This window comes from Methanoplanus endosymbiosus (assembly GCF_024662215.1).
In the GTDB taxonomy this organism is placed as follows: Archaea; Halobacteriota; Methanomicrobia; order Methanomicrobiales; family Methanomicrobiaceae; genus Methanoplanus; species Methanoplanus endosymbiosus.
Map to the genome: position 1 here is coordinate 2017785 of NZ_CP096115.1, position 57671 is coordinate 2075455.

51 protein-coding genes and 1 pseudogene (2 of these 52 cut by a window edge) are annotated in these 57671 nt (G+C 44.1%); 26 read left to right on the forward strand and 26 right to left on the reverse strand.

Translation table 11 applies throughout. The features are described 5' to 3' along the window. Positions 1–96 carry the end of a COG1361 S-layer family protein gene (locus tag L6E24_RS08925; RefSeq protein ID WP_257741638.1) on the forward strand. Its footprint begins 1188 nt before the window's first position, so only the last 96 of its 1284 coding nucleotides appear in the window; its start codon lies off the left edge, out of view; it ends in the stop codon at positions 94–96. A 2-nt stretch (positions 97–98) separates the two neighbouring features. Next, positions 99–797: a glucose-6-phosphate isomerase family protein gene (locus L6E24_RS08930; protein ID WP_257741639.1), complete on the forward strand. Its 699-nt coding sequence runs from the start codon at positions 99–101 to the stop codon at positions 795–797. Positions 798–871: 74 nt separating this feature from the next. Here L6E24_RS08930 and L6E24_RS08935 read toward each other — a convergent pair whose 3' ends face one another. The 3 genes from L6E24_RS08935 to L6E24_RS08945 are packed head-to-tail and all read right to left on the reverse strand — an operon-like array spanning position 872 to position 4257. Next, positions 872–1648, reverse strand: a complete 777-nt coding sequence (locus L6E24_RS08935) for an NAD+ synthase (RefSeq protein WP_257741640.1) — start codon at positions 1646–1648, stop codon at positions 872–874. 1 nt (position 1649) lies between these two features. Then, positions 1650–3365, reverse strand: a complete 1716-nt coding sequence (locus L6E24_RS08940; RefSeq protein WP_257741641.1) for a potassium channel family protein — start codon at positions 3363–3365, stop codon at positions 1650–1652. 1 nt (position 3366) lies between these two features. Further along, the gene (locus tag L6E24_RS08945) at positions 3367–4257 is read right to left on the reverse strand and encodes a TIGR00269 family protein (protein ID WP_257741642.1); all 891 of its coding nucleotides are present in this window, start codon (positions 4255–4257) and stop codon (positions 3367–3369) included. A 52-nt stretch (positions 4258–4309) separates the two neighbouring features. Here L6E24_RS08945 and L6E24_RS08950 point away from each other — a divergent pair, with 52 nt between their 5' ends. The 11 genes from L6E24_RS08950 to L6E24_RS09000 all read left to right on the forward strand — a co-directional run bounded on the left by L6E24_RS08950 (position 4310) and on the right by L6E24_RS09000 (position 17930). After that, positions 4310–5179 carry an RIO1 family regulatory kinase/ATPase domain-containing protein gene (locus tag L6E24_RS08950; RefSeq protein WP_257741643.1) on the forward strand — a complete coding sequence of 290 codons (870 nt, stop codon included), beginning with the start codon at positions 4310–4312 and terminating at the stop codon, positions 5177–5179. After that, positions 5176–7119 carry a DUF460 domain-containing protein gene (locus L6E24_RS08955; protein WP_257741644.1) on the forward strand — a complete coding sequence of 648 codons (1944 nt, stop codon included), beginning with the start codon at positions 5176–5178 and terminating at the stop codon, positions 7117–7119. Before L6E24_RS08950 ends, L6E24_RS08955 begins: the two co-directional genes overlap by 4 nt. Then, a complete protein-coding gene (gene thiL / locus L6E24_RS08960) occupies positions 7112–7972 on the forward strand; it encodes a thiamine-phosphate kinase (protein WP_257744008.1) in 861 nt (286 codons plus the stop codon). Before L6E24_RS08955 ends, thiL begins: the two co-directional genes overlap by 8 nt. A 113-nt stretch (positions 7973–8085) precedes the next feature. Beyond that, entirely contained in the window at positions 8086–11229 is a 3144-nt protein-coding gene (locus L6E24_RS08965) for a PD-(D/E)XK nuclease family protein (protein WP_257741645.1), read from the forward strand. Continuing rightward, on the forward strand, positions 11223–14684 hold the full coding sequence (locus L6E24_RS08970) for a UvrD-helicase domain-containing protein (RefSeq protein ID WP_257741646.1): 3462 nt from the start codon (positions 11223–11225) through the stop codon (positions 14682–14684). The genes L6E24_RS08965 and L6E24_RS08970 overlap by 7 nt, the downstream gene beginning before the upstream one ends. Before the next feature lie 254 nt (positions 14685–14938). Continuing rightward, positions 14939–15943, forward strand: coding sequence for a DNA-3-methyladenine glycosylase family protein (locus L6E24_RS08975; RefSeq protein ID WP_257744009.1), 1005 nt, complete (start codon positions 14939–14941; stop codon positions 15941–15943). A 115-nt stretch (positions 15944–16058) separates the two neighbouring features. Next, entirely contained in the window at positions 16059–16271 is a 213-nt protein-coding gene (locus L6E24_RS08980; RefSeq protein ID WP_257741647.1) for a type II toxin-antitoxin system HicB family antitoxin, read from the forward strand. Between the two features lie 20 nt (positions 16272–16291). Next, positions 16292–16495 (forward strand): type II toxin-antitoxin system HicA family toxin, encoded by a 204-nt coding sequence (locus tag L6E24_RS08985; protein ID WP_257744010.1) that lies wholly within the window; start codon positions 16292–16294, stop codon positions 16493–16495. 182 nt (positions 16496–16677) lie between these two features. Further along, entirely contained in the window at positions 16678–16986 is a 309-nt protein-coding gene (locus L6E24_RS08990) for an N-glycosylase/DNA lyase (RefSeq protein ID WP_257741648.1), read from the forward strand. Positions 16987–17032: 46 nt separating this feature from the next. Continuing rightward, positions 17033–17314, forward strand: coding sequence for a helix-hairpin-helix domain-containing protein (locus tag L6E24_RS08995; RefSeq protein WP_257741649.1), 282 nt, complete (start codon positions 17033–17035; stop codon positions 17312–17314). Between the two features lie 160 nt (positions 17315–17474). Continuing rightward, positions 17475–17930, forward strand: coding sequence for a nucleoside deaminase (locus L6E24_RS09000; protein ID WP_257741650.1), 456 nt, complete (start codon positions 17475–17477; stop codon positions 17928–17930). A gap of 480 nt (positions 17931–18410) precedes the next feature. On the opposite strand, the gene L6E24_RS09005 is transcribed toward L6E24_RS09000, so the two are convergent. From L6E24_RS09005 to L6E24_RS09020, 4 genes are all read right to left on the reverse strand, one after another. Then, positions 18411–20081 (reverse strand): RNA-binding domain-containing protein, encoded by a 1671-nt coding sequence (locus L6E24_RS09005; protein WP_257741651.1) that lies wholly within the window; start codon positions 20079–20081, stop codon positions 18411–18413. 427 nt (positions 20082–20508) lie between these two features. Beyond that, the gene (locus tag L6E24_RS09010) at positions 20509–20706 is read right to left on the reverse strand and encodes a type II toxin-antitoxin system HicB family antitoxin (protein WP_257741652.1); all 198 of its coding nucleotides are present in this window, start codon (positions 20704–20706) and stop codon (positions 20509–20511) included. A 208-nt stretch (positions 20707–20914) separates the two neighbouring features. Continuing rightward, a complete protein-coding gene (locus tag L6E24_RS09015) occupies positions 20915–21340 on the reverse strand; it encodes a DUF86 domain-containing protein (RefSeq protein ID WP_257741653.1) in 426 nt (141 codons plus the stop codon). A 173-nt stretch (positions 21341–21513) separates the two neighbouring features. Next, positions 21514–21942, reverse strand: coding sequence for a nucleotidyltransferase domain-containing protein (locus tag L6E24_RS09020; protein WP_257741654.1), 429 nt, complete (start codon positions 21940–21942; stop codon positions 21514–21516). Between the two features lie 151 nt (positions 21943–22093). Here L6E24_RS09020 and L6E24_RS09025 point away from each other — a divergent pair, with 151 nt between their 5' ends. The 5 genes from L6E24_RS09025 (at position 22094) to nadC (ending at position 26356) form a co-directional block, all read left to right on the forward strand. Continuing rightward, on the forward strand, positions 22094–23257 hold the full coding sequence (locus L6E24_RS09025) for an aminotransferase class V-fold PLP-dependent enzyme (RefSeq protein WP_257741655.1): 1164 nt from the start codon (positions 22094–22096) through the stop codon (positions 23255–23257). Beyond that, on the forward strand, positions 23229–23582 hold the full coding sequence (locus tag L6E24_RS09030; RefSeq protein WP_257741656.1) for a hypothetical protein: 354 nt from the start codon (positions 23229–23231) through the stop codon (positions 23580–23582). The genes L6E24_RS09025 and L6E24_RS09030 overlap by 29 nt, the downstream gene beginning before the upstream one ends. 125 nt (positions 23583–23707) lie before the next feature. Beyond that, entirely contained in the window at positions 23708–24466 is a 759-nt protein-coding gene (gene nadX / locus L6E24_RS09035) for an aspartate dehydrogenase (protein WP_257741657.1), read from the forward strand. Between the two features lie 134 nt (positions 24467–24600). After that, entirely contained in the window at positions 24601–25527 is a 927-nt protein-coding gene (nadA, locus tag L6E24_RS09040; RefSeq protein ID WP_257741658.1) for a quinolinate synthase NadA, read from the forward strand. Continuing rightward, complete coding sequence (gene nadC, locus L6E24_RS09045; RefSeq protein WP_257741659.1) at positions 25502–26356, forward strand: carboxylating nicotinate-nucleotide diphosphorylase; 855 nt, start codon at positions 25502–25504, stop codon at positions 26354–26356. The genes nadA and nadC overlap by 26 nt, the downstream gene beginning before the upstream one ends. 320 nt (positions 26357–26676) lie before the next feature. Here the strand turns inward: nadC and L6E24_RS09050 are convergent, their stop codons facing one another. From L6E24_RS09050 to L6E24_RS09075, 6 genes are all read right to left on the reverse strand, one after another. Beyond that, a complete protein-coding gene (locus L6E24_RS09050) occupies positions 26677–27153 on the reverse strand; it encodes a chemotaxis protein CheW (protein WP_257741660.1) in 477 nt (158 codons plus the stop codon). A 21-nt stretch (positions 27154–27174) separates the two neighbouring features. Next, positions 27175–29604: a methyl-accepting chemotaxis protein gene (locus L6E24_RS09055; RefSeq protein ID WP_257741661.1), complete on the reverse strand. Its 2430-nt coding sequence runs from the start codon at positions 29602–29604 to the stop codon at positions 27175–27177. 337 nt (positions 29605–29941) lie between these two features. Further along, positions 29942–31795 (reverse strand): ferrous iron transport protein B, encoded by a 1854-nt coding sequence (gene feoB / locus L6E24_RS09060; protein WP_257741662.1) that lies wholly within the window; start codon positions 31793–31795, stop codon positions 29942–29944. Then, positions 31796–32449, reverse strand: coding sequence for a metal-dependent transcriptional regulator (locus L6E24_RS09065; RefSeq protein ID WP_257741663.1), 654 nt, complete (start codon positions 32447–32449; stop codon positions 31796–31798). A 203-nt stretch (positions 32450–32652) separates the two neighbouring features. After that, on the reverse strand, positions 32653–33096 hold the full coding sequence (locus tag L6E24_RS09070) for a methionine-R-sulfoxide reductase (protein WP_257741664.1): 444 nt from the start codon (positions 33094–33096) through the stop codon (positions 32653–32655). Positions 33097–33195: 99 nt separating this feature from the next. After that, positions 33196–34539, reverse strand: a complete 1344-nt coding sequence (locus tag L6E24_RS09075; protein WP_257741665.1) for a PEGA domain-containing protein — start codon at positions 34537–34539, stop codon at positions 33196–33198. 163 nt (positions 34540–34702) lie between these two features. On the opposite strand from L6E24_RS09075, the gene L6E24_RS09080 reads away from it, so the two are divergent. Together L6E24_RS09080 and L6E24_RS09085 are read left to right on the forward strand one after the other, a co-directional pair. Further along, complete coding sequence (locus L6E24_RS09080) at positions 34703–36541, forward strand: YIP1 family protein (RefSeq protein WP_257741666.1); 1839 nt, start codon at positions 34703–34705, stop codon at positions 36539–36541. Positions 36542–36544: 3 nt separating this feature from the next. Then, positions 36545–37633 (forward strand): PKD domain-containing protein, encoded by a 1089-nt coding sequence (locus tag L6E24_RS09085; RefSeq protein ID WP_257741667.1) that lies wholly within the window; start codon positions 36545–36547, stop codon positions 37631–37633. Between the two features lie 76 nt (positions 37634–37709). Here the strand turns inward: L6E24_RS09085 and gpmA are convergent, their stop codons facing one another. The 6 genes from gpmA to L6E24_RS09115 all read right to left on the reverse strand — a co-directional run bounded on the left by gpmA (position 37710) and on the right by L6E24_RS09115 (position 44899). After that, positions 37710–38456, reverse strand: coding sequence for a 2,3-diphosphoglycerate-dependent phosphoglycerate mutase (gene gpmA, locus L6E24_RS09090; protein WP_257741668.1), 747 nt, complete (start codon positions 38454–38456; stop codon positions 37710–37712). A 50-nt stretch (positions 38457–38506) separates the two neighbouring features. Next, entirely contained in the window at positions 38507–40021 is a 1515-nt protein-coding gene (locus L6E24_RS09095) for a hypothetical protein (RefSeq protein ID WP_257741669.1), read from the reverse strand. A gap of 266 nt (positions 40022–40287) precedes the next feature. Then, positions 40288–40875 (reverse strand): DUF2115 domain-containing protein, encoded by a 588-nt coding sequence (locus tag L6E24_RS09100; RefSeq protein WP_257741670.1) that lies wholly within the window; start codon positions 40873–40875, stop codon positions 40288–40290. A gap of 236 nt (positions 40876–41111) precedes the next feature. Continuing rightward, entirely contained in the window at positions 41112–41999 is an 888-nt protein-coding gene (locus L6E24_RS09105) for a hypothetical protein (RefSeq protein ID WP_257741671.1), read from the reverse strand. 96 nt (positions 42000–42095) lie between these two features. Then, positions 42096–42554 carry a hypothetical protein gene (locus L6E24_RS09110; RefSeq protein ID WP_257741672.1) on the reverse strand — a complete coding sequence of 153 codons (459 nt, stop codon included), beginning with the start codon at positions 42552–42554 and terminating at the stop codon, positions 42096–42098. Between the two features lie 311 nt (positions 42555–42865). Further along, on the reverse strand, positions 42866–44899 hold the full coding sequence (locus L6E24_RS09115; RefSeq protein ID WP_257741673.1) for a sodium-translocating pyrophosphatase: 2034 nt from the start codon (positions 44897–44899) through the stop codon (positions 42866–42868). Positions 44900–45458: 559 nt separating this feature from the next. Here L6E24_RS09115 and L6E24_RS09120 point away from each other — a divergent pair. Next, complete coding sequence (locus tag L6E24_RS09120; protein ID WP_257741674.1) at positions 45459–46100, forward strand: hypothetical protein; 642 nt, start codon at positions 45459–45461, stop codon at positions 46098–46100. Positions 46101–46218: 118 nt separating this feature from the next. Here the strand turns inward: L6E24_RS09120 and L6E24_RS09125 are convergent, their stop codons facing one another. Then, positions 46219–46845, reverse strand: a complete 627-nt coding sequence (locus tag L6E24_RS09125; RefSeq protein ID WP_257741675.1) for a TMEM175 family protein — start codon at positions 46843–46845, stop codon at positions 46219–46221. Positions 46846–46927: 82 nt separating this feature from the next. Between L6E24_RS09125 and L6E24_RS09130 the strand changes: the two genes are divergently transcribed. Further along, positions 46928–48829: an MASE3 domain-containing protein gene (locus L6E24_RS09130; RefSeq protein WP_257741676.1), complete on the forward strand. Its 1902-nt coding sequence runs from the start codon at positions 46928–46930 to the stop codon at positions 48827–48829. 82 nt (positions 48830–48911) lie between these two features. On the opposite strand, the gene L6E24_RS09135 is transcribed toward L6E24_RS09130, so the two are convergent. Then, a complete protein-coding gene (locus tag L6E24_RS09135; protein ID WP_257741677.1) occupies positions 48912–50138 on the reverse strand; it encodes an adenosylhomocysteinase in 1227 nt (408 codons plus the stop codon). 101 nt (positions 50139–50239) lie between these two features. Between L6E24_RS09135 and L6E24_RS09140 the strand changes: the two genes are divergently transcribed. Both L6E24_RS09140 and hisF read left to right on the forward strand, forming a co-directional pair. Beyond that, complete coding sequence (locus tag L6E24_RS09140; RefSeq protein WP_257741678.1) at positions 50240–50494, forward strand: hypothetical protein; 255 nt, start codon at positions 50240–50242, stop codon at positions 50492–50494. 150 nt (positions 50495–50644) lie between these two features. Beyond that, the gene (gene hisF / locus L6E24_RS09145) at positions 50645–51457 is read left to right on the forward strand and encodes an imidazole glycerol phosphate synthase subunit HisF (protein WP_257741679.1); all 813 of its coding nucleotides are present in this window, start codon (positions 50645–50647) and stop codon (positions 51455–51457) included. A gap of 77 nt (positions 51458–51534) precedes the next feature. Here the strand turns inward: hisF and L6E24_RS09150 are convergent. After that, positions 51535–51885: pseudogene (locus tag L6E24_RS09150) on the reverse strand (ornithine cyclodeaminase family protein); the annotation flags it as partial. Between the two features lie 155 nt (positions 51886–52040). Here L6E24_RS09150 and L6E24_RS09155 point away from each other — a divergent pair. Continuing rightward, positions 52041–53822 carry an IS66 family transposase gene (locus tag L6E24_RS09155; protein ID WP_257741680.1) on the forward strand — a complete coding sequence of 594 codons (1782 nt, stop codon included), beginning with the start codon at positions 52041–52043 and terminating at the stop codon, positions 53820–53822. Here the strand turns inward: L6E24_RS09155 and L6E24_RS09160 are convergent. Together L6E24_RS09160 and L6E24_RS09165 are read right to left on the reverse strand one after the other, a co-directional pair. Further along, entirely contained in the window at positions 53792–54382 is a 591-nt protein-coding gene (locus L6E24_RS09160) for a Rossmann-fold NAD(P)-binding domain-containing protein (RefSeq protein ID WP_308219116.1), read from the reverse strand. The genes L6E24_RS09155 and L6E24_RS09160 overlap by 31 nt on opposite strands. A gap of 105 nt (positions 54383–54487) precedes the next feature. Next, the gene (locus tag L6E24_RS09165) at positions 54488–54727 is read right to left on the reverse strand and encodes an AbrB/MazE/SpoVT family DNA-binding domain-containing protein (protein ID WP_257741681.1); all 240 of its coding nucleotides are present in this window, start codon (positions 54725–54727) and stop codon (positions 54488–54490) included. Positions 54728–55504: 777 nt separating this feature from the next. Between L6E24_RS09165 and L6E24_RS09170 the strand changes: the two genes are divergently transcribed. Beyond that, positions 55505–56008, forward strand: a complete 504-nt coding sequence (locus tag L6E24_RS09170) for a hypothetical protein (protein WP_257741682.1) — start codon at positions 55505–55507, stop codon at positions 56006–56008. A gap of 83 nt (positions 56009–56091) precedes the next feature. Here the strand turns inward: L6E24_RS09170 and L6E24_RS09175 are convergent, their stop codons facing one another. Next, positions 56092–56955, reverse strand: a complete 864-nt coding sequence (locus L6E24_RS09175; RefSeq protein ID WP_257741683.1) for a mechanosensitive ion channel family protein — start codon at positions 56953–56955, stop codon at positions 56092–56094. Then, positions 56956–57671, reverse strand: partial view of a hypothetical protein gene (locus L6E24_RS09180; protein WP_257741684.1) — the 3' portion only. It continues 301 nt past the right edge of the window; the window shows 716 of its 1017 coding nt (coding positions 302–1017); the start codon falls outside the window, past its right edge — the gene reads right to left on this strand; it ends in the stop codon at positions 56956–56958.

Consider the following 57671-nt stretch of genomic DNA (forward strand, 5'->3'; position numbering starts at 1 on the left):
GGTATGTCGGTTCTTACAAGCCCTATAGTCATTACACTTATTCTTTTCGTCTTAATCGGGGCAGGGTATTTTGTATTGAAACGTAGAAAGAATTAGTAATGGATATGATCAGGGATATTCCTCTCCCGAAACCTAATGTCAGGTCAGCAGAGGATATGAGGTCTGTTCTGTATAATGCAGTATCCGCAGAGAAGGACAGACCCCTCTATTTTATGTACCGCTCACTCTCCAAGAATGAAGAGGACGCTAAGTGGCTCATTTCACATAAGATCAGGTATGATATTACAGAAATTCCTCCGGGGGAGATCGGCGGGGAATATGTAAAGACAAAAGGTCATTATCATCCTGATGCACCTGACGGACTTGGCTATCCTGAACTGTATCAGGTGCTATCCGGAAATGCGCACTATCTTCTGCAGAATAAGGATTTATCCGAGGCTGTTCTGGTCTGTGCATCGGAGGGCGATTTTGTCCTTATTCCGCCCGGTTATGGTCATGTGACAATAAATCCTTATGATGAGGTCCTTATTATGGCAAACCTTGTATCTGATAAATTTTCAAGTGAATATCTCTTTTATGAAGAGATGCACGGTGCGGCATGGTATGAGACAGAAGACGGATGGATTAAAAATCCTGCCTATGATAATGTTCCTGAACTTAAAGTTCTGGAGAGGCCAAATGAATATCCTGAGTACGGCATTGTCCGCGGCAGGAATATCTATGGCCTGATAGGAACGGATTATCTGGGATTTTTAAATAATCCCTCCCTCTTAAACGGAAACAGAAAATTCTTCTGAATTCCTCTTTATTATTTTACGGCAGAAAATAAGTTTATCTCCGGAATTTCTTATGTGAAATAATGGTTTGTTGGTTATTGTGACTGCCGGGCCGGGTGAATCTTTCCGATATTCAGAAGGTTTGGAGCACCTGTGCGCTTATGGGCGGAATTTACAATCATTTTCAGTATTGCTTCCTCCTCATCGTTTCCGGCTTTCCATCCGTTCTCTTCAAGATTTTCTATTGCTTTGTCAATCGTATCATATGAAAATCCCAGTTCCTCTTCATCAGACTGCCCTTTGTATAACCCTGCTGAGGGTTTTTTCTCAATTATCTCCTCTGTCACACCGATCTCATGGGCTACTGCTCTCACATTCTTCTTTAAGAGATGGAGCAGCGGCTGAATGTCTGCCGAGTCATCGCCGTGCTTTGTCGAGTATCCGAGGAGGTATTCGCTTCTGTTCGAGGTCCCGCATACGAGGGCATTATCCCGGTTCGCAAAATAGTACAGTGTTGTCATCCGGATTCTTGCCATTAGATTGCCACGTAGGTAGTCTGTATCCTCATAGCCGGGAAGTCTCTCAAAAGCCTTCTGTATATCTGTTATCGGTACCACTGAGAAGTTTATACCAAATTTTTCACAAAGGGCCTTTCCGTCCTCAATATCCTCTTTTGGAGTTACATCTGACGGTAGCATATACCCATAGACATTCTCCCCGCCGATTGCCTTTGCAGACAGACCTGCTGCCACTGCCGAGTCGATTCCCCCCGATATTCCTATAACTATCCTGCTTTTGCCTGCCGACCAGATCGTATGTCTGATCATATTCTCAATCTTCTGGCATTCACAGGATATGCATTCCTCATTCATGTTAATCACTCTCAAGAATATTCATAAGTTTTTTCAGTGAAGCAGAGTTGCCATAGGCAAGAACTGAATCTCCGGTGTATATCTCTTCGTTCTCATCCGGCCGTACAACCGAATGGTTTTCTCCCTCTATACCGATAATTTTTGCCCCTGTGAGTTTTTTAACTCTTCCCACCGTGTACCTTCTTTTGCCTTCTCTCTTCTTCATGACAACCCTGTTTCCCCCCGGAAGATCGATTAAGACAGATACACGGTTTTTAATCACAATGTCTGCGGCAAACTGCCCACCCATTGCGGGCAGCAGTGCTACATAGTCAGCACCGGCCCTGTACAGTTTATCAACAGATTCCGGATGGTTTGCCCTTGCAAGTATGTGGATTTTGGGATTTAGGTTTCTGGCAAGAAGGGTTGTGAATATATTTGCCTCGTCATCGTTCACTGCTGCCACAATTACATCTGCTTTTTCAATATTTGCAGTTATAAGGGCTGATTCGTCCTCGGCATTGCCCTGTATTCCGAAATCCTCGTCAATTTTTTTGTCTATTACAACCGCATTTACACCTGAGGAGTTGAGGTTTTTATAGATTATTTTGCCGACATCTCCGTAACCTGCAATGACTGCATATTTTTCCGGGTGAAAAGAGCATGCAAATTCTTCATTTAACAGCCTCTGTATGGACTCCTCCCTTCCGGCGACAACAATGGCATCTGATCTCTCAAGTGAAACATCCTCTCCTGAGAATGCGTAAAATTTACCTTTTTTCCATACAAATACAGGATCTACCCCATATCTGCTGAAGAGATTTAATTCGCGTATTGTGCGTCCGAATGCAAAGCAGCTCTCAATAATCGGGATATACACCAGTTTTAGGGGGTTCTCCTCCCTGATGGATACTGAGCTGCCTTCTCGTTTTGATGTCTCATATATGATGTCAATGACCGGGGTATTTGAGGCATGCCTCCCGAATATATTGCCCAGATAGTTTTTGGGAGAGATGACATAATCCGCACCGGCATAGACGAGGTACCTCTTGTACTCCAGAAAGTCAATTATAGCCGTGATCTTTGCCTCTGTCATATCCCTCATGCCAAGTATGGTGGTTGCTGCTGTCTTTTCATCCGTACTGATGATTATGTGCAATGCCTCTGCGGCATGAACTGCTTTCCAGGTATTATGCCGGTTATACTCACCGCATACGACTTTTACTGATTTTCTGTACCGGGCAATGGCATCCAGTGCCCTGTCCCTGTCACACTCAAGAAGGACTATCTGAAGTCCTGCCATCATAATGCCGTCCACTACTGACTTTGTGATCTCATTATGTCCGACAATGATGACATGGCCGGAGATTTTTCCGGAGATGACTGCCGGCGGTACCGGCTGAAGAATATCCTGGAGATAGGGTGCGATGGCTGCCGGAATTATCATAAGTACGGTGAAAACTCCGGTTGCCATTATAAAGATGAGTATCAGTATTGTAATCTGGTTTTCAACCGGAAAGAAGGTCACAAGGTCATAGCCGACGGTTGTCATCGTCTGGATGACGAAGAGTGCTGATTCGGCAATCGTCAGGCGCTGGTTTTCAAGAACCGGTATTGCATAGTAGAGAAGAAGTGTATATGCAACGATCTGGATTATCAGAAGTTCGGAATAAAAAAAGACCTTCCTCTTGTAAAAATGATTCTTTAAGAGATTTAAAAGCCTGAATTTTTTTGGCATACTACTCTCCCTTCAGTTCCTTTAATATCCCGCATACCCTGCAACTGCCAAATACCGGCTCGCCGCATGTGGCACAGGTTTCTGCTCCGGTGCTGTCAGCCGGAATTCCGGATTTGAACTTCTCACCGAGGTTTAGCAGTGCATATTTTGTTGCAGGGTGGCCGTAGTTGTACTGGTTTAAAATGCCTCTTACATCTGCTCTCAGAGCGTTATAGGAGTACGGGCATCCACGCTCTTCATAACCTGTAGTCTGTAATCGTGCATAGAGGGCCACCTCCCTTTCAGGTATTGTCTTAAAGGGTTTAATTCTTGGCAGCATGCCTTCAACCGGCTTTTGTTTTCTGAGCAGTGTCTCGGCATCGCCTCTTAAGACATTCATCATAACAGACTGCGCTTCATCATCAAGATTAAAGCCGTATGCTATCTTTGTCGCGCCGGCATCCCTTGCGGTTCTGTTCAGTAACTGTCTTCTCAGAACCCCGCAGTATGAGCATGAGTTTATATCTCCCTTCTTCTGTACAATCTCATCGAGGGTGATGCCAAAATGCTCCTTAAACGATGCTGTATGGAATTCCACACCTGCCTGCTCTGCAATGCTCTTGCATATCTGCGTGCTTCTGTACCCGGAGATCCCTTCGTCTATTGTTACTGCCGCTATCTCTACATCCCTTCTGATGCCAAAGGTTTTTGTAAGGAAATAAAGGAGGGCTGTGCTGTCCTTCCCGCCCGAAAGTGCGACAGCTATTTTATCGCCGGATTTTATCCAGCCCTCCTTTCTTATTGTCTTTTTTACCTTTGTCTCCAGATCGATGGTGAAATGATCCTCACATAGGTGCAGTCCGGAATATCTCTGAAAAAGTACTGCATCCTGTCTGCATTTTGAACATTTCATGTAATTTTCCAATCAATTTTATCCCCATAAACAGATAAAGCGTGTATGTAATATGCCTCTTAGTGCAGATGATATCCGGACACTCCATAAATATGACGTTGCTGTTCTGCTCTCGATTGAGAAACAGATGAAGCGCTACAGTTGGGTGCCTGAGGAAAATATCAAAAAATCAACCGGATTCTCCGCTTCTGAGCTTGAATTCAGACTTGGGAGAGTTATGGCGAAGGATATGGTGAAGAGCAGCAGCCTTCCATATGACGGTTACCAGCTTACATTTAAGGGATATGATGCACTTGCCGTATCCGCGCTTGTAAAAAGAGATACAATCTCCGCGCTTGGAACACTCATAGGTGTTGGTAAGGAGTCGGCGGTCTATGAAGCGCTTGGCATGGGCATGGTTGTGCTGAAGATCCACCGGATAGGTCAGCGCTCATTTCAGTCTGTGAGGCTTTCAAGGGATTATATGCCGGAATGGAAGCATTTTCCATGGATATTTGCATCTACTGAATCAGCAAAGAGGGAGTTTGAAGCGCTGAAAGTTCTTCAGAAAGGCGGGGTTTCTGTGCCGGTGCCGCTTGCAATCAACCGCAATGTGATTGCAATGACACATATTCCGGGTGTCAACCTCAACCAGTCAGTCTTTGAAAGTCCAAAGGATGCAGAGGTTGTGCTCGATGAGATTCTTGAGAATATCAGACTGGCCTATTCACTTGGATATATCCACAATGATCTCTCTGAGTACAATGTCATGGTCAGTGAGAAGAATGTCTGGGTGATTGACTGGCCGCAGTGGATAGATCCTCTTCACCCCAATGCCGAAGAGATCCTGAAGCGTGATCTTGGAAATATTACCGGGTATTTCAAGAAGAAGTACAGGATTGATATGAGTGTTGAGGAGGCACTCTTAAAGGTGGTCGGTTGAAGGTATTCGGAATTGATGTGGTCAGGGGTTCTGTCAGTTCAGGGACAAGGAGGCCGTCTTATGCACTTATTATCCGGAAGGATAATGAGGAGGTATTCTCAGGTGAGGTCACCTTATTCCGCCTGATGAGGCGTATCGTCTCGGAAAAGCCGGATATTTTAGCGGTGGACAGCATCCGGGAGATCTCTAAGGACCAGTCTGAGCTTGTCGCCCTGATGCAGCAGTTTCCGACAGAGACAAAACTTGTACAGGTGACCGGGGGCGAGAAACAGCAGACCCTTCAGGTGGTTGCCAAAAGGTACAATATCAAATTTAAGAACCGTTTTGATCCCTTTGAAGAGGCAGAGGCTATCGCCCGGATAGCTGAAGCCGGTGGCGGCTTTGAGGTGCAGGTATTTGAGGACTCATCCGATATTGTCATCTCAAGGGGCCGATCTCCCGGCCGTGGGGGCTGGAGTCAGAACCGTTATGTCAGAAAGATACATGGCGCTGTTCTGAACAAAGGCCGCGAGATTGAGGATACTTTAAAGGAATCCGGCCTGAAGTATCAAAAACGGGAATTTAAAGGGTATGGCGGATGTAAGCGGGTTGAATTTCATGTCAGTGCCGGAAGGGGGGATATTCCCCCGTCTGGCGGTGGCGGTGCTGATGTTCAGGTTAAGGTTAAGTCAGGACGGCTGGACAGAATCCGGTATGTTCAGCTCACAGGGCGAAAAAAACATCTCATTGTGGGCATAGATCCGGGCACGACATTCGGCTTTGCCGCACTTGACTATGAGGCTAACCTCATCGCCTTAAAGAGTTCAAGGCAGATGTCAGTCGCAGACTGGATTGAGGAGATTTCTGTCGTCGGAAAGCCGGTCATTATTGCGACTGACAAGTCACGCATGCCCTCGACTGTGGAGAAGATTAAGAGGGCATTTAGTGCTGTTCCTTTCATTCCGGCAGAGGAGAAGAGACAGGAGGAGAAATATTCGGTCACCTCCGGGTACAGCTATTCCAATGATCATGAGAGGGATGCCCTCTATGCAGCCCTTGAAGCTCATAAATTTTTTAAAAATAAGTTCCGGAATATTGAGAGGAAGATCCCTGCCGGCGTTGATCTTGAGCTCGTCCGGACAGGGCTTATCCGGGGCATGACTCCTGAACAGATTCTGGGGGATATCCTTCCGGAATCTGTGGATAAGAAGAGATCTGAAGTTTTGGAAGGTGATCTCTCTGCCGGAAAAGACCCGAAAATATCACAGCTTGAGGGCATGGTCAGAAATCTGAAGGATTATGCTGCTGAACTGGAGGAGAAGCTGGCCCAAAAGGATGCTGAGATAATCTCACTTGAGAAGAGGCTGACCTCGGAGAGGAGTGAGCGTTCTGAGGTCAGGAAGAGGGATGCTGAGATTGAGCTTCGTGAGAGAAATATTAAGACGTTTAAGAAGAGACTCAGAAGTGCTGAGCGGAAGAATAAGAGGCTTTTAAAGCAGATTGATCGTCTGAAGAGGTTTGCTGATGTCCAGACCGGAGAGTTCATTCCTTTCAAGGTTATCCCGTCTCTGACGAAAGATTCCCTGAGGCTGCTTGAGGATGAATTCGGGATAAATGAAGGTGACATCATCTATGCCGGAAATACGGGGGGATGGGGCAGTACTGCAGTTCAGATGCTCTCTGAATCATCTGTGCAGGCCCTCATTGCCGGAAAAGATGAGGATTTAAAGCTTAAAGATGCTCTGCGTGCCTTAAACATTGTCTTTATTGGTGCCAGGGATATAAATCTCAGCCTCAGGGGCAAATTCGGTTATCTGCTGAGAAGTGATCTTGAATCGGCACTCCTGTCGTGGCAGAGCGGTCAGGAGAAATTCATGAAGTCCAAATCTGAAGAGATGCTTGAGTCAATAGTTATGGAATATCAGAGTGAGAGGAGAAAGGAGGTCTGGCGTGGTGGATGATCGGGACCTGTTACAGGTCGTAAGTGGAATTATTGGTAAGGAAAGGACATCGGATGACTGCTGCATGATAAAGCTGGGTGATGAAAATATCATTCTCTCGACTGATATGCTTCATGAAAGCACAGATTTTCCGAAAGGTATGACTGACTGGCAGATTGGATGGATGTCTGCTGCTGTAACGCTCTCTGATATTGCCTCCTGTGGTGCAGTGCCGCTTGCAGTTCTTCTTGCAGCGGGGCTTGATGAGCCTGAGAGGATTTCAGGTATTACGCTTGGTGCGAAGGACTGCTGTGAGAGATTCGGGGCTGAGCTTGCCGGAGGCGATATTGATTTTCATTCTGAGCTTACCATAGTCACAACCGGAATCGGCAGGGTTGAGGATGAATATTACAAATCCCGGAGAGGTGCTAAGCCGGGTGATATTATCTGTGTGACGGGTACTCCCGGCTGTGCAGGCGCTGCACTTGAGGGTGCTCTGAGATACTGGAAGAATCTGGTTGAACCTCTTCCGGCTGTGCGTGAGGGAAGGCTGCTGGCAGTTGCCGGAGTTTCATCAATGATGGATGTCTCTGACGGCATTGCCTTATCGCTCTATGACCTCTCTGAGAGTTCAGGTGTCGGGTTTGAGATATTTCCGGATAAGATTCCGCTCTCCTCCGGAGTTTCTGCTGAACTTGCACTGCACAGCGGTGGCGACTTTGGCCTTTTATTTACATGCGGAAGAGATATCCTGCCGGTATTGGATGTGGATTATGCAGAGATAGGCGTTGTTACAGATTCAGGAGAGGTTCTCTGCGACGGTGTTCCGGTTGAGAAGAGGGGCTATTCACACAGCTGGATAGATGGGAGCTGATCTGTACGAAATGCAGGATATTGTTGTATATCTCTGTTTTTCCGGCTTTTCTCTCTGACAGAATAATTGTGAATATAATATCAGTTTTTAATAAAATATCGGGGTTTTGAATTATGGGCGATGGAAGTCTGATTAAAGTTCCTCCCGGATGGGACTGTAGTGTGGTTATTGATGAATTTGTGGAGAGTTATGCACGAAATCCTTTCGGTACATATCTTCTTCTTCCGACTTCGAGGCTGTCAGAGGATCTCCGCCGGAATATTGCCCGGAAAGGGGTTGCTGTCATCTCTGACAATGTGACTACTCCTGAGGTGTTCGCATCCGGAATTGTGAGTCAGTACGGTGGCGGGCTTAGGCTTCTCTCTGATGAGGAGGCAAAACTGGTTCTGTCTGGGGTTGTCAGGAAGGACAGAGATGCCCTTAAAGTTCTCTCAAGGACCGGAGAATATTCTGCAAGGATTTTAAATGATCTCTACTCTCTTTTTGGTGAATTTGACGGCCGGATGCGTGAGTCGGTATCTGATGGCATGCCTAATTCTGCCCGGATTAAGGTGCTTGAGAGGATAAGGTCTGCCTATGAGCGGGAACTTTCTGATAATGGCTCTGTTGCCCCGTCAGGTGTGTACAAAGCTGCATGCAGATCTGCTGAGAATTTCTGTCGTGAGAGGAGACCTGTTTTTTTTGTGTATGGTATCTTCAGCCCTTCGGAGTCTTTTAAGGGATTTATAAATGGGCTAATCTCCTGTGGGGCTGATGTCAGGTATTATCTGCCGTACTATGACAACGGGAGTGTCTTTTCAGACAGGGGCGAATGGCTTTCTCTCCCGGAAAAAGCTCCTGCCGGTTCTGATAGTATAGATACAGGTATTAAAGTCCCGTATGCAGATCTCTTCAGCGGAAATCCGGTTGCCACTCCGGGAGTCCAGACTGTTTATGGCCGTTTTCCCTCTTTTCAGCTTGAGGCTGAGGCCATTGCCGGAACAGTTGCGTCTCTTATCCGGAGAGGTGTCAGTCCGGGGAAAATTGCTGTAGCTCTGCCTGACCTTGCCGGTGGAACGACCCTTTTATCCGGAGTTTTCAGTGATTTCTCTGTGCCCTTCTCGTCATCTGCGACTCTGAGCCTTGGGCGTTATCCTGTTGTCCATGCTGCAATGCTTCCGCTTGAGGTCGTTTTGGGTGATTTTAAGCGTGATACTATATATGAACTGCTCTCCTCCCCCTATTTCACTCATGAATATGACCCGCACCTGATTGAGGCTGCTGCAAAGAAGGCGATGATTGAGGGCGGTTTTGGTGACTGGTCAAAGCTTGCCGGACTGTACAGAATGCGCCTTGAAAAGATATCCACAGATGAGGAGAGGGATTTAAAGGAGAGATTACGTGCAGAGGGTGAGCTTAAATATGCAGAGGTCCTTGCTGAATTTGCAGCGTCATATCCGGAAATTTTAAAGGAAGCAGATGTGAAGGATACAATCTCCGGACATATCAGGAGGTACAGGGATATTCTCTCTAAGCTCAGGTTTGGGGTCTCTCCGGATGCCGGATGCGCAGAGGATGATATACGGTATGGCGAATATCTTGCCGGACTTTTTGATCGTTTGTCATCCGGAAACGGGGGTGATTCCGGAGATGAAATTACTTTTAAGGAGTTTGCAGGATTTCTCTATTCATCGGTTGCCGGCATGAGGGTTCCTTTTGTGAGGGAGAGGGATAAGGTTCAGATAACCGGTATGCAGGAGCTTTTGGGTGCAGATTTTGACTATCTCTTCCTTGCAGGCTTAACCGGCGGGAAAATTCCTGTACTTCCGGGGCTCTTTCCATACCTGACTGAGAAGGAGGAGCAGATCCTCTGGCCTAAAAAGAAGAGGGATAAGATCTCAAGGGAGAAATTAAGCTTTATATATGCCCTTATTGCGGCAGGGAAGGGCCTTTACCTGAGCTGCCATGATGACGATTCCGGCAGCCCTGCCATCCCTTCACAGTTTTTGCAGGTATTTCTCGATTCATGCCCGGCTGATGAGTGGGAGGCATCAGATGGTGCTGTCTCAGTCTTACAGTCAGTAAAGGATGCAGGGCGGATGATTTCAGGTGGCTGTTTCACTCCGGTCTTCTGCCCGGATCTCTTCGTTCTGTCCGAAAATTCCGGGTTGCTCTCACCTGCTTCTCTTGCCGGCCGGATAAATACGGAATCATTCTGCCGGACAGGTGATTATGACTCTGCCTATGACGGTATTCTTGAGGATGCTGATATTATCGGGGATATTGGCGGCAGGTTTGGCCCGGAGAAAGCCTTCTCCCCGACTGCTCTTGAGACCTATGCGGTATGCCCGTTCAGGTTTTATCTGTCGTCTGTCCTTGGTCTTGAGAGAATTGAGGAGGCAGATGTCACACTCTCAGCATCTGAGAGGGGCAGTATTATACATGATATTCTCTTCCGGTTTTATACTGAGTGGATGAAGGAGAACTCCAGAGCACCGGGAGAGTGTGATATTCCGGCTGCAAAAGATCTGATCCTGTCACTTACTGATGAGGTGACCGGTGAGTTCCGGAGAAATACGCCGGCCTGGAATGCTATGCTGAGTGAGCTTACCGGAGATACGGGTTTTGGTACAGGTATTATGGAGAGATTTTTAGAGGAAGAGGCATCATTTGCTGATTCAGAGTTTGTGCCGGCACTCTTTGAGGCCTCATTCGGGACGGATAAGCCGGGGATATCATCTGAACCTGCGAAACTGGTCTCTGTTTCAGGTGATGAGATTAGGGTTCGGGGTTTTGTTGACCGGATAGATGAGACGGCTGACGGCAGATTTGCAATAACTGATTATAAGACCGGAAGCCACCCAAAACTGAAGGATATTGTCGACGGAAAGGCGCTTCAGCTTCCTCTGTATCTGAAGGCTTATGAGAGTTTTTCTGAGAAGAGGGGTGTCGGTGGTTTTTATTATACGGTTAAGAGAAAGGAGGTTTCAAGAAAGGCTGAGATCTATGATGAATCCGAGTCTGATCTCTTCTCTTCTTTTAAGAAATCAAGGAGTAAGGATGCTCTTTTTGCTGATATTGTTGATGATTCTGTCAGTTATGCCTGCTCGTATGCAAAAAAGATCAGACTGGGCATATTCAGCCCGGCATCTGAAGCCGGGGTATGTCCTGATTACTGTGATTTTAAGTTTGTCTGCCGGTATTCTGACTTCAGGATTCTCTCGCAGTCTGACAGTGCGGCTGATTCTGCCGGAGATGAGGGGGTGCACAGATGCTGACTGACAGACAGAAGGATGCCATCCGCCATGACATAAGTCTCTGTGTTACAGCCGGAGCAGGTACAGGCAAGACGCATGTGCTTGTCACCCGTTATCTTGACTTAATTGAGAATGCCGGCTGCCGGCCGTCTGATATTCTTGCGCTTACCTTTACTGAAAAGGCGGCATCTGAGATGAAGGAGAGGGCTGAGAAGGAGATTTTTTCTAAGAAAGGAGAGTTCTGGGATAAGATCAGGGAGGATATGATGTGGGCACAGATCTCGACCTTTCACTCCTTCTGTGCCGGAATTTTAAGGGAGTTTGCACTTGAGGCCGGTGTTGATCCCGGCTTTGCGATTCTTGCCGGAAATGAGTCTGAGGAGATAATCTCTGAGGCGTTAAGGGTGCTATTCCATGATAAGCCCAGGACCTTCTATGAGAATGAGATCAATGAGTGCCTCAATGCCTTCGGCCTTTATACTCTTGACAGTTATCTGCGTAATCTCTACAATAAGAGACGCATTGCAAAGGATTTCTTTGTCCGTCTTGCAGCTGATGATGATTATGCCGTCTCACTCTGGCGTGATGAGCTGATAAAGGAGCAGGAGTTTGTTGCCGGAGAATTCCTGGCCAATCCTGATCTGACTGATGCTGCTCTTTCTATGCTTCACCTTGCAGAGGTTTTTGGCGGTGAGAAGGATAAGGCGGGGAAGTATCTTGCTTCTGTTAAGGGTTATCTTGAGATGATGAACAGCGGCGATTATGAGATGATCTGCCGGGGCATTGGCGGAATTGCGGTTACGAAGGGTGGAAGCAGGAGTATGGGCAGTGCTAAGATTATGGGGGACTCTAAAGCTGATCTTGTGAAGGCCTATTCTGTGCTTAAGGAGTTTGCCGATAATTCTCCCTCTGCACTGCTCAGTTCCGGTGCTGAGAGTGATGACCCTGAGATTGTGCTGACTCTGAGGCTTTTAAAATCGCTTGGTGTCGTCTTTGATAGATTGTGCCATGTGATTGAGAAGGATAAGGCATCCCGTGGTGCGATTGACTTTACCGATATGATTGACGGGGTGTACAGGCTCTTTAATTCACGTCCGGATATTGTTGCTGAGCATTTCAGGGGGCGTTACTCCTATATCATGGTCGATGAGTTTCAGGATACTGATCCTGTGCAGACCGCAATTATAAGTATGCTGCCTGGTGATTCCGGGCCGGGATGCAAAAGCCTCTTTGTGGTCGGTGATCCCAAGCAGTCCATCTATCTCTTCAGGGATGCTGATGTCACTCAGTTTAAGAAGACGAGCGATATGATCACAGATGACTTTTCAGGGTGCAGGGTTGCCCTTGACATCAGTTTCAGAAGCACTGAGCCTGTAATTTCGTTTGTAAACCTACTCTTTAACAGAATTCTTAAGGATTCCGGCCGGGCCTGGGACTTTGACTATGAGCCGGTATCATGCCACAGGGGTGAAGATTTAGGCAGTGTTGAGCTGTTACTCTCAGCTCCGGGTGAGAATGTGATGGAGAGTGCTCTCAGTGAGTATGATATGGTTGCAGCGAGGATACGTTCGGCTGTTCTTACTGATCAGCTGAGGGTTTATGCGAAGGATGAATCGGGTGAGGTTGTCTGCCGGAATGCTGACTGGGGTGATATTGCTGTTTTAATGGAGAGGAGGACTAATCTTAGGTATCTTGAGCATGCCCTTGACAGTTACGGGATTCCATACAGGATCTATTCCGGTTTTGGGTTTTATTCCCGGCAGGAGATCCTTGATGCGGGTTCACTATTTTCATTTTTAAGAGATCCTTATGATGACATTGCCCTGTATGGCCTGCTGAGATCGCCGTGGTTTGGCTTTTCTGATGCTGAATTATTCCGGGCATGCGGCGGGCGTGCCGGCAGGCTGTATGACAGGATTGTCACATCCGGAGGTGCGGTATTTACGGAGGCTGTACAGCTTCTTGATAAGTGGCATGGCCTTGCAGGCCGGATCTCTGTATCAGAACTCTTCAGGGTTTGTATTCTTGACTCCGGTATATCTGCGGTGTACAGCGGAATTCCGGGCGGGGAGCAGATGCTCTCAAATCTGGATAAGTTATCCGGAATAATCCGCGAGAGGGAGAAGAAAGGGTTTTACTCACTGCATAAGTTTACGCATGATCTCGTTAAGTCCATTGAGTCCGGAGAGTCGGAAGGTGAGGGTGAGGTCTATGAGTCCGGTTCGGGCAAGGTCTCGGTTATGACTGTTCATGCCTCAAAGGGGCTTGAATTTCCGGTTGTATTCGTGCCGGGCCTCTCAGAGAGTCCGCCGGGTGACCGTTCAACTGTAATTATTGATGAGGAGTGCGGTGTCGGTATTAAAATTCCGGATGCTGAGTCCGGTGATTATGTCAATTCCCTGGGCCTGAATCTGCAGAAGTACAGGATGAAGTTAAAGTCCGGAGCTGAGAGCAGGAGGCTTTTTTATGTCGCTGTGACGAGGGCAAGGGATCACCTGGTGCTGTCAGGCACTATGCCAAAGAAGGTCCCGGAGACTGAGCAGGGTTGCAGCCGGAGGATTGACTGGATATTCTTCAACATCTTTTCTGGGGATAATTCAGGAACTGCTTCCGGAGTGCATGAGATTACAGACGGGGATTATTCCTGTACGATCCGGGTCATCAGTGACCGGAGTGAGATTATTGCAGATAAGGTGGACTGCAAGAGGGATTCTGTTGTTATTCCGGACTGTCCGCTCTGTGTACTTCCGGATGGTGATGACTCTCATGGTGTTGGTATGCCTCCGGGAGATGCCGGTTCTCAGGTTGGCAATGCTGAGATGGATCTCTCTGATGATGTTTCCGGCTCTCTGGATTCACCCGGAAATTTGGGTGTTGATGTCAGAACTGCTGAGGTACTGTCATCCACTGTGGTTGAGAGGTATATCGCCACCGGAAGTATGGACCCTCCGGAAAAGATTCTTTCGTCTGTCATTGCCGGAAAAAAGAACATTCATCTCTCTTTATCTTCCGGAGGTCCTCTCCGGGGCAGTATTATTCACAGCATAATGGCAGGGGAGACGGATACTGAATCGCCTGATATTCCGACAGAACTCAGGGAGGATTGCCGGGAGATGTATCATAAATTTGTTTCATCGGAATTTATGCAGGATGTCACTGACGATTATAAGGAACTGCCTTTTTCGATGTTTTTTGAGGGTTATCCCTTCAGGGGAGATATTGACCGTTTAATCCGGAAGAGTGACGGCTGGTATGTTCTTGATTTCAAGACCGGAAATCCGTCCGGGAAGTACAGCCATGATGTCCAGATGGTTTTATACAAAATGGCAGCGGAGAAGATAACAGGTGAGTCTGTCAGGACTTTCCTGTATTATACGGAGTCTTGCATGTTTAAGGAAGTTATTCCTGATGTCACTGAATTATCAGCGAGGATCAGAGAGGCATGTAAGGAGATCTCCGGGAAGAACAGTCTGTGAGATGTTGTCTGCGGCTGGTTTTTGTCTGGATAAGCCGGGGTTCGGGCAGGTAATGCTTATACAGGATGGTTTGTAGGTTATCTGTATGAAAGAAGATTGTGGGTTATCTGTATGATAGAGGATTGCAGGGTATGTGGATGATTGTGGGGGTCTGTACATGATGGAAGATGCGGTTGTTGGTACGGCTGATACTGACATTAGTGATTGGGTGGAAAAAATGATAAGGTGGGATAACGGCACTGAAAATATGTGAACTGGATTATAACCAGCCGTTTAATCTTGATGATACGTTATCGTGCGGGCAGGTATTCCGGTGGGAGAAGAGAAGTTCCGGATGGTTCGGCGTTGCATGGGGAAAAGCTCTTCATGTCAGGCAGATAAAGGGTGGCCGGATTCTTGAGTATTCCGGCTGCAACGAACAGTTCCTCAGGGATTACTTTCAGCTTGATTTGAATCTTGACCGGATTCTTGACTCTGTTAACAAAGATGAGCATATCGGGTCGGCAATCTCTGAAAAATACGGTTTAAGGTTAGTGTCACAAAATCCCTGGGAGTGTCTGATCACATACTCCTGTGCCCAGAATGCCAATATTCCGTTTATCAGCCGGATGCTTGCGAACCTCTCTTCAGTGTACGGAAAGCCGCTTGTCTTTGATGAGGATCTGATAAGCAGAGAAAATCCTGATACTGGTTCTGACGCTGTTGCTGGTGCTGAAGTGAGTTCTGTTCCGGATGATAGGATGGATGGGGGACATACCTGTGCTGATACTGCTTCTGACACTGATGTTGATACTGGTGCTGCCTCAGATAGTGGTTCTGTTGCCGGCAGTTCCTTCTCCTTCTTCTCATATCCGTCTGCAAAGGCCCTTTCACTGAGCTGTGCGGCTGATGTTTCAGAATGCTCTACCGGATACCGTTCAGCTAATATCTGTGATACTGCCGGAAGGGTGACGGAGAATCCCGGATGGGCGGATGAAATAGCCGAACTTGGTTACGAGCAGGCAAGAGGGAAGATTATGGAGTTTAAGGGTGTTGGCCCAAAGGTTGCCGACTGCATTCTTTTGTTTGCCTTTCAGAAGTTTGAGTCGTTTCCGGTTGACGTCTGGATGAGGAGGATTATGTCTGAGTTTTATGACGTTGGCAATCCTAAAGCAACGCTCTCGGCGTATGAATACGACAGAATCCGGAGGTTTGCGAAGGATTACTTTGGAGACTATGCCGGTTATGCCCAGGAGTATTTGTTTGCTAACCGTGGGTGATCTGAATGTCTGGATGTCCGGATGCCAATTACCTTCAGCAGAATAATTAATACATTGGGTTACTAATTTAATCTTGGAAGAATTTGTTTTCACTCAAAGAAGATAGGAATGTGCTATGAAATTTCAGGTAATTATCAGGGAAGACCCTGAAGATGGTGGATATAATGTCAGTTGTCCTGCTATTCAGGGATGTCATTCTCAGGGAGAAACAGTTGATGAGGCACTTGAAAATATAAAAGATGCGATAAATGGCTGTATTGAAGTACTCAATGAGGATACTCTTCAGAACGGGAACTCAGGCTCACGTGTTATGGAAGTGTCTCTCTGAAGAAACCTAGCCTTCCGGTAATTTCCGGTCATGATGCAGTAAAGGCTTTTTCAAAAGCAGGCTGGGTTGTACGCAGGCAGACCGGAAACCATGTCATTATGAAAAGAGAAGGTATGCCACTTATTCTCTCTGTTCCATTGCATAGTGAGATGAAACGTGGTACTCTTCGTGATTTGATCTCTGATTCTGGAATGACTACTGATGAATTTGTAAATTATCTCTGATATTTTAATGTCTCTACTATGCTGAGATAATTTCTGTATAGTTACGTCTGCAAAGATTCTCTTATTTAATCACCTCATTCCTGCATTATATCCTCTGCTCAATATCTCATTATATTGAGGATGTTTCAGAATGTTCTACGGGCTACCGTTCAGCTAATATCTGTGATACTGCCGGAAGAGTGGTGAATAATCCCGGATGGGCGGATGAAATAGCCGAACTTGGTTACGAGCAGGCAAGAGGGAAGATTATGGAGTTTAAGGGTGTTGGCCCAAAGGTTGCCGACTGCATTCTTCTCTTTGCTTTTCAGAAGTTTGAGTCGTTTCCGGTTGATGTCTGGATGAGTAGGATTATGTCTGAGTTTTATGACGTTGGTAATCCTAAAGCAACGCTCTCGGCGTATGAGTACGACAGAATCCGGAGGTTTGCGAAGGATTACTTTGGAGACTATGCCGGTTATGCCCAGGAGTATTTGTTTGCTAACCGTGGGTGATGCCAGCTATCTCTGATTCGGTGTAGAGCTTCAGATTGGGTTTGTGATGACTGATAATGCAGATAAAAAGAAATCCCTGAAGGATTTCCGGAGAATTCCTGGAGTGGGCCCTTCCATTGCAGAGGACCTCTATGGTCTGGGCTACAGAAGCGTCAGTGATCTCACTGGCGAAATCCCGGAAGATATGTATGAAAAACTCTGCATGATGCAGGGGCAGACAGTAGATCGCTGCATGCTCTATGTCTTCAGGTGTGCCGTATATTTTGCCAGAACTCCGGAATCTGATTATGACCCGGAACTTCTGAAGTGGTGGTCATGGAAGGACTGAACGGATAAATCTGTCTGAAAGCAATCAGGGACAAAAGAGTGGTTGTCTGATGAGGGGCAGGATATGTAACTTTACCCGGCATTTAAGCATTTCATTCAGGTGTTGTGTTTAACATCTCGGAGGACAGAGATACGATCCAGTCAGAAATGGAGGCAAACATATGACTGAAGATATGGATACTCACATGAAATTCATGCAGGAAGCAATTTCCGAGGCAAAAAAAGGGCTTGATGAAGGCGGAATACCAATAGGGTCGGTGCTTGTAAGAAACGGGGTAGTCCTTTCAAGAGGACACAACCGGAGAATTCAGGACGATGATCCACTGATGCACGCCGAAATTAACTGCATAAAAAATGCCGGAAGAATCGGGAGATATTCAAACACTGTGCTCTACTCAACCCTCATGCCCTGCTACCTCTGTGCCGGGGCAGTGGTGCAGTTTGGTATTCCAAAAGTCGTTGCCGGAGAATCACATAACTTTGCCGGAGCAAAGGAATTTTTAGAGGAGAAAGGGGTAAAGGTCATCAATTTAAACCTCTCCGAACTGAGGACAATGATGGCAGAATACATAGACACCCATACTGATATCTGGTATGAGGACATTGGCAGTCTTTAAACTATATAACTACAGGCGCACTGTGACCAAAATAAATTTAAATTTCAGTCCAGACAATCATTTTCTTCAGTTTGTGAGGTTATTGCACGAATGAAAATCAATGGATTAATTAAAAATTTATTGGCTTAAATGGGTGAAGATGTGTTAAAATAGTCATACATGAGCCTGCGGGTTCACAGATGGTAGATGAAAAATCGAAGTTTTTCATAGGAGATCTAATTGTCAAATGGAATTGTCTCATTTTCCATAAAATGTGGTTGCACAACAGCCTCTTGTATATGCTGTTTTATTCTGCATTATTAATTTTTATTCTGCAAAGGCAAGCGATTTAATATTAAATATTATTAAAATTTATTTTGTGATTATCTTATCATATTAGGCATTTTGTATATATTAGGGATTGTTACGTGGATATTTTGTATGGGGATATATGCTGTTTTTGTTAAAAGTTGTTAATATTTATTCTGCAACCCAGCTATTTTATTCTGCATCATTTTCATTAATTATCCAGTCTGGTGCCTTTTTTGAACCAATATTTTTGATATGACCTGAACGGCGAAGTTTTGTAAGCAAATTAGATATTCTGTTGGTTTTTTGTTCATCATCTAATCCATCACTGAGTTTATCCCATAGTAGATAATTAATTTCTTCTCTTGATGCACATTCAAATTCAGATAAATAATCAATAATCAGTTTTGCATAAAATTTGTCATCCTGTGCCCTCGTTTTAATGTAGTCCGACTTTTTTCCGGTAGTTATTGCAGCAGATGCAGAAAGGTACAAATTGGGTTTTCGTCCTTCGATTAACTTTGCGCGACGTAAACGATGTATTGTTTCCTCAGGCACGGAATGTCCCTTTTGTATGTGGTCTAATGCAATAATGTCTTTGAGAGTGAGTTCTTTATTTTGAATTAATAACAGGCTGTAAGCAGGATCAATTACTTTGCCGTAAATTTTTAATTTAACAACCCCCGATTCTGAGAGGTCATAGTCCGGCATCGGAAAATAACGTCGTGCCTGCTCTTTATACATCTCATAAATTCCATAACCCATTGTATCAATCATGTTCAGTTCAGCCATAGCCTGTGTTAAAAATGAATTTCTATACTTGCGGGGGGTTTTATTTCCCATAGTATAATCATCTGGCTGACCTTCATAAAAGTCACCTTCATTTTCGAATTGAAGAAAATTCGTTGATTCTGTAACAATTATTCGGCTGTTTTTGCGATAATCCTGATGTGCAATGCAATTATGCAGTGCCTCATGAATAACTTTCTGGTCATATTTTGAAACTTCCAGAGGTATTAATTCATCAAAAGGTAATATGCGCATCTGATAATTACGTATCTTTCGATAAATGATAGTTGTGTTTAGCAAAAATGGTGGTCCAAAATGCTCATATGCTTTATCTATGCCTTCAAGTTTCCATGTTATCTGTGCAGGATATGGTAACAAATAATATGCTGATTCAGGTTTTCCAAGCAAAATTATGGCTGTCCTGGTAATTTTACCCTGCTGAGTGATACGTGCCCGATCCAGAAATGTCTCAAGGGGCCAGTTCATGATTTCATCAAATGAAAAGCGATTTTTATACTTTAAGGCAAAGGATTCTCTTGCTTTTTGAATTGCGTCTGAATGAAGATCATTTAATGTTGCATGTGGCACAATGCCTGCCGTCCAGTCACTACCTAATGTCTGCTGTCGAATATCGTCCTGTTTCTCCAGACCCAGAGATGTGAGGCTTTCACCGGCTCTGGAGTAGTAATGTCCTTTCCATGCAATTGGTATTCCTCTTGGTGCCTGGGGGATTTCGAAGAGAATAACTCTTCCACAATCATCTTTATACTCGTAAATATTTCGGAAAGTTATACTTGGATCAGTATTATTTGCAATCTGGATTTTCAGACTTTGCAGTCTCTCATGTTCCGGGCGGTAATCAGTTCCGATTATATTTTTGGAATCATTATCAACACCGAAAACCAGCCAGGCTGAGTGGCAATTTCTTAAGTTTGCTTCATTGGCTAAAGCAGAAAAATATTTGCCAATATCTGAGGTCGAAAAATTATCTCCGGCCTGCTTAAATTCAGTTATTTCATCTTCCCATCTGTTAATAAGCTCATTTAGCAATTTTTTTAATTCTGTCTGATTCATCCGGTAATTCCTCAAATATTTTTTCCTTCTTATATTAGTGCTACTAATTAAATTCTGTATGACTTGTCTGAATATTTTATCTTCTCTAAATCCGGAAAGCACTTATTTAAGATAATGCAGTCAATTTATGCTGTATCCTTAATTCTGATTTATTGTCTGATTATTGTTATCGCTGTATGAGTATTCTATTGGGGCTGTTACACAAATAAAATTTGATAGATAATTGGATAATTTACAGACGCAATTGGCACAAAAATTGCGAGGATTGACCCAAATGCACTATTTAATTACCCCATAGTCAGTTAGTAAATATTCATGTGAAAGCCTCTATTGTCACTGAAATAATAATGTTTGTATGTGTCAGGATCAACGAAACATGGGTGATATGAAAGAGTATGGGAATAAATTCTGGATACTACTGTTTAAATTAAGAGGCAAATCTATGACTGAATTCTGAGAGAATGTAATCTTCCTCATCAGGCTCAAGATATAACTCTATTGCTTCCCTGATGTTTTCCAGAGCTTCTTCTTCTGTTTTACCCTGTGATATGCAGCCCGGAAGAGAGGGTACTTCTGCAACAAACCATCCATCCATTCCGGGCTTAATTATTACCTGTAACTGCATGTTTTTGTGTATGTTATAATATGAATTAAATATTCACATGGTTTTATTCAGTGAAGCCTTTGGTAAACGTGGGTTAAGTGCACAATATTTCCGTTTATGGATTCTCCATAACATTTTCCCTTGAGATCCGGGTTTGGCCTGATACAGGTGATTGTGGAAGATATTTTGAGTTTTGGAGAATAACAGGAGATATTTCCGGGCTGTAAAATCAGTTGTCCTCTGCAATTATCTCTGCCATAAGACTGACAAAATCACAGAGATAATCTATATTTTCCGAGATAATCCCAAGATCTGCTTCATCAAATGTTGCGTACTGGTGTGCAAGCTGATTTCTGTAAAATACAAAGCTGCTCATCTTTCCTTTAAGCTCTTCAGATATCAGGCCGGCGTTGCTGAGCACATTGAAAATATCACGATATGAGCGTGGTATTTCAAGTTTCTTTATGCAGATTATCTCTTCACCAAGTTCAAATGAAAGATTCATGAGAGTAAAGAGAATCATGGAAACCGAGTGATATCTAAGTACGTCATCTCTTTTTGGGATACCTCCCTCTCCGGTAATCTCCTCATATTCCCTGTAATATTTTTTTATATTTGATAGTATAGTGAAAGTTCTGTCGTACTCGGTTCCCATCAAAAATATCTCCCTGATTTTTTATCTGTCTGATAATTGTTATATGATGCTATGAATTCTTTATTCTGTCTGTCAATTCCGTTTTTCATTTGTTTTTCTTTTATGTCAGCAGCAGTTTTCTGTTCCGGATTTCAGAAAGGACTTTCTGGTGGGGCTGCTGTATTATTAATTAATTATTTCAGGCTGAACGAACTGATAAATCTCTGATTGACCCTTTTTCTCATTGGCTCAGAATCAAAGTATTCCAGCAGGTTAGCTCTTGTAATATCCCGGAGATGCCGGCTGTCCCTTGAGAAGAGAAGTATTCCGTCATATATTATTCCCATTTTGACAGTGATTGGCATAAGGCTGAATATCTCAACATCCAGTATTTTTGAGGAATATGATCCGGCTGTTTCTATCTCTCTCCTTTCAGCCGGTTCTCTGAGTAATACGGCAATATCAATATCCGAGTATGGCTTTGAACAGCGTTTTGCATGTGATCCGAAGAGATAGACTGCCATGACAAAAGGATATGCCATCAGTTCTTCACAGACAGATTTCACAAGTTCCTTCTCATCATCAGTCAGATCCGACTCATTCAGTTTTTCCGGAGAATACATGTTCCGGATAACAATATATTGCTAATTTCATTTATATTGTCTGTGCTGTAATTACCTCCCTGGGCCTTTATTTAATGAGTTAAGTTAATTTGATTAATTCGGACATGGATAAATTATTATTGGTTTTCATTCCAATTAGTCTGTGAACACAATGGAACCGATCATATATCTGAATAATGCCGCCACAACCTGGCCAAAGCCGGATCCGGTTATAAAAGCGGTTGAGCAGTCCTTTACTCTTCCTTACTTTGAGGAAGGGAGGAGTTCAGTGCCGGGGCAGATTGATTATCCCACACTTGCCCGTGAAACCCTTGCCGGGTTTTTCCGGGTGAAAACTCCGGATAATTTTATATTTACCCAGAATGCAACAGATTCCCTGAACACTGTAATTCATGGTTTTGTGAACCGTCAGGGCAGTTCAACTCACGTCATTACAACCGATCTTGAACACAATGCTGTCCTGAGACCGCTCCGGACGCTTGAGGTCAAAAATAAGATCTCACTTACGGTTCTCCGGTCAGAAAATGGTTACATCACCCCCGAATCTGTCCGTGAATCAATTAAAGAAGATACCTCAATGGCAGTGATGACACATGGGAGCAATGTACTCGGCACAGTCCAGGATATCGGTTCAATTGGTAAAATTCTGAGGAAAAAGGATATTTTCTTCTGTGTTGATGCTGCCCAGACTGCCGGTGAAATTCCCGTTAATCTCTCTAAAACCCCTGTTGATGCCCTCGTATTTACCGGGCACAAAGCACTTTTCGGCCTTCAGGGGATTGGCGGCCTGTACATTGCCGACCCGGAGAGAATAGATCCTCTCCGGCAGGGAGGAACGGGTGCCAATTCCAAATATCCCCTTCAGCCGTATGATATGCCCATGAAATTTGAGGCCGGAACTCCAAACTATCCGGGAATTGTCTCTCTTATTGCAGGTATTAATTACATTAATGATACCGGCCCGGAAGAGATCAGGAAGCGGACCATGGGTCTGACAAAACTCCTGATTGACGGGCTAAAGTATCATCCGGAAATTATACTGTATAATCAGAATCCTGACCTGCCGGTTATCTCATTTAACATCAATGGAATTGATAACTATACAGTTTCCAGAATACTTGCAAGGGGTTATTCCATTATTACAAGGGCCGGACTTCACTGCGCCCCGCTTATTAACGTGAATTTGCCTGGTGCTCATGATGGGACAGTACGGCTTAGCCCTTCATATCTTAATACTGAAAATGAATGCAGAAAAGCTATAGAAGCCATTTCGGAGGTGGCCGGAAGTGAAGATAAAGAAATCCAACCTGCATAAATTCTGCAAAGACGGTTCTACAAGGGATGATCTTGTCATGGATGAACCTGTCTCAATAGAATTTATAAAATATCTCTCTAATTTTGGAGAGGTGAAGATCAGAGAAGGAATGAGGATGACCCCGTTCTCCTTTGACAAGCCTGATTTTATCTCGATAAAGGGAATATTAGGGGATGACGAAATAGAGATGAGAGTTAAAAAGGAATTTCAGAGAGAGACCTCAGGTTACTTTGACCTTCTCCTTTTTAATTATAATGACGGCACTCCTGATGTTAATGCAATGCGGGGGAGAGAGGCTGAAATTCGGGCAAAAATAGAGGAATAAATTATTTTATCTCCTCTATTTTTGTTTTCGTGGTATATACTGTTTGATTTTTCTGTAACCTCTTAGAATATTTTTTTGAGAGCAATAAAAATCCTTAACCACTTAAAAACACCAATTATAATGAAATGATCAGGGTCGGTCTGCTTGGATGCGGCAATGTGGCTGAAGTTATTGCAAAGGATAACATCGGATTTGAGATATCCGCCCTATATGATATGGATATCCGGCACGCGAAACACCTCTCGGAATTAACGGGCGCACCTGCGTTTGAGAACTTTGAGGAGTTCCTCTCATCGGACTTCGACATAGTGGTGGAGGCTGCATCAGTAAGTGCAGTTCTTACCCATGCAGAAAGTGTCCTTACATCCGGAAAAGATATGATAATTCTCTCCGTCGGTGCATTTGCTGATCCGGAATTTTCTGCTAATATAAAAGAGACTGCAAATAAATTCAAAAGGACAGTACGTATCCCAAGCGGGGCAATAATGGGCCTTGACAATCTGAAGATCGGACAGATCTCCGATATGAAGAGGCTGTTATTAAGAACAACCAAAAATCCAAGATCCTTAGGCATAGAAACGGATGAGAAGATCCTCCTCTTCTCCGGAAGGGCAGATGAGTGTATAAAAAAGTACCCTAAAAACATTAATGTTGCAGTCGCGCTTGAAATAGCATCAGGACATGAAGTCGATGTCGAACTCTGGGCAGATCCTGAAGCTGACCGCAACACACATGAAATTTTTGCAGAAGGAGAATTCGGAGAGTTTTACCTGAGAATAAAGAACAATCCATGTCCTGATAACCCTGCAACAAGTTACCTTGCTGCACTCTCAGTTATCACCCTGCTCAAAAATCTTGAAGAACCGATAAAGATAGGAACCTGATATCCCAGGCAGAAGTAACCGGATGACAAATGATTGTATGCCCTGAGGCACTATTAGACATATTAACATTCGGTTACGAAGATGAGTAAAGCCGGAGAATCTAACAATTTAAATTATTCTGGAATGTGCCTCCTATGACAGTACAGGAAGAGATAAACAAACTAAAAACTGAGAAAAATGCGATAATCCTTGCCCACAACTATGAACCCCCTGAAATTCAGGACATAGCTGATTTTATCGGTGACAGCCTTGAACTTGCGCTCCGGGCAACTGACGTAACTGAAGATATCATCGTATTCTGTGGTGTTTTATTCATGGCAGAGACTGCAAAGATCTTAAATCCGGAAAAAAAGGTCATACTCCCTGCACCTGATGCCGGATGCCTGCTTGCCGATCAGCTCAGTCCGGAGATGATTAAATCGGCCAGAGAAGATAACCCCGGTGCAGAGGTTGTATTATATGTCAATTCAACTGCCGAATCAAAGGCATATGCAGACATCGTCTGCACCTCAGCAAATGCTGTGGATGTCGTTAAATCGCTCAAAAGTGAGACCGTCCTCTTCGGCCCTGATTCAAACCTTGCATCATATGTTCAGGAGCAGCTTCCGGACAAAAAAATAGTCCCGCTGCCAAAAGGCGGAAACTGTCCTGTGCATGTGGAATTTACACCTGAGGATGCCATATCTGCAAAGAAGAAGGGCTATACCGTAATCTGCCATCCGGAATGTCCGGCAGAGGTGAGGGCACACTGTGATATAATTGCGTCCACCGGAAGTATGATGAGAAATACACACCTCTCGGAGAGATGGGCTGTAATGACCGAGAAGGACATGGCTTACAGGCTTAAAACAGAATATCCTGATAAGGAATTCCTAAGCTTTGAGAAAGCAGTCTGCAAAGACATGAAGAAGATCTCCTTAAATGACGTGTTAAGCTCACTTAACAGCGAATCCCCGGAGATAAATCTGCCCGCAGACCTGATGGATAAAGCCGAATCCTCAATAAGGCGTATGATTGACCTAAGCAGGAAGAGCAATGACAAAACTTCAGAAACTTCTTGAATATCTCGATGAGGATATGCCGTTTGGGGATATCACATCTGAGGTCATAATTCCGGATGTAAATACCGAAGCGGAGATCATCTCAAAGGCAGAAGGGATAATCGCCGGTCTTGAGGAGTCATCACTGCTGTTTGGCCATCTCGGTCTGAATGTCCGTTTCCTGAAGAAGGACGGCGATCCGGTACAACCCGGAGATCTGGTGATGACAGTATCCGGCAATGCAGGTAAAATCCTGACAGCAGAGAGAACCTGCTTAAATATTATCAGCCGTATGAGTGCCATTGCAACAAAAACAGAGAGGACTGCATCACTCGTCCGGTCAGCAAACCCGAATGTCAGAATCGCCGCGACCAGAAAGACAGCACCCGGACTGAGATATCTGGATAAAAAAGCGGTTGTGACCGGCGGCGGAGATCCTCACCGTGACTCACTCTCTGACGGATTTTTAATAAAAGACAATCATCTTCTTCTCTGCCCCTTAAAAGAGGCGATAATAAAGGCAAAGAAGTATTCAGCATACAAAAAAACCGAAGTCGAGGTTGAAAAACCGGATGATGCCCTCATCGCCGCAGAGACCGGAGCTGATATCATCCTCCTTGACAACATGACTCCGGAAGATGTCATTCTCTCATCAGAGATGATCAATGATGCCGGACTCAGAAAGAATGTTATTCTTGAGGTTTCCGGCGGTATTACTCCGGAAAATATAGAATCCTATGCAGTATGTGACATAGACATAATAAGCATCGGGGCACTGACGCATACGGTTGAATGCTTCGATGTATCCTTAAATATCAGAGGCGGTCAAAAATCCGCCTTAAAAAAATAATATATTTTTCCGGTTATGAAATGGCTGTTATCTTTTATTCTCTCCGGAAATCAGAGATCTGTTCCCATTAATTTATGTTTCAGTCTCAAATCCGGATCATCTGTGTCGTTCGTGCATATTGTGTTCTGCTTTATTTATTCGGGATTTTAAGAGATATGGCGGCTATGATATTCCTTATTTTTTCTGTCATGTTCAGGTCCTTTTCACCTCCTTACTTTCTGGTATTTCTTCCCTTAGAGCCCGGTTATTTTTTCTGCCGGAAGATTCCCTGTGAGGGTTAACCGGATTATCCCCGGCAGAATGATCTTTTATTGCAGATGTTACGCCGTTGCAACTCCGCTTTCATAGAGGGTATTTCTCAGTATCCCGCCAATATCAATCCATATCACAAGATCCTTCTTATCTGAATCCTGTTCATTGCCTATTTTAATTATTCCCTTGATATATGCCTCTTTTGAAAAAGAGGTGTCCATCTTGTCAACATCCTCATCTGATATCTGAAGGACACTTTTTACATCATCCACAATCATTCCGATTTTAGAACCACCGACAGCACCGGCTACAAGCACTATTATCTTTTTTGACTCAGAATCTCCGTCATCCGGAAGTTCCATGAGCCTGTTTAGGTTGAGAATGTTTGTGATCTCACCCCTCAGATTAATAATTCCGGCAATATGGGGCGGGGCCTTTGGAACCGGAGTTATGGGCATCATCTCAACTATCTCCTGTGCAAGCTGAATGTCGAGGGCATATTTCGTCCCTGCGATCTCAAACTGCACAACATCAACTGTCGTCATAACATCTTCTCCTGTTTAATCTCAGGTTCTGAATCTGCCCATCTCCTTCTCAAGTTCTCTTGACAGTTCATTCACCTCATGAATTGCACTGCTGATCTCCTCAACCGATGCACTGGCTTCCTCTGCAAGGGCAGCAAGCTCTTCTGCTTCTCTCTGCACATCCTTGGTCATATTGGTGCCCCTGTCGGCAGACGTTACTACATTATTTGCAATATTGGCCTGGTCCTCGATTGCCTTTGTAATCTCACCAATATCTCCGGATACCCGCCCTGCATTCACAATAATTGTATTGAGCGCCTCAAGTGCTTTTGTGACACTTGATACTCCGTCCACAATCTCATTGTTGGCTGACTTTATCGAACTGGCAGTCTTCTCACTGCTCTGCCCTATTGAGGATACCACCTTGTCTATTGAATTGGTTGCCTCTCTCGCCTCAGCCGCCAGGTTTTTGACTTCCCCTGCGACTACTGCGAATCCGCGGCCATGCTCCCCGGCTCTTGCTGCTTCAATTGCCGCATTCAGGGCAAGAAGATTTATCTGGCCGGTAATATCGTTTATCAGCTTTACAACATTGTTGATCTCCTTTATCTGTTCGGTCAGGGAATTGATCTCGGTGACGCTCTGGTTGGCAATAACCTCAACATTGTTCATCTTGGTGTTGGCATCATTGCCAAGCTTCTGTGCTTCCTTACCTATCTCAACGACATGATTTGCGGCGGTGAATACCTCCTGCGATGTTCCGGCAATCTCCTCATTGGATGCCGACAGGTCGGCAATCTGCCTGTTAATGTCCTCTATCTGTTCGAGAAGGGACTTTGTCAGTTCCGCTGTCTTCTGGCTTGTTGTTGCAACTCCCTCTGCGGCCTTTGCTACCTCATCAGTGCCTTTGCTGACCTCATTGGAGTTCATAGCAACTTTCTGTGCAATTCCGGTTGAGGAGTTGATAGCCTCAGATACTGAAATGCCTATATTATTGACAGCATCCTTGAATACTCTGAACTCTCCTTCCATCCTGAGCTTATCATTGACCCTGACCCCGAAATTCCCGTCCGAAAGCTCTCCTGAAACCCTTATCGCCTCCGTAACCGGAATTTCTACTGCATCAAGCATCTTGTTTATGCCGTTTATAACCTCTTTATATGCCCCATCGTATGCACCGGCATCAGCACGTTCATCAATTCTGCCCATAACAGCGTTGTTGCTCAGACGGACAACATCCCTGATCATCTCATTGATATTCTCCATCATTTTCACAAGTGAGGGTAACAGCTCATCTTTCTCGCTCCTGCGCCCGATCTTTTTCAGTTCATCAAGCCTTGAGAGGTCGCCCCTGGAGGTCCTTGCCGCAATATCCTGCACATTTAACAGCCTCGTCTTTACAAGGCTGATTTCTTCGGTAATGTTTGAATATATGCCTTCGTATTTTCCGGAAACATCAGTGGTGTAGTCATTGACTGACATCTTCTTTAAGATATTTTCAACTTCAACAACCGCCTGAAGGCCGTCTATCGAATTGTTGATGTTCTTCCTGAGTACATCAAATTCACCTTTGAACTGTTCGTCAATCCTGTCGGGTATCTCTCCTCTGCCAATCATCTTAATTCTGTCATTGATAATTACAAGAGGTTCTCTTATTCCGGATGAGATGTCATTGAGGTTTTCTATAAGGTCTCTGTACACGCCTTTGTAACCCGATGTCTCCGACTTGTGCTTCAGGTCCCCGTTTGTAAGTGCAGTGCCAATGTTTTCCGCCTCTTTTACTACCTCCATAACATTGTCTCTGACTCTGGCAAGGCTTCTGTTTATATCCTCAATCTCTTCTTTTATCTTTCCTGTGTACTCATCTGCGTCCCCTGCCGTGAGGCTGAGGTTTGGGTCACCAAGGGAGATCTTTTCAAGATTTTCCCCTATTTTCTTGATCTCTCTGCCCAGGTACTTTGTGATGTTCTCAGTTTCTGATACATCAACAAATGAGGTGTTGATATGGGATATCGCACCGGATTTATCAGGTATTGGCGTGCTGAATATTCTGACTGAATATGTTTTGCCCCGGAAATCGGCTTTAAACAACCCTTCGACCCTCTCTTTTCTCTCAAGTGCGTCCGGTGTCCCTAAACCTTCAGTCTTATCTATATTGAATGCCTGCCGGAATCCTCTGATGTCAAGCCCTGTAAGTTCTGATTTTGACCTGCCTGAAAAGGCTGTCATCTCGTCACTGACATCGGTTATCTTCAGAGTTTTATCAAAGAGAACCATAGGTACAGGTGTCTTCATGATCGCTGTATGGAGGAAATCAGCTTTCTCCTCTGTCCCCGCCACTTTTTCCGCAAGTTTTTTAACCGCACCTGAAAGGCCCGAAGCCTCAGGTGGCAGTTTATCCAGTCCGGACTCTGCAATACTTTTTCCGGCCAGAATTCCATTTATTATCCCTTCCAGTTTATCATAATCCATAACTCTTCACTCCTTATTGTCCCCGCGTTCCGTCTGCGCCTTTTGCATTGATCGTAAAGATACTGTTATTGGCCAAATAGTTTATATGTATTTGCTTCTCGGCATCATATGTCGTTATTTCTGAAAATACTGCGTCATTGTGGTTATTGTTGTGCGGAAGTATCTGTCATGTCTGTATTCTGTTAATACAATGCAGAATGGTAAGATTTAATATAAATAATTATCTTGCGTTTTTTGAATTGTGTCAGATTTATGACGTAAGTTTACCTGGTTATATTGCCTGGGAAAATCTCCGGAATGAGAGCTGAAAAATAGTTATTTATATTATTTTTTTGTTTCAGAGGGCTGACCAGATGAAATGAATCAGTGACCCGACAACAAGCCCAAGAGTAAGTGTATATGCGGAGACAAGGGCTGCGATCTTTATTCCCATCTCGCGGTATAATACTGCGATTGTGGATACACAGGGGACAAAGAGTACACTTACCACAGCGAATACATATAACTGTATTCCGGTCATCACACTGCCCAGGTCGGCAGTTCCGGCAAGTATTGCAAGTGTCTCAAATGCCATCTCCTTTCTTAATATTCCAAAGAGCAGTGATGTTGAGGCATAGTCGGGCAGTCCCAGTGCCGCATCCATCGCCGGCGCAAATACGTCCTGAAATGCCTGTATAATTCCGCCATACTGTAACAGGCCAAGAAATATACTGCTCACAAGCAGAATCGGCATAGCAATGAAGATGAACTCCTTCATATGCAGCCATGCCCTTGAGAGAGTCTGCTTTGCCTTTGGCGTTCTGAGAGGTGCCATCTCAAGTATCATACCATACTGCTCTCCGGGTGTGAACTTTGTCAGTACAACTCCTGTGAGGGCAATGAGGGCAAAGACTATCAGATAGACTGATATTGCAGCCGGAACTCCGACAAATACAGCCACAATTCCGGCAATGATAACTGTCCTTGCCGAACAGGGCACCATTGTTATAAGAAATGAGGCAATGACCCTCTCTCTCTTTGAAAGGTGGCGTATGCTCATCACTGCCGGAACATTGCATCCGAATCCGAGCACCATCGGGATCAGCGCCTGTCCGTGCATCCCGATTCTGTGCATTGCCCGGTCTGCAAGAAACGCCGCCCTTGTCATATAGCCTGAATCCTCAAGGATTGAGATTAATATGTAAAAGACAAATACAAACGGAAATGCTATACCAAGACCTGCCTGAAGGGCAATGATAAATGAGAAACTGACCTGCTCGGTAAGCGGATCAAGGCCCATAGCCAACAGAGGTTCTACGGCGTACTGCTCAAATATAGAGACTATCAGCTCTTCAAGAAAAGATCCGACAAAGAATACAATCAGAAGTGTTGACAGTAGTATCAGGGCAAGTATGGGAATTCCCGGAAAATAACGGGTCAGGTATTTTTCAAACCTGAACTCTTTCTTCTCACCCTTTTCACTTGTAACCTCATCTGATATCTTTGATGCCTCATTATGTCTGTTTGTGGCCATTATCTGGTACACAGACATCTTATGCTCTTCTTCAATCTCAACTGATATCGTCTCGGCAGTCTCGGTCAGTTCAGGGTTCTGGTTTATGCCTTCAAGTGTAAGTATGGCTTCAAGCCTTGAGCACTCTGATAATTTTACAAGACTTCTGATACCTGCTTCAACATGCCTGTCATAGGGCACTCTTGCCTTTATCTTTGATGCCACCTGAAGTGCGGCAGGAATTATCTGTCCTATATTCTTTCCTTCGGTTGCCGTGGTTGCGATAATTTCGCATCCTAATATATCGGAGAGTTCTGCAAAGTCAATATGAATATTCTGCTTTTCAGCCTCATCTGTCATATTGAGCACGACAACGGTTGGGAGTTCATATTCTGCAACCTGGAGGAGGAGATAGAGATTTCTTTCAAGATGGGTTGAATCAAGGACTGCTATAAGGGCGTCAATATGTTCATTTCTGAGGTATTTCCTGACCTCCTCCTCTTCCTCTGATTTACCGTCAAGTGAGTATATGCCCGGAAAATCAATGACCTCAAATTTTTCCTTCTTATAGCAGACATTTCCTGAACAGAGATCCACTGTTGTCCCCGGAAAATTTGAGATCTCAACCCCGATTCCGGTCAGCTGGTTAAAGATAAGGGATTTCCCGACGTTGGGGTTTCCAATAAGTGCAAATTTCATCTATTCTTTCCTTCTCTCAACAAATACTGTATTTGCAATTTCGGGACTTATGGCCACTTCACTTCCCTTGACTTTCACAAGAAGTGCTCTTCTGTCAAGTTTTCTGATAATCTCTATCTTCTCACCCGGAACTATGCCCAGGTCATTCAGCCGGAAACCTCTCCCCGGCCTGCCTCCGACACCAACGACTTTTAGTTTTTCGCCTTCATTACAGAGTGTCAGCCTTTCTGCGTTCTCCTCAGAACAGGGTGTCCGGCGGGGCCCCTGCCTCCGTCCCTGACATCTTCCGGGTCTGTTTAAATATTCATTCAGCTTTTTTATTGTGTCATCAGATGCCGAGTGCTCAATCTCACATGCCTCTTTGGAGGCAGTTTCAGGGTCCATTCCAAGCATTTCTGTAAAAAAACATTCGAGAACTTTATGCTTTTTTGCGATGCAGCGACCTTTTTTTATACCTTCATCTGACAGACTGATCTTCCCGTCCGGAAGAATTGTCAGATATCCTTCTGTTTCAAGTTCGAGAAGGTCACTTTCGGTCTCAGATATGCTACGGTGCATATACTCTGCAAGAATCTTTTTATTATTGATATTTTCTGAGATCTCCGGCTCTCCGGATAATTTCTCAAGATAGTCTTCACATAATTTTTGATCCATTTAAACCCTCTTAGTTTTATCCTCAATTTTAGAAATTGTTTTTGCAGGCCAAAATTTCTTCAAAAAAACCTGAAATATCTGTCTGTGGGTTATTATGCACATTATCTGAAGGGGGGATGTCTCTTCTCTTCCATCTTTCCGGCAGTTTGCTCTTTATTTTGGTGTTTTATCAGTTGTGCTTCTGAAAATCTGTTTTATTGGATTTACTTTTCATTTCCGGATTTTTCCTGAACAAAACAGAGAGATACTGAATTTACACAATGTCTTCTGTTCTTCTCAGTAAAGCCCTCCCCCTTAAAGATATGGCCGAGGTGTGCGCCGCATCTTCTGCATATAATTTCAGTACGGATGCCGTCCTTATCAGGTATCTCTCTGACAGAATCGGCTATCTGTTTATCAAATGAGGGCCATCCGCATCCTGATGAGAATTTTGAATTGGAATTATAGAGTTCTGCTCCGCATCTTCTGCATGTATATACTCCCTCTTCTGAATGGTCATTGTATATGCCGGAGAATGGCCTTTCCGTTCCTTTGTGTATTATTACTCTCTCTTCTTCAGGAGTCAGTTCCCTGTATTTTTTCTCTTCTATGATGTTATTGCTGGCCTGAATGTCCGGATTTTCATCTGTATTTTTCTCATCTGACATAACAACATTGTGCTTCTCAGTTGTGATTATGTTTCCGGATAAAAAAAATTATTTTCTGAAAAAAGAGTGTCTTTATGGGATTATTTTTGGGTTGGATATTCAGTCTTCTCTTCGCTTTCCGGGTGGTATTATTATGCAGACTGCCAGGAATGCTGCAATTGCTGACATAAATCCGAATCCGGGTGTTATGGCAGTTGGAATTGCAGATGGTGTGTCTGAGGTCTGTGAACTTCCGGCTGCAAGCCCGATGGTGAGCGGTTCTGTCTCTCCGGCAGTTACAGTGACCTTTGATATCGCGTCCTGGTAGTCTGAAAGTCTCAGTGTTATGGTGTGCTCACCGGGATTTACGTCTGTAACTGTGGCCGGTGTGATAAGTCCGGTATAGGCATTGTCAAGATATATCATTGCGCCTGCCGGTGTGGATGTAACTTTTACTGATCCTGTATTCTGTTGTGGCTGGCTCTCATCCATTACTGCGTTTACAGTAACAGGCGTTCCGCCCTGAACGATATTGACATTGGTTATGTAATTTGGGTAGCCGTCAAGGGTCAGGCTCAGTGTATGCTGCCCTTCTGTTACACTTCCTATTGGAAACGGCTGATCTGCCATAGTCTCTCCTTTATATATCCCGTCAAGGTGGATCTTTGCTCCGGCAGGGTCTGATGTCACAAGTATTTCCTGTGACTGCTCAATTGACTCAAGTGAGGCATGGACAGATACCTGCCCCCCGTCATAGACATTTACCGACTGTTTCCAGTTGTAATATCCGTTTTTCGTAACCGAAATTTCAACTGTTTCGGTTGAGAGTCCGGTTATGACATAAGGTGTCCTTCCGACAATCGCCCCGTTCAATGATACAAAGGCATCTGTAGGGCTGGATGTCACTGATATCGATCCCGGAGACTGGAGTGTCAGATATACATTCTGTATTGTTCCGGCGGTGACATATACGTCTGTCTCTGCATTCTGATATCCGTTATATTCTGCCTCCACTCTGCACGATCCTGCTCTAAGGCTTGAAACTGTCAGTGGTGAGAGTCCCTGGTAGATGTCATTTATGTGGACTCTTGCCCCTGTCGGGTTTGTGGAGATGTACAGAGATCCGTATTCTGACTGCGTCGGTGAGGCCATTGGATTCAGGGTGATATATACATCACTCGTCTCTCCTGCTGACGGTGTCGCCGGCAGTGACGTGGCTGCCGTATAATAACCTGATTTCTGGACGGTTATTGTGCTGTACGGCGTGCCTGTCGTATAAACGCCGACTGAAAGCGCGCCTGAGTTGATCTGTCCTTTGTATGTGCCGTCAAAATAGACATCAGCACCGTCCACATTGCAGTGAATGGTGTACCATCCTACATCTCCCCCTGTTGCTGCTGCGCCCTGCACTGTTATAAGTAACAGCAGGGTTAATGCAGCCGGCAGTATCCTATTGCATCTCATGTACCAGATATTGGAGGAATTGATTAATCTATCTTTGGAAGGGTTATCATCCTTAATTGTCCGTGTTTTGGCATGCCGGACACTCTTCACTGTTTCATATTTTCTGCTCTTACAACAAATCCTTTGTATACTGCCGTCAAATATTGTTTAATTAAAGCAGGCGGTGTCTGATGCTTACGGACTGCCTGAATACAATATCTGGGTGATTTTAACGAGAATTCCTGAACTTGGAAGTGGTGAAGAAATAATTCTGGAGATGGCCTCAATAGGGGTTAAATCAATTGAATTCAGGCTTTTCCTTACAAATAACCGATTAATTCTTGCGGAAGACAGGACTAAGATGAGTGCACCGGTTGAAGTTCCTCTTCAGGTGCTGAAGTATGTCAGTGCGGGCCGGAATTTGTCTGATGAACCGACACTTTCTCTCTCTCTGTCTGCTCCGGATGGTTCCCAGAAAAAGATGGTTCTGGTCTTTATTCAGGATTTTAGTGGTACAAGGGATGCAGAGTGCAGTTTTCTTCAGCGTGAGATTGAGTCTTTGATCTCAGTGGATAAGTCTTCAAATCAGTTTGCAGGGAAGGGTTACATTCCGCGTTCCGGTGAGAGGGCAAATAATAAAGTTCATAGCCGGACTTCTCCGTCAGCCGTATCTTCCGGGAAGATCTCTCTTTCTGCATCGAATGTTGTTGTCAAGTCGAGGGAATATACTCTGAAGCTTGAAGACCGGGTATTTCTCCTTGTTGATGAGAATAAGCCCAATAAACCCAGTCAGATTCCTCTTGATGCGGTCCGGAGTGTTGAGGGGCTGACGGGTGATAGTGGTGAGCCTCTTCTCATCTTTATGGTTGAGGCCGGAAACGGCAGTATGAGGCGTATGGTTCTCTCTTTCTCCGGGTGGTATGACGGTGGGCGTTCTGCTGAGCGTGATGCCTGGGTCTCGGTAATTCAGGACTATATTGCTACAGGTGAGTTTGGAAATCCTTTGTTTGCCGGATTTCTGGCTGACGGGAGTTTTCCGTCCGGTTCTCCGGGCGGCATAGGTGGAGGAAGTGCTCATTCACAGGCAGTTCCTGACAGTTCTGTCTCAGGTTTTAATGCAGCACCGCCGGTACCATCAACATGCCCGTCATGCGGCGGAAGCATTCCTCCGGGAGGAAAGTTCTGTAGTTTCTGCGGCAGGAAGTTTTCCGGCGGAGGTTTGGGGCCTTTTTCAGGTTCTGGCAGTTTGCCGGATGCCGGAATCTCTGATGATTTGGGTATTTATGATGCTGATGATGGTCAGTTTATTGATGATTCTCAAAAGTCCGGTAAAATGAATAAGGGGAGAAGGCCGCCTGCTAAGAAGTCCTCTTCAAAGAGGGTTAAGAGGAGGAAAACTCCACGGAAAGGTGTTTTTTCCGGCGGTGAAAATCCCCCTGCAATGGCAGACAATAGTGTTCCGGGAAGGATTGTCAGTTTTCTGATGAATCCTTCAGGTGGATTTCAGATGACGAGCGGGCAGAGTCTTGCTGAAACTGTCCCATATTTTGCCCTTGTGATTGTGATATTTTCGCTGGTGAACTCGTTTTATCTCTTTTTAATTGGCGGAGGTGTGGATGCTTCTGAATATCCTGTGATTTCGTCATTCGGTGATTTGGGTGGTATGGTCACCGGTGCGCTTGAGATGATGTTAATTCTTGTGTTTATCACCCTGCTTGCCGGAATTTTCCTTAGAATCGGGCTTATAATTGCCGGATATAAGGGCAGCAATGAGGACGAGATGAGAATTGCAATGTACTCGGCAACACCTTTTATTGCCGGAGGTATTATTCCGTTCTTTGGTCTGATTATTGCACCCCTCTGGTCTGCATACCTGCTTATGGCTGGTGCGAGGGAGACACATGGCACAAGTACCGGGCAGGCCCTGATAGCGGCAGGATTCTGTGTTGTTCTGACAGTTCTTCTCTTCGTGATCTTTATCACAGCCGGAGATTCGGGTTTTGCAGTATTAGGGTGTGAATGAGATATGAATATTGAAAAAATATCTGGCGTTTTAGTTGTCCTGTCACTTTTTTGTGGCTTTGCCGGTGCCGCTGGTTCGGTTGATTTTATATATACTCAGGGCACGGGAGCCGATTATCTGACAGTATCCTTTACAGGAACAGTTACGGGTGCAAATGCAACATCATGGTCGTGGGATTTTGGTGACGAAAATAGCGGTACTGGAGAGAGTTCTTCTAATGCCTATGCCGATGCCGGCACATACACAGCCACATTAAGTGTCGTTACAGATAACGGGACACTGACTGAGGATAAGGATATTACACTTACACATCCCGTTCCTGTCCCTCTTTTTCACGTAAATGTGACATCCGGTAAGTACCCTCTCTCTGTTCAGTTTACAGATGATTCCAGTATATCCTATGGTAATATTACCGGATGGCTGTGGGACTTTGATGATGGTTATACTTCAACTGAACAGAACCCGGTTCACACATATAATGATGTAGGCAGTTATGATGTTAAATTAACAGTAACCAGTGATAAGGAAGTTTCCGATTCTGTAACTGATACAAACTGCGTTGAGACCAAATCCGGGCTTTCGGCATCATTTCATGCAGATGGCACTGTAGGTGAAGCGCCTTTTGCTGTTACATTTACATCCACGTCAGACGGTAACATAGACAGTTACTACTGGAAATTTGAGGATGCAGATACTTTTTCTGATGTTTCATTTGATGCAAATCCGACTTATATCTTCAGGCATGCAGGGGAATATACGGTAACACTGAAAGTATCCGGTACTGAAAACGGGCTTCCGGTATCAGACAATGCAACAAAGAAGGATTATATCACAGTGACCAAAGCAGCCACGACAGCCACTGCAACACCAACTGCCGCACAGACTACGGCAACTCCTACTCCGACAGCAGCACCTCTGACCGCAGAGAATGCAGTAAATGAGAGTGAGGTGGCATTTACTGCCGGAGATTCGGGCGGAACAAAGATATTCGGACTTCCCGGAACTGAATTGGTCAGAGATAAATGTGTCAGATATCATGGATTTTATCAGGACTATCTGCATTTCCTCTCCTCCCTCTTCGGGATGAAATAATCCTGTAATGTCCGGATAAAAAAGAAGATTCCGGATTATCCGGAATTTGATTTGCTTTTATTGATTGGGCAGTTATTTACTTCTTCTTTCCCTGATCTGCAACAGCCTTTGCCGCAGCCTCAATCTCTTCCTGATTGCCGAGATAATAATGCCTGATTGGCTTTAGGTTCCCGTCAAGCTCATAAACGAGCGGAATTCCGGTGGGGATATTAAGTTTCGGAATATCCTCGTCTGATATATTGTCCAGGTGCTTTACAAGTGCCCTTAAACTGTTGCCATGTGCGGCTATTATTATTCTTTTTCCGGATTTGACTGCCGGAGCAATCTCATCTTCCCATACCGGCAGAAAGCGTGCGACAGTATCCTTCAGGCATTCTGTACCTGGTATATCCTCAGGTCTGAGCGGAGCATAGCGGCGGTCATGAACCGGATGCCTCTCATCATCCGAAGATAGTGCCGGAGGTGCTGTATTGTAGTCCCTGCGCCAGATAAATACCTGCTCATCACCATACTTCTCTGCTGTCTCCGACTTGTTAAGGCCCTGGAGTGTACCGTAATGCTTCTCATTCAGCCTCCATGAACGGGTAACCGGAATCCACATAAGATTCATCTCATCGAGCGTTATCCAGAGCGTTCTGATGGCCCTCTTAAGAACAGAAGTGTATGCCGCATCAAATTCATAGCCCTCATCCTTCAGCAGTTTCCCCGCCGCAGTCGCCTCTTTAATCCCTTTTTCTGAGAGATCAACGTCTGTCCATCCGGTAAACTTATTCTCCTTATTCCAGATGCTCTCTCCGTGCCTGAGCAATACTACCTTGTACATCTAAAAACTCCTAATAATATATCCGGCTTAAAAAAAAAGTATCTTGTTATTTACAGACTTGCTGTGACTGTAACTTTTCCATTATCAGCAGTCGTATCTCCGGTTGCCATAACCTTTGAATCCTTCATTATATCTACAAACATAATCTGTCCGGCCCCGCCGTCAGCCTTCTCAAATGTTGCTGTAATGCTGCCTGAAGGGCTTGTTATAGCGAATGTCTGTGAGCCAAAGCCTTCCTCATTCTGCATATTCGATCCTGAGCCGAATGTTCCGGCCCACTCCCCTGAATAGATTACCCTGACTTCCCAGCCTTTGTCATAATCAGCAGTGCTCTGTGAGGTCCCTGATGATGTAGTCCCGGATGACGATCCGGTATTGGTATTATCTGTTAATGTGCTGCCTGTTCCTGTTACAGGAACCTCTGCACCTCCGCCGGAACCGCCAAACATTCCGGATGTGAAGGCATATGCCACAACACCAATCACGACAACGGCAATTATTGCCGGAATCAGAATTTTTGGTAGTTTCCCGCCCATTCTGCCGTCCCCGTCGTAATCATCATACTGGTCGCGTCCGGCATTTTTATTCGCCTTCTTCTGCTCTTTTCTGTATCGTGCTTCTTCCTTTTTTCTCTCCTTTTCAGCCCTCTTCTCTTCCCTCAGGGCCGCTTTGTCGATTCTGTCAGGCTTTTTCCTGCCTTTTGATGTCTGACTGCTCTCTTCGTAATTGCGGTGTCCGGGTTCATCTGCCGGGGCGTATCCGCCGCCTGAAGGAGCCGGCGGTGCACGGTAGTTCTCCTCCGGAAAACCGGCCTGCCTCTGTGGTGGGGGAGGCGGGGGCGGTACAAAACCACCTGCCTGCCTGCCCGCATCGTCAGGGTATGCCGGACGGGAAGGCGGAGGCGGCGGCACAGGAATCTGCGCCGGTGCAGGCGGGGCTGATCTGGCCGCAACCGGCACGACTTTACCGCCGCAGGAAGGGCAGAATGCAGAATCCGTGGGTATATTTGAGCCACAGAACCGGCAGAACTGACCGGTAACACTGTTTTGTGGCGGGCTGCTGGTCTGTACCGGGGGTGCGGCCTGCGGTTCCGGCGCATACCCTGCGGTCATATGTGATTCTGGTCTTTGTGTATGAATGTCTGTCTGTACCGGAGGTGCAATATGTGGCTCCGGGGCATACCCTGCCGGCATCTGTGGAGCTGACTGTTGTGTATTTGTGGGTGCAAACGGGTCGCTGCTCATTGCCGCTCTCTGCACCGTAGGCGGGGCAGTTACAGCTGCGGCAGGCTCTTTCTCAATCATTCGCCCCAGTTTTTCAATCCAGTCATCCCTCTCTGCAAACCTGTAATCACCTGTTTGTGTGAAGACAAGGATCATATCTCCCTTATCCCCGTCAGGTTTCTGCACTGAGAATATAATCCTTGGAATCCCCTTTTCGTCAGCTGAAGGTGTATAGTCCTTTATGAAACCAAGGGGAAAGACAAGTTCCTTTCTTTCATAGAGTTCATCCCCTTTCTTTGCGAATATTATCCTTTTATCAGTCAGGAATGCGTCAAAATCCACATTTTTTACCTTGACACCGGGTGATGACTTTAATAATCCCTCGCCCTGTCGTAATTTTGGCTGGTACATACTAATGAATTTTAATTATGTCAGGAATATGCTTTAATCTAACCGGATGGTTCCGGTTATGTCAGACTATTTACTCCGGAGTTATGGGATTTTCATACCGGACATTTATGTCACGCCGTTCTGCCGGTTTACAGATGATGGATAAAATCAGAAAAATCACATGATTTTTTCTTCCCGGATCTCCGGCGCGGAACAATTCACAGATAATCGGGGTCCTGAAGAGCCGGGCAGAAATTGCATATTGAGTTGAATATCTCTTCTTCCTTATCCCGGATAGGGCAGTAATATTTTCCTGCCGTTTTCCTGACCACCGCACCTCCAGGGAAAGGTGTTCCTGCCGGATGTCCGGGTTCTTCAAGCACAAACATGGCATATGCCATTAACAGATAGTAAAAGAGGCTGTAAGATGGGTTTTTCCTCTCCGGAATAAATGACGGGAGATCAATTTCTGATTTGAAGCAGCCTTCCGGAATTATCATGCAGAAATGTCTGTATGTATCAATGTCATGAATTGGTGCACTGTACCCCGAAAAATCACCATCGCGGTACTTTGTGATCAGTGCATGGTAACGCCCGAAGAACCACTCCTCAGCATATGGTCTCAGTTTATCCCTGTAATTTTTAGGCAGGATTTCAATGTCATGCCTTGCCCTTGCACCGATCATCTGGAGATCATACATACTGAATTTCAGCAATTCCTCTGCAAGGTATTCTGCGAGTGCATCCCTTCTATCAATCCGGAGCATTTCATTGGCTATTCTCTCTATATTTTCTCTTGTATCCATAATTTCCGGCTTAAGTTATTTTATTTCCCTTTCTGTTAACTTTTTCCGGTGATCTATACCATATCAGATTCCATTTTAAACGCAATAAGGGCAGGAAAGGATGCTATGATGACTGTCAGAGAAGGATGTGACGTTCTGATCTGCCACAGCGTGCTCTGAATTTATAAAAATAAAAATTCTGACAGCTATACGGCCCGGAATTAATCCGGAGTAAAACTGCCCTTATCTGTTATTCCTCAGTCTCTTCTGAATGCAGCAAATAGAATAAACGCCGCTGCAATTCCACCCATTGCTGCAAATCCTGCAAATCCGGGTGATGATGTTGTTGATGGTGTCGGGGGCAGTGTGGGTGCCGGTGTTGCAGGCACTTCTGTCTGAATCACTGTCGGAATCTCCGTTGCTGTAGTCTCTTCCGGAATTTCACCTGCCAGAATTGTACTTCTCTGCATGTCGTATATGGTGAAGTCAGAGATCTCCTGTGGGCCCATCATCATCTCTGCACCGGGGCAGGTGGATGACGAAGCCTCTCCGAAGTTGTAGGTTATCTTTAAGACATACTGGTTTTCACTGTAATAACCGAATATATGTGTCATACCCTCAGACAGTGTTCTTTTTTCAATCTGGTTGCCGCCTTTATAGACAGTCACTGTTGCAGAAGGTGCAGCACATACCGTTCCCTCGCATTCATTGCAGTCAGGGGTTGTTGTGTATTCTATTGAATACCCGTCATAATATGGCGATACAAGTTTTGAAGGATCACCGAATTCCATAGTCAGGCGGCTCTCGGTTGTACCTGCTGATGAGATCTTTCCTACAGCAACCCATTCCCCGCCTGCGCCGCCGAGAATGCACGCTTCGACAAGATCTCCCTGCTTTAATTCATTGTATATATGCGGATTGTCTGTACTTCCGGCAACGATGTTGTTTTTAAGGCTGCTTTTTGCATATGTTACCCATTGTCCGCCTTCATAGACTTCTGAGACCTGCATGGTCATAATTTCTTTTGAAGGGTCAAGCCTTGAGACCTTACCTTTGTAATTCTCTTCCAGAATCACCGCTGAAGCATTGACTGCCAGCAGTGATACGATTAACAGTAATAATACACATTTTGAACTTTTTTTCATCCGGAATTCCTCCATGGACTGATACTTTCTTAATCTAATCTGATATTTTAAAAAAGGTTTGTTTATATTTCCGGTTCCGGATAACCTGATTTCTGTCTATTTTTTCAGTTTCTTTCCGGCATCCTCAATGATGTACTCAAGTGTTCTGGTAAGCTTTTTGCCGGCCTTCTTGGCTTTCTTCTCTATATGCCCCCTTCCTTTCCGTGTGCCAAGAAGGGTATTGCCGAGATCGACAACATCTTCAATGGCTCTCTTTACCGAATCCCTGGCCTCCTCAATTGTCCGGTCAACATCAAAATCATCTGATTTTTCCTCATTTTCTTTCCCTTCTTCTGCCCCCTCAGAAGCGTTCTCTTCTTTCTCTCCGGTTTTTTCCTGTGATTCGTCCCCTCTTATCCTCTCCTGGCCCTTCTTCTCTTCACCGGCAGGTATGCACTCTTCAGCTTCTCTCTTTTTCTCTGCGCTTTTTTTCTCTGCCTTAACAGTCCATTCTTTTGTAATCTCTTTTCTCTCTTCCGGAATTACATCCTTATATCTGTATTTTTTTTCATCCATTTTTTTATCTCTCCATATTTTTTGACTGCACTTCTATTGTCTCTAATCTCCGCTGTCTTTTTACAATTACTATGAAGCAGTTTAACAGTAATTAACATTTCCTGATATCTGATTCATCGCCGGAAATACCGGTTTGGATATTTATGTGTTGTGTCGCTATAAGGGCTACAAATTCCCGTTTATTGGGTGAAATATGCAGAACCGCTGCCTGTGCTGCTGTCTGTAAAAAAAGTCATTCATGAACCTGCGGGTTCACAGATGGCAGATGAAACAAATGTTTCATAGGGGGTATAATGAAAAAAAATTATTTTTCAGATTATAAAAAGCGGTGCAAAGACCACTGCTACAATTGTCATAAGCTTGAGCAGAATGTTGATTGCCGGGCCTGATGTGTCCTTGAAAGGATCGCCGACTGTATCTCCGGTAACTCCTGCCTTATGTGCTTCTGAGCCTTTTCCACCTAAATTTCCAAGTTCAATGTACTTCTTTGCATTGTCCCAGGCACCGCCGGCATTCGCCATTGTGATTGCGAGCATGAAACCTGATACCAGTGAACCTGCCAGCAGTCCGCCGAGAGCACCCGGTCCAAGGATATATCCTACGACCAGTGGTGCGGCGATTGCAAGAATTCCCGGTGCAATCATCTCCCTGAGTGCTGAATTGGTGGAGATTGCAATACATGACTCATAGTCAGGATCTGCTTTTCCTTCCATGAGGCCTTTAATGTCCTTAAACTGCCTGCGTACCTCGATGACAATCTCATATGCCGCTCTTCCGACTGCCATCATTGTCATGGATGAGAAGAGGAAAGGCAGCATTGCACCGATTAAAAGACCGATAAAGACTCCGGAGTCCATAACATCAATGTATTCAAGCCCTACTGCTATTCCGTATGATGAGAAGAGTGCCAGTGCTGTAAGTGCTGCTGAACCGATTGCAAAACCCTTTCCTATTGCGGCTGTTGTATTGCCCACAGCGTCAAGGGTGTCTGTAATCTCTCTGACTTCAGGTTTCTGGTGGCTCATCTCTGCAATGCCCCCTGCATTATCTGCGACAGGGCCGTAAGCATCAACTGCGAGTGAAATGCCGAGCGTTGCAAGCATTCCGACGGCTGCAATTGCAATGCCGTAGAGTCCTGAGAGTGAGAATGCTATATAGATCGCAGCACCTATTACAAGAACTGACCAGACAGTTGATTCCATTCCCTTTGCAAAACCGGTAATTATGTTTGTAGCTGCTCCGGTTTTACATGCTTCTGCAATGGTAATTGTCGGCTTTCTCTCATATGATGTGTAATACTCAGTTATCTGTCCGATTATGAATCCTGCGATAAGTCCTGCAATTGTTGAGAGGAATACATTAAATCCGTATTCTCCAAGCATCATTCCGGTTATAAAGTATGTTGCAATGACTACGAGGATGAGTGCTGCAATAAGACCTCTGTTAAATGCCATATGAATGGCTGATGATTCCGTCTTTGTTGTCCGGACAAAGAATGTCCCTATGACTGCGGATATAATGCCGACTGCTGCGATTATGAGCGGCAGAAGAACAGTGTTCATAACCGGAATGTTGGGGAATGTCAGTGCCGCTGTTGATGCACCAAGAAGCATGGTCGCAAGGATTGAACCTACGTATGATTCATAGAGGTCAGCCCCCATTCCGGCGATGTCTCCTACATTGTCACCGACATTGTCTGCGATGACTGCCGGATTTCTGGCATCGTCCTCTGGTATGCCGGCCTCAACCTTCCCTACAAGATCAGCACCGACATCTGCTGCCTTTGTAAAGATACCTCCTCCGACACGTGCAAAGAGTGCAATTGACGATGCTCCAAGTGAGAATCCTGCAAGTGTGTTCACAATTATATTAATGTCACTGCCTGCAAGTATGTTTGAAAGCCCGATAAATGCCGCTGAGAGTCCTAATAGTCCGAGACCCACAACGCTCATTCCCATAACTGTGCCGCTTGCAAACGAAACTTTGAATGCTTCAGCAATGCCGCGTGTTGCGGCGTTTGTTGTCCTTACGTTTGCACATGTTGCTGTAAACATTCCAATATATCCTGCTGTTGCGGAGAGAACTGCACCGAGGACAAAACATCCCGCGGTAAGAATTCCGTTTGGCAGAAGTACTGCAATAATAACTGCAAGCACAACGACAAACACGGCTATTGCACGGTACTGTCTGTTAAGATAGACCATTGCGCCGGTGTGAATTGCCGCTGCAATCTTTTTCATGACTTCAGTGCCTTCCCCTTCTCTCTTCACCTGTGTATATGATACGCCGGCGAAGATGATTCCGAGAATGGCACAGAGAGGTGCGAGATATATCAGCATATCCATATTTTAACCGTCCATGAGAGCACTAACCGCTGTCCCGAAAAGATGTTATGACATTATTTTTCGTTAAGCAGATAATTTTTATATTTTATGAAAATTATCCGGTGAATTGCCTCAGGTATAATTTGCTTATAATTGTTATTTTTTATAATAAAAATAAACTGTTTAGAAAAATGTTTCCATCCTGCTTATTTTAATGTTTTGGATTGGTGTGAATATATCCTGTAGATTTTCCGGAATTTTCACAATTACTGGCATATTATGATTTATTTCCTGTCTGATGTCCGGCATGAACGGCGTGATGAGATCTCATGTGATATCAGATCTGTCTGTCATAATGAAAACGGATGGCGGGGTGATACGGTAAAACCTCCTGCAAAACCTCCTGCAAAACCTCCGTTACATTAAATATCCTGAGATATACAGATATTCCGGGGGACAATATGACTCCGCCAATGTTATCTGCGTTGGAATTAAAAAAATTATAATGAGAAAATGTCTTTTTCTTCTGTCTGCCGGATTAATATGCCTGATTTTTTCATGCGGATGTATGGGTAATGAGATGGGGATCAGTAAAGGTCTGTCACCTGAAAAAGCATCCTTTGAGTCAGAGGTCTTTCATTATGACGATTACATTGAGTTTGTGTACCGCCCTGACAGTCTTATACCATCCACATATTTTGTGACATATTCTGCTGATATAAGCGGGAATACTTTCTATGCAGAGTCTGACAGTAAGTATGACGGAATTTTTAAGGATAAACCACTGAAGGTTAAAATTCCGCTTGACAACCGGACATATGAGACGATTGGCTTTAATATTGCAATTGTCGATCACTGGGGAAGAACGGTTGAGAAATCTGAATTGTCTGTGGAGGAGATGGAGACAGCCCTGCCGGATAATGATCTGCTAAGTGCTTCTGATCTGCTTACTGACCCTGATTATGGCGGTTTTGCAGAGGTTTCAGGCAGGGTGTCTGCTCTTAATACTGATGAATCTGATTTCTTTGATCTGACATCAGGGGGCAGCACAGTCAGGGCATATTACAGGGATATGATCCGTGAAACCGGGACCGCAATGCCTGATGCTGATATCTCGTCCCTTTCTGAGGGGGATTATGTCGTGTTGTCCGGGGAGCTGCAGAAAGGCGGGAATTTCAGCGATAAAAATGATTTCTGGATCTATGAAATTATAGATCTCTGAATGTCTGATCTCCGGATCTATGAAATTATAGATCTCTGAATGTCTGTTCTCCGGATCTCTGATATTGATTATAATTTCTCTTCTTTTTGCTGACCGTTTATATTGCTGTAATTCTGAATTATGTGTTGTCGTTTGTCCTCTTTTTATAGATCTGTTTTAATATCCGGGTGAAAACCGGTATGAGCAGAAAGATAACTGTTGAACCGGTTGCTGAGACTGTATATGCAAAGATAATTATTATTATGCATATTACGGGAACTATCAGGCTTTTTGCAATAAAATAATCTATATATTCCCGTTCTATTTCATCTGAGATGAGACCTCCTTTTGAATTTGCGTGATATATGGCCATCAGGCTGAATGTCCCGATCAAAAAGAGATTTCCTGCATATACTGCTACTGCATCCGGATACTCTCCATAGTCACCTATAAGATCGGTTGTGAACGGTACAAGCGCCACAAAGAAGAGTGTTATGATACTGAGCCAGGCGTATATATTGTCCACTTTTTTTATTGCGTCTGTCTGCCTGTGGTGTGCGGACCAGAATGATGCCAGGACGAAGAAGGCAATTGCATAGTGAATTAACTGTGGCAGAATTGTCTTTAAGGCAGGTACAATGCTCCCGCTGCCTGTTATCGGAATTTCTGATATATTTATTGTCAGGACGGCAAGAGTGAGAGCTATGGCATAAATGCCGTCAGTGAGGGCTTCAATCCTGTTTTTGCTTAGCTGGCGGGATATCATTTTTCAGTCTCCTTATTCTATTCTCCGGGAGAATTTGCATCCGGATTATTTTTTATATAATTTTCCGGATTTATAATATTTTTTGGCTCATATCTCCCTGAAATTTGCAGTTAAGTTAATCAACTTTCAGAATTATCTTTTTAATGTCTATATGGATCTTTTGCTGCCGGAAGATATGGATGATAAGTTCTCAGATGATCATGAGATGAGCAGTATAAGCAGCAGGTTCATTGTGCTGATGATTATTCTTGCAGCCCTGCTCTCTTCCCTGTACAGTTATGTCCTCTTTCATACGATGATCGAACTTTTTACTGTTGTAATTACCGGACTCATCTTTGTAATTGTATGGAATCTTAAGGACAGAATTGACAACAATTTTCTGGTAATTATAGGTGTTGCCTGCTTTTATATGGGAACTTTTGATTTTCTGCATACAATATCATACAGCGGTATTGATGCCTTTGGTACAGGATCTTCCAATCTTGCCACTCAGTTCTGGATAATTTCAAGATATATTGAGGCGTTTACATTTCTATTTGCGATACTGCTTATTCAGAAGAAAACAAATCCATATTGGCTTTTTTTATTGTATTTTTTTATTTCAGCCGGACTATTCCTTACAATATATCCCCTTGGCATATTTCCGGACTGCTACATCGAAGGAAAAGGCCTGACTCTCTTTAAGATAATCAGCGAGTATATCATATGTGGAGTTCTTTTTACGGCCCTGTATTTACTCTATAAAAGAAAAGATTACTTTGATCCGGATATCCATCTGCTGATCTCTGTATCTATAATATTTACTGTACTTGCTGAGTTCTCGTTTACAACATATATGGATGTGTATGGCTTTTCAAATATGATTGGGCATTTATTCAGGATAATTGCATTTGTATTTTTGTACAAGGCTTTTGTGGAGTCTGTGCTCAGGAAACCCTTTACTACAATTTACCATAGGTTAAAGGAGAGTGAGCAGCAGTTTAAGACAAAGTTCATCTCTCTTTTTGATAATATGGCCGATGGTGTTGCATTTTTTGAGGCATTATATGATGAGGAGGGCCGGGCATATGATTTCCGTATGCTTGAGGTTAACAGGCAGTATGAGGCTGTAAGGGGCATATCAAAGGAAAATGTCCTGAATAAATGTTCCGGAGATCTAAACAGTGAGATTATCATGGAGCACTTTGACGATATTATGGGTGTAATCCGGACCGGAAATCCGGTCAGGTTTGAGTCTTTCTCCTCTGATTCCGGCCGTTACTATTTCTGTTCTGTCTTTTCATATGATAAAGTGAATTTTGGGATAATTTATTCTGAGATTACTGAAAGAAAGGTCTCCGAAAATATGCTCAGGCAGTCTCTTGAAGAGAAGACAGCTCTCTTACAGGAGGTTCATCACAGGGTCAAGAATAATCTTCAGGTAATAATCAGTCTTCTTGACTTAAACAGGTATGATTGTGAGGATGAAAAGATAAATGAGGTACTCAGTGAGACTCAGTCACGAATTATTGCCATGTCACTTGTCCATGAGGCAATCTATCTGTCAGATAAGGTTTCAACAATTGATGCGGACTCCCATCTCAGAACCCTTGGTATGGAGGTGCTGGCCTATTATACCACAAACTGCGATATTATCCTTGATGTGAAGGCAGAGGGGTGCTGTTTTGACCTTAAAACTGCAATTCCGGTAAGCCTTGTGTTCAATGAGCTTATAACCAATTCTGTCAAGTATGCCTTTAAGGGGAGGCAGAAGGGAAGAATCACGTTCCGGGGTAAATGTGAGGACGGTTATGCTGATATGATGTACTGTGATGACGGTATCGGAATAACCGGGGATGTAGATCTCATCAATTCCGAGTCACTCGGCATTACAATAATTACAAGTATTGTCCGGGCACAGCTGGACGGAACTATTGAGCTTGTTAAGAATGAGGGGGTCTGCTGGAAGATACGTTTCCCGCTTAAAGTCAGATATGGTAGCTGATTTACGCTGTGCTGACATATTCCCACGATTACAGCCGTTGGGTTTTCTGCCGGATTTCTCTGTAAAATTCCGTTAAAAAAATTTATGTTCCGATATCCCAGGAGTTCATGTAATGCTCCTGTTCTTCGGTGAGCCTGTCTATCTCAACTCCGAGTGAGTTCAGTTTTATTGAGGCTACATTGACATCTATGTCATTTGGAACTTCATATACTCCGCCTGTAAGTCCGGGGCCTTCTCTTAAGATATAGTCTGAACAGAGTGCCTGGAGTGCGAAGGAGAGGTCCATTACTTCAATCGGGTGGCCCATGCCTTTCATGGTTGCAAGGTTTACAAGGCGGCCTTCAGCAAGTATATTGATTCTCTTATTGTCAATAATGTAGGTCTCTATGCTGTCCCTTGTTTCATATCCGTCCTTATTTGCCTCAAGCCACGGGATGTCTATCTCGACATTGAAGTGTCCTGCATTGGAGAGAATAACACCGTCTTTCATATTTTTAAAGTCTTTTTCAGAGATGACAGATGTATTTCCGGTTGTCGTTACAAAGATGTCACCGATCTTTGCGGCTTCTTCCATTGACATTACATGGTACCCGTCCATATGTGCCTCAAGTGCCCTTCTTGGGTCGATCTCGGTTACGACAACCTTTGCGCCAAGTCCGTGTGCCATCTTTGCAAGGCCCCTTCCGCAGTACCCGTATCCGGCAACGACAAACCATTTCCCGCCTATTAGGTTGTTTGTGGTTATCATTACTGCTGAGAGTACACTCTCTCCTGTGCCGTGGACATTGTCAAAACATCTTTTCATGGGTGTGTCATTGACTGCTATTACCGGAAATCTGAGTGCTCCGTCTGCTGCCATTGCACGAAGGCGGTGGATTCCTGTTGTTGTCTCCTCACATCCTCCAACAATATTGTCCAGCAGTTCTCTTCTTTCTGTGTGAAGCCTGTGGATTAAGTCCATACCGTCATCAATTGTGACTGTTGGGTTCTGATCCAGCACTTTGTCGATTGCTGCGTAGTAATCCTCGTTGCTGCATGCACGCTGAGCATAGCAGTGAACACCTTTTACCTTGTCAAGTGCCTCTGCGACATCGTCCTGTGTGGAGAGAGGGTTGCATCCTGTGATGTACACCTCTGCACCGCCTGCGGCGAGGGTTTCGACAAGAACTGCTGTTTTTGCTTCAACATGGAGCGCCATTCCGATCTTCTGGCCGGCAAGTGGTTTTTCCGCCTCAAATTTCTTCCTTATCTCGCCGAGCACAGGCATGTACTGCCTGGCCCATCCCATTTTAAGTTCTCCTGATTTCAATATATCACCGAATTATCTATGATAACTATTAGTTTTTTGACTGATAAGTAATAGTTATTTATCCCTGTGTGTAAATTAATTTAAGAATTTCAGGTTTTTTTATGGGTGATCTCCGTCTTGTTGATGTAAGGCTTAAGAAGGAATTATTGAAATACGGCGAGACTGTGCCGGTTAATTCCTATGTGGATTTGGATGAGGGGATAATCTGGAAAAAACTCCCGTCCGGAAAGATGCGCAATATTACCCGTGATCCAAGAAATGTTCTGCTTGCCCTTGAGAATTATGGTGCTGGTGTTGAGGAGACGAGGGGACGCTGCCGGGAAGGAAGAATCCGGTGGGATGAATTTAAAAAATAATGGCTTATTTTAGCTTTTAGGGCAGTATGCTGCTGTCACAGGGCGGTGGCAGTTTACGGTCATGGCAGCAGAAAGCCCACGACTTCAGTCGTTGGATGAATGCGTTAACAAAGTGTAAATACATTTGGAAGTTCAATATATTCTTCAGCTATGGCATTAACCAAACGTATTATCCCCTGTCTTGATCTTAAATCCGGGCGTGTTGTAAAGGGCACGAATTTTTTAGGTCTTCGTGATGCCGGAGATCCTGTTGAGCTTGCGTGCCGCTATAATGACCAGGGTGCTGATGAGGTTGTCTTTCTTGATATTACTGCATCCAGAGAGGGGAGAAGTGCCCTTATTCATGTCATTGAGAGGGCGGCTGATGAGCTTTTCCTTCCGCTTACTGTGGGCGGCGGCATAAGCACAACTGGCGATATGACGGCCCTTCTGCGTGCGGGTGCTGATAAGGTGTCTGTCAATACAAGTGCCGTTAAGAATCCGGGACTTATCAATGAGGGTGCGGAGATATTTGGTAATCAGTGCATTGTCGCGGCTATTGATGCCCGCCGGAATGATGAGATGAAGGACGGTGTAACTGAGATTGTCATGCCTGACGGCAGTGTCTGCTGGTATGAGGTTGTTATATACGGTGGCAGTAAGCCTACGGGCATTGATGCCATTTTATGGGCAAAGGAGACTGAGGAGCGTGGTGCAGGTGAGATTTTGCTGACCTCAATGGAGACTGACGGCGTGAAGCAGGGTTTTGATATTCCTGTTACTGCAAAGATTGCATCTGAAGTTGGAATCCCGGTGATAGCATCCGGCGGTGTGGGCACTTTTGAACATTTCTATGACGGTTTTGTACAGGGGCATGCCGATGCCTGCCTTGCCGCATCTGTCTTTCACTTCGGTGAGATGACTGTCAGGGATGTTAAGGATTATCTGAGAAAAAGGGATGTTCCTGTCCGGATGGACTGGTAAACATACCTGTTTTTTCGGCAATAATATCTGCTCTGTTATAAACCCAGGCTGTGCAGATGAATTTCAAAAATAAAATATTATTTTGGGAATCTGAGATTGACTGTATTATCTGAGATTATAACCGTCTTGGCTATGGCAAGATCCTGAATGGCAAGTCCGGTGGAGTCAAATATTGTGATCTCAGTGCTGCTTTTTCTGGCTTTCTTTTTGAGAACATACTCGCCGATTGTGCCGGCAATCTCCTCTTTCGTATAATATCCGGAGCTTATGGGTATGTTTATCTCTCCGGAATGAAGGGCCTGTGCATAGTCGTCCACAATTACGGTTGCCCTTTTCAGGAGTGATTCTTCCAGTTCCTGCTTGCCGGGTGCATCAGCCCCTATTGCGTTTATGTGGGTGCCTTCGCTTATCCATTCGTCCTTTACTACCGGATTTTTTGACGGTGTTGTGGTTACAAGGAGGTCACAGTTACATACCCTCTCAGGACTCTCTGATCTGCATTCATAGTATCATATCCATAATGTGAGGTAATGTGATAATGGATAATAATTTGTACTTATAAATTCAAAATATAGAATACATTATGTCAAATGGTATCTTCAAAGAATTAGAATCCGTAATAACTCCTGATCGGATAGATAATTCTCCGGATAAAGACATAATATATTTGCTCATCTCAGCCTTTGAGGAACTATCTGCAAAATACGATAAATTATATGAAGAGCATCTTCAACTCAGAGATGATTACAATCATCTAATTGGTGAACAGGGTAGGCCGGAAGCCGCAAAAAAAGGAAAAAGAAAAGGGGGTTCTGGCAATAAAAATCATTCTACTGAGGAGGAACGCTCAAAAAAAGAGAAATCAGATCAAAATAATCCAAATAAAGGCAGAGGAAAACGTAATCATAAAATCGAAATCCATGAAGAAAAGATCTGGTACTCTGACAAAAATAAACTTCCGAAAGATGCAGTTTTTAAAGGCTTTTCTGAATTAATCATACAGGACATTGAAATTCGTCCGAGAAATACAAAGTTTTTACTTGAAAAATATTATTCCCCTTCAGAAGGAAGATATCTCTTAACTGATCGACCTCAAGGATATGGTGGAGAATTTGGTCCTGGAATAAAGGCACTTATTATTGAATGCAAAGCAATTTGTGGAATGAGTGAAAATGGAATTAGAGCCTTTTTAAATAACCATGGTATCTTTATAGCCCAATCTACAATCTCAAGGAAATTAACTGAAAAGAATGAGGTTTTAGATAAAGAATCGGAAGATATACTAAAAGAAGGAATAAAGTCCTCCGATTACCTCCAGACAGATACAACTGGAGCTAATGTAAATGGCACTCAATATAATACACATATCTTTTCAAACCATAATTTCACAGCATTTAGAACTTCTCCAAAAAAGGATAGAATTAGCATAGTTAAGCACATTATGGAAGTTTTAGAACCCAAGTACCTATTCAATGAGTTTGCCTTTGAACATTTATCCAATCTTAGAACCGCAAAAAAATGGATCAAAAAACTTAGAGAAAATATTTACAACTCTTGCTTTAGTGAATTTGAATTAGAAAATAGTTTGGTTGAGTTATTTGGTCAAGAAGGATTTAAAACGCTTAAAAAGCGAGTTACTGAGGCTGGATTGATTGCTTATTACAGATCACAGAAAGATTACCCAGTTCCAAAAATTCTTCTTACAGATGATGCACCCCAATACGACAATATCACTGAAGAACACCAGTTATGTTGGGTTCATGAAGCCAGACACTATAAAAAATTAAAACCTAAAACTGCTGTAATGAGAAAAGTCCATGAAGATTTCATGGATCGGTTTTGGGCATTTTACAGAGAGATGAGAGCATATAAAGACAATCCATCTCCAGAGTGGGCATTAAAAATTAGAAAGGACTTTGATGAGTTATTTAACAGCGAGACTGAATATAAAGAGTTGAACCTAAGAATTGAGAAGACACACCGGAATAAAGACTTCTTACTCACATTCTTAGATCACCCTCACGTCCCTCTTCATAATAATGATGCTGAGCTTGGAGCACGAGCACAGGTCAGACATCGTGATATAAGCTTATTTACAAGAAATGAGAAAGGAACAAATGTTGTAGACAGAAATTTAACAATTGTTAAAACTGCTAAGAAGTTGGACATAAATCCCTTTGATCATATAGCCGGTTTGATCATAAATGGTCATAGACAAAAATCACTTGCTGAGATAATAGCATGCAAAAACCAGAAAGCAACCTTGGATGATCTTAAAATAGAGGGTAAAAATTCAGTTGCTACAAAAGAGGACCTTTCAAATGTACCGGTAGGTCAACACAGATACATTTCATCCAACTTATAAAAATTCATTTTTAACCTATTTCTCCGATTTTGGATATGATACCATTCATATTCACTGTAGAACTCACATAGCTTTTCAGCGTTTTTTTTGTCCCTGCTCCATATCCTGATCTCTTCAATATCAAGCTCTGCGGCAGTTGCGGCAATCTGTGCCTTTGCCTGATTTCCGCTTCCGATAACTCCCATAACCACACTTTTCTTTGGGGAGAGATACTTTGCGGCAACTGCACCGGCGGCGGCAGTGCGGAGGTCGGTCAGTTCTGTTGCATTCAGTATGGCAGACGGAAATCCTGTTTCCGGATCGATTATTATCAGGAGTGCCATCACAGCCGGAAGTCCGTGCTCTCTGTTGCCGGGGTGGACATTAACCACCTTTACCCCGGCGATGTTTAAGGAGGGTATATATGCCGGCATTGTCCTGAAGTCGCCTCTGTCAAAGAATATATAGGATTTTGGCGGCATCTGGACGTTGCCTCTCCCATGCTCGGCAAATGCCTCTTCTATTGCATTGTTGATCACCTTCAGGTCGGGACTTTGTGCAGGATCGGGGTAATATCTCATATAAATGGGATAATTTTATGAAGTGAAAAAGGTTTTTTATTGGCTTTAGGTGGGTGAGGCTGACTTTCCTGGCATCTCCCGTTTATTCAGGCGCGATTTATCCTTTTACAAATTTTTCCATGCTTCATCTTCTTCTTTGGAAAGCCACTCTTTTGCCAGCACTTTTTCGCCTGCATATGCACATAAAGCATCATCTGTCTCCTCAGGTGGTCTTATTTCAATTCTGTCATCATATGCCGGAAATGCAACTTTAGTTCCTGTCCCAAACATATCTCTGATACTTTTTGGTATAACAATCTGGCCTTTTTCAGTTATTGTTCCGGTTTTCATATCAATAAGTGGCATGGGTCTTATATTTCTTATTTGTAAAATGTAATCTTTAAGTGGTTATCTCATGGCATGAACCCGGAGATTTCCGGATTTGATTCGGAGTTTCCTATCATAATCTCTGGATAATTGAAAATTTAACTGCTCATGAATTTCTGTTTGCGATGTAATAGTTTCAGGTAAAGTAAGGCTTATACAGGCCGGCCTTTCATATTATAGGTAGTGAGGATTTCCTCCTGCCTGAACATTCCCGGTGTCTGTATCCTGGCATGACTGCATGATCTTTTTCTTCAGCTATGGCATATGGCAACATGACACCTATGAAACACGGTATGTGTGCAACTTCCCAAATCCATAATGTGGGGTTTATTGCTGAAATGAGTTGGAATCTGTATCTGAAAAAAGTCACAGATTACCATTTTGCACTCATCTCAGGAATGCAGCAGGGTATAATGTGCAGTGTGGGTGATGATTTTCATGCTGTGCTCCGGAAAAGAGTGCAAACATAAATATTAACTGTTTTTTCTTGCTTCTTTAGAGATATAAGGGATTAATTACAGAGATCCGGTTTGCACTCTAAGAGTGTATGAGAGTGCAATACTGCAAATTGACCTGAAAAAATTGCTGAAGAGAGCAGATCTTAGTTTTTTTCAGTGAGGGATATCTAATGGGGCTTTCTCTTTTGCTTCTATAGTCCGGCAGGTCAGGATACGGAGAAAATTTCTGTAAATGTTATGATTCTTAGGTGATCAGTATTATCTGTATTAAAAATAATGTAACTCAACAGGTGTTATTATGAATTCAGGTTTTAAAACGTTGATTCTTATTCTGGTTTTATTTCTGGTTGCGGTTCTTGCTGCCGGATGTTCAGAGACTGCATCGCAGCCGGTTCCGGCAACCCCCGTTCCCACTGCGGTTTCAACCCCACAGGCGACAGTGGAGGTTCCGACAGTGCAGGAGCCGGAATGGACAGTCTGGCGTGAGGGGTCAAATACATTGAATCCGCTTGGTGGTTATTTCACATATACTCCGAGTGCATTCGGACAGAGGTTTGACAAATTAAAGGTTGAGGTAAAAGCGAACCATCCAATAACTGTCCTCTTCTTAAATGATGCAAATCTGGCTGCATTTAATTATAAGATGGACACGAATACCGGAGAGTACGAGGCGATTGCAAGGTATGACGATGTAAATTACAAGGTGATTGAGCAGTTTTCAGATGAACCTCTCAATGTAGTACTCTGGAACCAGGGTAACCAGCTTGTTACTGCGGATGTCAACATCTGGTATGCAGTCTGAGTCTGTCCATAGTAAACGGATATTTTGGATCTGTTATCCATAACATTTATCCGGAATTTATTATGTAATGTTATGCCATGCTGTTAATGGTCAATTAGTCCCTTTTTTTCGTCTCCGGAATTTTTCTCATTATCATATGGTTCATGGATCTGAGGAGATTTTATCCCCCTTCTCTTCATCTCTGCCCATGCACGTCCGGTTACGTCAGACCTAAATTCAAATTCATATCTCAGATCATTTACATATGCTTTTGCCCGTATTCTCGAATAATACGGGTAATTCTTAACGAGGACATTATAACGCCTCTCTTTTGTGATATATACATACCCGGAGGATATGACAGCCTCTCTCATAATCTCCACTGCCTCTCTGATGTCTGAATCCGGGCTTATGTAGATGTCAGTTACAACCATCATCTCCATTGCACCCGCATTTCCGGATGAGACACTTCTGTCAAAGATAAAAAAATTCGGTAGTGACACCTCAGAGTCGTCAGGAGTTACGATTCTTGTTGCACGAAGGCCGATGTCTTTTACCTCCCCGTAACTGTCCCCTACGGTAATTTTATCCCCTATTTTAAACGGGCGTTCAAATATTATCACAATCCCGCCGAGAATATCAGCAAAGACATCTTTCAGCCCGAATCCTATTGCCGCACCAAACAGCCCTGAAAAAGCAAGCAGGACCGAGAGTGAAGGGCCGACTATCTGTAAGAATATAAGGTAAATTGCAATGGCATATACAAAAATCTTTGAGAGTGGTATCATCATTGCTATTGCAATTCTGTACTGGCCTGCCTTTTCTGATAGTCCTTTAAGGAGAATCCCCGATATTTTTACGACAATCCATGCAAGAATCAGTATATACAGAATATCTATTATGGTATTGAGGAGATCAAAGCTTTCAAGTGAAATATTTTCAATTCCGGATGTTATGCTGTCAGCCATCTACCAGACCATCCTGATCTTCTTTAGATATTCCACAGACTGTACAAATTTCAGCGGTTCAACTGAATAACGCCCTCCTTCATTGGAAATAAGTCCAACTGAAGATAGTTTAAAGAGAATTTTTGCACTCTCCCCCTCAGAAACTGACATCTCCATGATCTCTTTTGCGGAGAGGGCACCCCACATAAGAATAAACAGCAGGGTGTATGCTTCATTGTACTTAAGATCAGGATCTGAATCATGTGATGAGATCTGAGAGAGCCTGAATAAATCATCAGTTATTGATTTTTTCCAGAGTTTTTTTGCAATGCCATAGTTTCCCCCGGATATATCAGCAATTCTTTCAAAGGCATATCTCTCTGCCTCCGCTTCTGACATTGTCTCTTTTGCAGAACTTTCATATCCCGGATATGGTATTTTTATTGCTTTTTCAAAACCGGGCAGTTTTATGCTTCTTTTTTTAAAGGTAAAGCGGTTTCTCTCAGATACAGGACGATCATCGATGTAATCCGGACTTTTGCCGGATTTATCCTTCATAAGATCCATGAGCATGTCCGGCTTTAACGGTTCAATAATTACGGGTTTTTGGAAGTAAGAGTCTGTATTTTCTGCTGCTGAGAGATAATCCCAGGCAAATATGTTCCAGAATGTGATGTATATCCTTTCGTCACCGGAAATTTCGGTCAGAAATCTGTTCAGGCTGTCAAAACCTCCTA

Excerpts from the sequence above, each read along its gene's own strand:
- L6E24_RS08930 (WP_257741639.1), top strand. The coding sequence starts at position 99 with ATGGATATGATCAGGGATATTCCTCTCCCGAAACCTAATGTCAGGTCA.
- L6E24_RS08935 (WP_257741640.1), bottom strand. The coding sequence starts at position 1,648 with ATGAATGAGGAATGCATATCCTGTGAATGCCAGAAGATTGAGAATATG.
- L6E24_RS08940 (WP_257741641.1), bottom strand. The coding sequence starts at position 3,365 with ATGCCAAAAAAATTCAGGCTTTTAAATCTCTTAAAGAATCATTTTTAC.
- L6E24_RS08945 (WP_257741642.1), bottom strand. The coding sequence starts at position 4,257 with ATGAAATGTTCAAAATGCAGACAGGATGCAGTACTTTTTCAGAGATAT.
- L6E24_RS08950 (WP_257741643.1), top strand. The coding sequence starts at position 4,310 with ATGCCTCTTAGTGCAGATGATATCCGGACACTCCATAAATATGACGTT.
- L6E24_RS08965 (WP_257741645.1), top strand. The coding sequence starts at position 8,086 with ATGGGCGATGGAAGTCTGATTAAAGTTCCTCCCGGATGGGACTGTAGT.
- L6E24_RS08970 (WP_257741646.1), top strand. The coding sequence starts at position 11,223 with ATGCTGACTGACAGACAGAAGGATGCCATCCGCCATGACATAAGTCTC.
- L6E24_RS08980 (WP_257741647.1), top strand. The coding sequence starts at position 16,059 with ATGAAATTTCAGGTAATTATCAGGGAAGACCCTGAAGATGGTGGATAT.
- L6E24_RS08995 (WP_257741649.1), top strand. The coding sequence starts at position 17,033 with ATGACTGATAATGCAGATAAAAAGAAATCCCTGAAGGATTTCCGGAGA.
- L6E24_RS09000 (WP_257741650.1), top strand. The coding sequence starts at position 17,475 with ATGACTGAAGATATGGATACTCACATGAAATTCATGCAGGAAGCAATT.
- L6E24_RS09005 (WP_257741651.1), bottom strand. The coding sequence starts at position 20,081 with ATGAATCAGACAGAATTAAAAAAATTGCTAAATGAGCTTATTAACAGA.
- L6E24_RS09010 (WP_257741652.1), bottom strand. The coding sequence starts at position 20,706 with ATGCAGTTACAGGTAATAATTAAGCCCGGAATGGATGGATGGTTTGTT.
- L6E24_RS09015 (WP_257741653.1), bottom strand. The coding sequence starts at position 21,340 with ATGGGAACCGAGTACGACAGAACTTTCACTATACTATCAAATATAAAA.
- L6E24_RS09020 (WP_257741654.1), bottom strand. The coding sequence starts at position 21,942 with ATGTATTCTCCGGAAAAACTGAATGAGTCGGATCTGACTGATGATGAG.
- L6E24_RS09025 (WP_257741655.1), top strand. The coding sequence starts at position 22,094 with ATGGAACCGATCATATATCTGAATAATGCCGCCACAACCTGGCCAAAG.
- nadX (WP_257741657.1), top strand. The coding sequence starts at position 23,708 with ATGATCAGGGTCGGTCTGCTTGGATGCGGCAATGTGGCTGAAGTTATT.
- nadA (WP_257741658.1), top strand. The coding sequence starts at position 24,601 with ATGACAGTACAGGAAGAGATAAACAAACTAAAAACTGAGAAAAATGCG.
- nadC (WP_257741659.1), top strand. The coding sequence starts at position 25,502 with ATGACAAAACTTCAGAAACTTCTTGAATATCTCGATGAGGATATGCCG.
- L6E24_RS09050 (WP_257741660.1), bottom strand. The coding sequence starts at position 27,153 with ATGACGACAGTTGATGTTGTGCAGTTTGAGATCGCAGGGACGAAATAT.
- L6E24_RS09055 (WP_257741661.1), bottom strand. The coding sequence starts at position 29,604 with ATGGATTATGATAAACTGGAAGGGATAATAAATGGAATTCTGGCCGGA.
- feoB (WP_257741662.1), bottom strand. The coding sequence starts at position 31,795 with ATGAAATTTGCACTTATTGGAAACCCCAACGTCGGGAAATCCCTTATC.
- L6E24_RS09065 (WP_257741663.1), bottom strand. The coding sequence starts at position 32,449 with ATGGATCAAAAATTATGTGAAGACTATCTTGAGAAATTATCCGGAGAG.
- L6E24_RS09070 (WP_257741664.1), bottom strand. The coding sequence starts at position 33,096 with ATGTCAGATGAGAAAAATACAGATGAAAATCCGGACATTCAGGCCAGC.
- L6E24_RS09075 (WP_257741665.1), bottom strand. The coding sequence starts at position 34,539 with ATGAGATGCAATAGGATACTGCCGGCTGCATTAACCCTGCTGTTACTT.
- L6E24_RS09085 (WP_257741667.1), top strand. The coding sequence starts at position 36,545 with ATGAATATTGAAAAAATATCTGGCGTTTTAGTTGTCCTGTCACTTTTT.
- gpmA (WP_257741668.1), bottom strand. The coding sequence starts at position 38,456 with ATGTACAAGGTAGTATTGCTCAGGCACGGAGAGAGCATCTGGAATAAG.
- L6E24_RS09100 (WP_257741670.1), bottom strand. The coding sequence starts at position 40,875 with ATGGATACAAGAGAAAATATAGAGAGAATAGCCAATGAAATGCTCCGG.
- L6E24_RS09105 (WP_257741671.1), bottom strand. The coding sequence starts at position 41,999 with ATGAAAAAAAGTTCAAAATGTGTATTATTACTGTTAATCGTATCACTG.
- L6E24_RS09110 (WP_257741672.1), bottom strand. The coding sequence starts at position 42,554 with ATGGATGAAAAAAAATACAGATATAAGGATGTAATTCCGGAAGAGAGA.
- L6E24_RS09115 (WP_257741673.1), bottom strand. The coding sequence starts at position 44,899 with ATGGATATGCTGATATATCTCGCACCTCTCTGTGCCATTCTCGGAATC.
- L6E24_RS09120 (WP_257741674.1), top strand. The coding sequence starts at position 45,459 with ATGGGGATCAGTAAAGGTCTGTCACCTGAAAAAGCATCCTTTGAGTCA.
- L6E24_RS09125 (WP_257741675.1), bottom strand. The coding sequence starts at position 46,845 with ATGATATCCCGCCAGCTAAGCAAAAACAGGATTGAAGCCCTCACTGAC.
- L6E24_RS09140 (WP_257741678.1), top strand. The coding sequence starts at position 50,240 with ATGGGTGATCTCCGTCTTGTTGATGTAAGGCTTAAGAAGGAATTATTG.
- hisF (WP_257741679.1), top strand. The coding sequence starts at position 50,645 with ATGGCATTAACCAAACGTATTATCCCCTGTCTTGATCTTAAATCCGGG.
- L6E24_RS09155 (WP_257741680.1), top strand. The coding sequence starts at position 52,041 with ATGTCAAATGGTATCTTCAAAGAATTAGAATCCGTAATAACTCCTGAT.
- L6E24_RS09160 (WP_308219116.1), bottom strand. The coding sequence starts at position 54,382 with ATGAGATATTACCCCGATCCTGCACAAAGTCCCGACCTGAAGGTGATC.
- L6E24_RS09165 (WP_257741681.1), bottom strand. The coding sequence starts at position 54,727 with ATGCCACTTATTGATATGAAAACCGGAACAATAACTGAAAAAGGCCAG.
- L6E24_RS09170 (WP_257741682.1), top strand. The coding sequence starts at position 55,505 with ATGAATTCAGGTTTTAAAACGTTGATTCTTATTCTGGTTTTATTTCTG.
- L6E24_RS09175 (WP_257741683.1), bottom strand. The coding sequence starts at position 56,955 with ATGGCTGACAGCATAACATCCGGAATTGAAAATATTTCACTTGAAAGC.